General features: G+C 42.2%; 53 protein-coding genes, 8 tRNA genes and 1 pseudogene (1 of these 62 running past the window's edge). 43 read left to right on the top strand and 19 right to left on the bottom strand.

Features of this window, described 5'->3' with window-relative positions:
- From hflD to ACLS0A_RS04720, 8 genes are all read left to right on the top strand, one after another.
- A protein-coding gene (gene hflD / locus ACLS0A_RS04755) for a high frequency lysogenization protein HflD (protein WP_416082946.1) crosses the window boundary here: on the top strand, nt 1-441 show its 3' portion. Its footprint begins 171 nt before the window's first position; the window shows 441 of its 612 coding nt (coding positions 172-612); the start codon falls outside the window, past its left edge; the stop codon is at nt 439-441.
- 12 nt (nt 442-453) lie between these two features.
- Complete coding sequence (purB, locus tag ACLS0A_RS04750) at nt 454-1821, top strand: adenylosuccinate lyase (protein WP_416082947.1); 1368 nt, start codon at nt 454-456, stop codon at nt 1819-1821.
- A gap of 137 nt (nt 1822-1958) precedes the next feature.
- On the top strand, nt 1959-3077 hold the full coding sequence (mutY, locus tag ACLS0A_RS04745) for an A/G-specific adenine glycosylase (protein ID WP_416082948.1): 1119 nt from the start codon (nt 1959-1961) through the stop codon (nt 3075-3077).
- A complete protein-coding gene (locus ACLS0A_RS04740; protein ID WP_126370916.1) occupies nt 3077-3355 on the top strand; it encodes an oxidative damage protection protein in 279 nt (92 codons plus the stop codon). Before mutY ends, ACLS0A_RS04740 begins: the two co-directional genes overlap by 1 nt.
- Nucleotides 3355-4428: a membrane-bound lytic murein transglycosylase MltC gene (gene mltC / locus ACLS0A_RS04735; protein WP_103854408.1), complete on the top strand. Its 1074-nt coding sequence runs from the start codon at nt 3355-3357 to the stop codon at nt 4426-4428. Before ACLS0A_RS04740 ends, mltC begins: the two co-directional genes overlap by 1 nt.
- Nucleotides 4429-4584: 156 nt before the next feature.
- Nucleotides 4585-4660, top strand: a tRNA-Phe gene (locus ACLS0A_RS04730).
- Nucleotides 4661-4664: 4 nt separating this feature from the next.
- Nucleotides 4665-4740 (top strand) — tRNA-Asn (locus ACLS0A_RS04725).
- Nucleotides 4741-4894: 154 nt separating this feature from the next.
- A tRNA-Arg gene (locus ACLS0A_RS04720) sits at nt 4895-4971 on the top strand.
- A gap of 55 nt (nt 4972-5026) precedes the next feature.
- Here ACLS0A_RS04720 and ACLS0A_RS04715 read toward each other — a convergent pair.
- The gene (locus ACLS0A_RS04715) at nt 5027-5629 is read right to left on the bottom strand and encodes a YajG family lipoprotein (protein ID WP_416082949.1); all 603 of its coding nucleotides are present in this window, start codon (nt 5627-5629) and stop codon (nt 5027-5029) included.
- A gap of 111 nt (nt 5630-5740) precedes the next feature.
- On the opposite strand from ACLS0A_RS04715, the gene ACLS0A_RS04710 reads away from it, so the two are divergent.
- From ACLS0A_RS04710 to coaD, 12 genes are all read left to right on the top strand, one after another.
- A complete protein-coding gene (locus tag ACLS0A_RS04710; RefSeq protein ID WP_410682925.1) occupies nt 5741-6052 on the top strand; it encodes a BolA family protein in 312 nt (103 codons plus the stop codon).
- A 376-nt stretch (nt 6053-6428) separates the two neighbouring features.
- Nucleotides 6429-7769 carry a Na(+)-translocating NADH-quinone reductase subunit A gene (locus ACLS0A_RS04705; protein ID WP_416082950.1) on the top strand — a complete coding sequence of 447 codons (1341 nt, stop codon included), beginning with the start codon at nt 6429-6431 and terminating at the stop codon, nt 7767-7769.
- Between the two features lie 2 nt (nt 7770-7771).
- Nucleotides 7772-9010: an NADH:ubiquinone reductase (Na(+)-transporting) subunit B gene (locus tag ACLS0A_RS04700; protein WP_103854397.1), complete on the top strand. Its 1239-nt coding sequence runs from the start codon at nt 7772-7774 to the stop codon at nt 9008-9010.
- Nucleotides 9003-9779 (top strand): Na(+)-translocating NADH-quinone reductase subunit C, encoded by a 777-nt coding sequence (locus ACLS0A_RS04695; protein WP_103854398.1) that lies wholly within the window; start codon nt 9003-9005, stop codon nt 9777-9779. Before ACLS0A_RS04700 ends, ACLS0A_RS04695 begins: the two co-directional genes overlap by 8 nt.
- Nucleotides 9779-10402, top strand: a complete 624-nt coding sequence (locus ACLS0A_RS04690) for an NADH:ubiquinone reductase (Na(+)-transporting) subunit D (RefSeq protein ID WP_103854399.1) — start codon at nt 9779-9781, stop codon at nt 10400-10402. The genes ACLS0A_RS04695 and ACLS0A_RS04690 overlap by 1 nt, the downstream gene beginning before the upstream one ends.
- 1 nt (nt 10403) lies before the next feature.
- Nucleotides 10404-11000: an NADH:ubiquinone reductase (Na(+)-transporting) subunit E gene (gene nqrE, locus ACLS0A_RS04685; RefSeq protein ID WP_013745915.1), complete on the top strand. Its 597-nt coding sequence runs from the start codon at nt 10404-10406 to the stop codon at nt 10998-11000.
- Between the two features lie 14 nt (nt 11001-11014).
- Entirely contained in the window at nt 11015-12238 is a 1224-nt protein-coding gene (gene nqrF, locus ACLS0A_RS04680) for an NADH:ubiquinone reductase (Na(+)-transporting) subunit F (RefSeq protein WP_115248714.1), read from the top strand.
- 85 nt (nt 12239-12323) lie between these two features.
- A complete protein-coding gene (locus tag ACLS0A_RS04675) occupies nt 12324-13367 on the top strand; it encodes an FAD:protein FMN transferase (protein ID WP_416082951.1) in 1044 nt (347 codons plus the stop codon).
- 10 nt (nt 13368-13377) lie between these two features.
- Nucleotides 13378-13626, top strand: a complete 249-nt coding sequence (nqrM, locus tag ACLS0A_RS04670; protein WP_103854402.1) for a (Na+)-NQR maturation NqrM — start codon at nt 13378-13380, stop codon at nt 13624-13626.
- A 44-nt stretch (nt 13627-13670) separates the two neighbouring features.
- On the top strand, nt 13671-14822 hold the full coding sequence (gene mnmA, locus ACLS0A_RS04665) for a tRNA 2-thiouridine(34) synthase MnmA (RefSeq protein ID WP_115250133.1): 1152 nt from the start codon (nt 13671-13673) through the stop codon (nt 14820-14822).
- Nucleotides 14823-14919: 97 nt separating this feature from the next.
- Complete coding sequence (gene waaA, locus ACLS0A_RS04660) at nt 14920-16203, top strand: lipid IV(A) 3-deoxy-D-manno-octulosonic acid transferase (RefSeq protein ID WP_416082952.1); 1284 nt, start codon at nt 14920-14922, stop codon at nt 16201-16203.
- A gap of 47 nt (nt 16204-16250) precedes the next feature.
- Complete coding sequence (gene coaD / locus ACLS0A_RS04655; RefSeq protein WP_416082953.1) at nt 16251-16745, top strand: pantetheine-phosphate adenylyltransferase; 495 nt, start codon at nt 16251-16253, stop codon at nt 16743-16745.
- A 62-nt stretch (nt 16746-16807) separates the two neighbouring features.
- Here the strand turns inward: coaD and ACLS0A_RS04650 are convergent.
- Nucleotides 16808-19834, bottom strand: a pseudogene (locus tag ACLS0A_RS04650) (glycoside hydrolase family 2 TIM barrel-domain containing protein).
- 274 nt (nt 19835-20108) lie between these two features.
- On the opposite strand from ACLS0A_RS04650, the gene gltS reads away from it, so the two are divergent.
- Nucleotides 20109-21317: a sodium/glutamate symporter gene (gltS, locus tag ACLS0A_RS04645; protein WP_103854405.1), complete on the top strand. Its 1209-nt coding sequence runs from the start codon at nt 20109-20111 to the stop codon at nt 21315-21317.
- 65 nt (nt 21318-21382) lie between these two features.
- On the opposite strand, the gene coaA is transcribed toward gltS, so the two are convergent.
- Entirely contained in the window at nt 21383-22336 is a 954-nt protein-coding gene (gene coaA, locus ACLS0A_RS04640) for a type I pantothenate kinase (protein WP_416082954.1), read from the bottom strand.
- A 214-nt stretch (nt 22337-22550) separates the two neighbouring features.
- Between coaA and ACLS0A_RS04635 the strand changes: the two genes are divergently transcribed.
- The 5 genes from ACLS0A_RS04635 to tuf all read left to right on the top strand — a co-directional run bounded on the left by ACLS0A_RS04635 (nt 22551) and on the right by tuf (nt 24229).
- Nucleotides 22551-22626: transfer RNA gene (locus tag ACLS0A_RS04635), tRNA-Thr, on the top strand.
- A gap of 34 nt (nt 22627-22660) precedes the next feature.
- Nucleotides 22661-22745: transfer RNA gene (locus ACLS0A_RS04630), tRNA-Tyr, on the top strand.
- Nucleotides 22746-22786: 41 nt separating this feature from the next.
- Nucleotides 22787-22861: transfer RNA gene (locus tag ACLS0A_RS04625), tRNA-Gly, on the top strand.
- A 4-nt stretch (nt 22862-22865) separates the two neighbouring features.
- Nucleotides 22866-22941, top strand: a tRNA-Thr gene (locus ACLS0A_RS04620).
- A 103-nt stretch (nt 22942-23044) separates the two neighbouring features.
- Complete coding sequence (tuf, locus tag ACLS0A_RS04615; protein ID WP_046097610.1) at nt 23045-24229, top strand: elongation factor Tu; 1185 nt, start codon at nt 23045-23047, stop codon at nt 24227-24229.
- Nucleotides 24230-24574: 345 nt separating this feature from the next.
- Here tuf and dtd read toward each other — a convergent pair whose 3' ends face one another.
- From dtd to ACLS0A_RS04600, 3 genes are read right to left on the bottom strand one after another with little or no spacing between them, the layout of a single operon-like run.
- Nucleotides 24575-25009 (bottom strand): D-aminoacyl-tRNA deacylase, encoded by a 435-nt coding sequence (gene dtd, locus ACLS0A_RS04610; RefSeq protein ID WP_416083191.1) that lies wholly within the window; start codon nt 25007-25009, stop codon nt 24575-24577.
- Nucleotides 25009-25872 (bottom strand): virulence factor BrkB family protein, encoded by an 864-nt coding sequence (locus tag ACLS0A_RS04605; RefSeq protein ID WP_416083192.1) that lies wholly within the window; start codon nt 25870-25872, stop codon nt 25009-25011. Before ACLS0A_RS04605 ends, dtd begins: the two co-directional genes overlap by 1 nt.
- Nucleotides 25848-26345 (bottom strand): YchJ family protein, encoded by a 498-nt coding sequence (locus ACLS0A_RS04600; protein WP_126370866.1) that lies wholly within the window; start codon nt 26343-26345, stop codon nt 25848-25850. The genes ACLS0A_RS04605 and ACLS0A_RS04600 overlap by 25 nt, the downstream gene beginning before the upstream one ends.
- A gap of 174 nt (nt 26346-26519) precedes the next feature.
- On the opposite strand from ACLS0A_RS04600, the gene ACLS0A_RS04595 reads away from it, so the two are divergent.
- Complete coding sequence (locus ACLS0A_RS04595; protein ID WP_416083193.1) at nt 26520-28019, top strand: helicase HerA-like C-terminal domain-containing protein; 1500 nt, start codon at nt 26520-26522, stop codon at nt 28017-28019.
- Nucleotides 28020-28107: 88 nt separating this feature from the next.
- Here ACLS0A_RS04595 and ACLS0A_RS04590 read toward each other — a convergent pair whose 3' ends face one another.
- The 5 genes from ACLS0A_RS04590 to asnC form a co-directional block, all read right to left on the bottom strand.
- Nucleotides 28108-28380 (bottom strand): heavy-metal-associated domain-containing protein, encoded by a 273-nt coding sequence (locus tag ACLS0A_RS04590; protein WP_415777730.1) that lies wholly within the window; start codon nt 28378-28380, stop codon nt 28108-28110.
- Nucleotides 28377-28754 (bottom strand): mercuric transporter MerT family protein, encoded by a 378-nt coding sequence (locus ACLS0A_RS04585; RefSeq protein ID WP_416083194.1) that lies wholly within the window; start codon nt 28752-28754, stop codon nt 28377-28379. Before ACLS0A_RS04585 ends, ACLS0A_RS04590 begins: the two co-directional genes overlap by 4 nt.
- Nucleotides 28729-29847, bottom strand: coding sequence for a transglutaminase-like domain-containing protein (locus tag ACLS0A_RS04580; protein ID WP_416083195.1), 1119 nt, complete (start codon nt 29845-29847; stop codon nt 28729-28731). Before ACLS0A_RS04580 ends, ACLS0A_RS04585 begins: the two co-directional genes overlap by 26 nt.
- 415 nt (nt 29848-30262) lie before the next feature.
- On the bottom strand, nt 30263-31021 hold the full coding sequence (udp, locus tag ACLS0A_RS04575; RefSeq protein WP_103854849.1) for a uridine phosphorylase: 759 nt from the start codon (nt 31019-31021) through the stop codon (nt 30263-30265).
- 32 nt (nt 31022-31053) lie between these two features.
- Nucleotides 31054-31506: a transcriptional regulator AsnC gene (asnC, locus tag ACLS0A_RS04570; RefSeq protein ID WP_103853521.1), complete on the bottom strand. Its 453-nt coding sequence runs from the start codon at nt 31504-31506 to the stop codon at nt 31054-31056.
- A 160-nt stretch (nt 31507-31666) separates the two neighbouring features.
- Between asnC and asnA the strand changes: the two genes are divergently transcribed.
- The gene (asnA, locus tag ACLS0A_RS04565; RefSeq protein ID WP_416083196.1) at nt 31667-32659 is read left to right on the top strand and encodes an aspartate--ammonia ligase; all 993 of its coding nucleotides are present in this window, start codon (nt 31667-31669) and stop codon (nt 32657-32659) included.
- Between the two features lie 169 nt (nt 32660-32828).
- On the opposite strand, the gene rpoH is transcribed toward asnA, so the two are convergent.
- The 4 genes from rpoH to narQ form a co-directional block, all read right to left on the bottom strand.
- Nucleotides 32829-33674 (bottom strand): RNA polymerase sigma factor RpoH, encoded by an 846-nt coding sequence (gene rpoH / locus ACLS0A_RS04560; protein ID WP_103853568.1) that lies wholly within the window; start codon nt 33672-33674, stop codon nt 32829-32831.
- Nucleotides 33675-33884: 210 nt separating this feature from the next.
- Entirely contained in the window at nt 33885-34199 is a 315-nt protein-coding gene (locus ACLS0A_RS04555) for a DUF2322 family protein (RefSeq protein WP_194751823.1), read from the bottom strand.
- 31 nt (nt 34200-34230) lie between these two features.
- Complete coding sequence (gene murB, locus ACLS0A_RS04550; RefSeq protein WP_416083197.1) at nt 34231-35265, bottom strand: UDP-N-acetylmuramate dehydrogenase; 1035 nt, start codon at nt 35263-35265, stop codon at nt 34231-34233.
- A 15-nt stretch (nt 35266-35280) separates the two neighbouring features.
- Complete coding sequence (gene narQ, locus ACLS0A_RS04545; protein ID WP_416083198.1) at nt 35281-36984, bottom strand: nitrate/nitrite two-component system sensor histidine kinase NarQ; 1704 nt, start codon at nt 36982-36984, stop codon at nt 35281-35283.
- A gap of 271 nt (nt 36985-37255) precedes the next feature.
- Between narQ and napF the strand changes: the two genes are divergently transcribed.
- From napF to ACLS0A_RS04495, 10 genes are all read left to right on the top strand, one after another.
- Nucleotides 37256-37780 (top strand): ferredoxin-type protein NapF, encoded by a 525-nt coding sequence (napF, locus tag ACLS0A_RS04540; RefSeq protein WP_416083199.1) that lies wholly within the window; start codon nt 37256-37258, stop codon nt 37778-37780.
- Between the two features lie 2 nt (nt 37781-37782).
- Nucleotides 37783-38070: a chaperone NapD gene (locus tag ACLS0A_RS04535; protein WP_330934108.1), complete on the top strand. Its 288-nt coding sequence runs from the start codon at nt 37783-37785 to the stop codon at nt 38068-38070.
- A 26-nt stretch (nt 38071-38096) separates the two neighbouring features.
- Nucleotides 38097-40577 carry a nitrate reductase catalytic subunit NapA gene (gene napA, locus ACLS0A_RS04530; RefSeq protein WP_265754486.1) on the top strand — a complete coding sequence of 827 codons (2481 nt, stop codon included), beginning with the start codon at nt 38097-38099 and terminating at the stop codon, nt 40575-40577.
- Between the two features lie 62 nt (nt 40578-40639).
- Nucleotides 40640-41392, top strand: a complete 753-nt coding sequence (gene napG, locus ACLS0A_RS04525) for a ferredoxin-type protein NapG (protein WP_103854957.1) — start codon at nt 40640-40642, stop codon at nt 41390-41392.
- Nucleotides 41392-42255: a quinol dehydrogenase ferredoxin subunit NapH gene (gene napH / locus ACLS0A_RS04520; protein WP_416083200.1), complete on the top strand. Its 864-nt coding sequence runs from the start codon at nt 41392-41394 to the stop codon at nt 42253-42255. Before napG ends, napH begins: the two co-directional genes overlap by 1 nt.
- 1 nt (nt 42256) lies before the next feature.
- Nucleotides 42257-42688: a nitrate reductase cytochrome c-type subunit gene (locus ACLS0A_RS04515; RefSeq protein ID WP_103853574.1), complete on the top strand. Its 432-nt coding sequence runs from the start codon at nt 42257-42259 to the stop codon at nt 42686-42688.
- Nucleotides 42689-42690: 2 nt separating this feature from the next.
- Entirely contained in the window at nt 42691-43290 is a 600-nt protein-coding gene (locus tag ACLS0A_RS04510) for a cytochrome c3 family protein (RefSeq protein ID WP_415777550.1), read from the top strand.
- A 275-nt stretch (nt 43291-43565) separates the two neighbouring features.
- Nucleotides 43566-45701: a polyribonucleotide nucleotidyltransferase gene (gene pnp / locus ACLS0A_RS04505; RefSeq protein WP_416083201.1), complete on the top strand. Its 2136-nt coding sequence runs from the start codon at nt 43566-43568 to the stop codon at nt 45699-45701.
- Between the two features lie 101 nt (nt 45702-45802).
- Complete coding sequence (nlpI, locus tag ACLS0A_RS04500; RefSeq protein WP_416083206.1) at nt 45803-46699, top strand: lipoprotein NlpI; 897 nt, start codon at nt 45803-45805, stop codon at nt 46697-46699.
- A gap of 141 nt (nt 46700-46840) precedes the next feature.
- A complete protein-coding gene (locus tag ACLS0A_RS04495) occupies nt 46841-48661 on the top strand; it encodes a DEAD/DEAH box helicase (RefSeq protein WP_416083202.1) in 1821 nt (606 codons plus the stop codon).
- Nucleotides 48662-48756: 95 nt separating this feature from the next.
- Here the strand turns inward: ACLS0A_RS04495 and ACLS0A_RS04490 are convergent, their stop codons facing one another.
- The 4 genes from ACLS0A_RS04490 to tsaD form a co-directional block, all read right to left on the bottom strand.
- Nucleotides 48757-49512: a class I SAM-dependent methyltransferase gene (locus tag ACLS0A_RS04490; protein ID WP_126370840.1), complete on the bottom strand. Its 756-nt coding sequence runs from the start codon at nt 49510-49512 to the stop codon at nt 48757-48759.
- A 182-nt stretch (nt 49513-49694) separates the two neighbouring features.
- Nucleotides 49695-50276, bottom strand: a complete 582-nt coding sequence (locus ACLS0A_RS04485; protein ID WP_415777553.1) for a thymidine kinase — start codon at nt 50274-50276, stop codon at nt 49695-49697.
- Nucleotides 50277-50301: 25 nt separating this feature from the next.
- Entirely contained in the window at nt 50302-50535 is a 234-nt protein-coding gene (locus ACLS0A_RS04480) for a hypothetical protein (protein WP_103855308.1), read from the bottom strand.
- Nucleotides 50536-50587: 52 nt separating this feature from the next.
- Complete coding sequence (gene tsaD, locus ACLS0A_RS04475) at nt 50588-51619, bottom strand: tRNA (adenosine(37)-N6)-threonylcarbamoyltransferase complex transferase subunit TsaD (protein ID WP_416083203.1); 1032 nt, start codon at nt 51617-51619, stop codon at nt 50588-50590.
- A gap of 243 nt (nt 51620-51862) precedes the next feature.
- Between tsaD and rpsU the strand changes: the two genes are divergently transcribed.
- The 5 genes from rpsU (at nt 51863) to ACLS0A_RS04450 (ending at nt 57558) form a co-directional block, all read left to right on the top strand.
- Nucleotides 51863-52078 (top strand): 30S ribosomal protein S21, encoded by a 216-nt coding sequence (rpsU, locus tag ACLS0A_RS04470; RefSeq protein WP_103853581.1) that lies wholly within the window; start codon nt 51863-51865, stop codon nt 52076-52078.
- A 147-nt stretch (nt 52079-52225) separates the two neighbouring features.
- Nucleotides 52226-53989, top strand: coding sequence for a DNA primase (gene dnaG, locus ACLS0A_RS04465; protein WP_416083204.1), 1764 nt, complete (start codon nt 52226-52228; stop codon nt 53987-53989).
- An 80-nt stretch (nt 53990-54069) separates the two neighbouring features.
- Complete coding sequence (rpoD, locus tag ACLS0A_RS04460; protein ID WP_416083207.1) at nt 54070-55941, top strand: RNA polymerase sigma factor RpoD; 1872 nt, start codon at nt 54070-54072, stop codon at nt 55939-55941.
- Between the two features lie 124 nt (nt 55942-56065).
- Nucleotides 56066-56142, top strand: a tRNA-Ile gene (locus ACLS0A_RS04455).
- A gap of 198 nt (nt 56143-56340) precedes the next feature.
- Complete coding sequence (locus tag ACLS0A_RS04450; RefSeq protein WP_416083205.1) at nt 56341-57558, top strand: tyrosine-type recombinase/integrase; 1218 nt, start codon at nt 56341-56343, stop codon at nt 57556-57558.
- The last annotated feature ends 113 nt before the right edge of the window (nt 57559-57671 follow it).

Genomic DNA, 57671 nt, shown 5'->3' with positions numbered 1-57671 from the left:
GCGGCAAACTTAAAATTAGGCTTGCAAACCTTGATGGAACAGCTCAATGGCCGAGATGCAGAGCTAACGCGCTACTGGGTAAGCTTGCTGGCGTTGGAAGGCAAGCTGAGTAAATCGCCAAAAGCAAAGGCGGAATTGGCGCAACGCATCGCCTATTTGCCTTCACAGCTCAATTTTTATGATTTACTTGATGAGCAGATGATAAGCAATCTTGCCAGCATTTACGTGGACGTCATCAGCCCGCTCGGTAGCCGTATTCAGGTGCTTGGTGCGCCAGATTATTTGCAACAACAAGGCATTCAGCACCGTATTCGCGCAAGTCTATTAGCAGGCATTCGTTCGGCGGTGCTATGGCGTCAAGTGGGCGGCAAAAAATATCAGTTTCTTTTTTCCCGTGGCAAAATCGCCACAACGGCACAACAAATTTACTCAACCCTTTAGGAGTTCTTTCTTATGGAATTAAACGCACTTACCGCGATTTCCCCGATTGATGGTCGTTATCAAGACAAAACAACGGCTTTGCGTGCTATTTTTAGCGAATTTGGCTTGCTCAAATTCCGTGTTACAGTCGAAGTTCGTTGGCTACAAAAATTGGCGGCGACTGCACAAATTCAAGAAGTTCCTTCTTTGTCGCAAAAAGCAAACGATTACCTTGATGAAATTGTGGCAAATTTCAGTTTAGCGGACACGCAGCGTATCAAAGAAATTGAAAAAACCACCAACCACGATGTGAAAGCGGTGGAATATTTTTTGAAAGAAAAAACCACCGCACTTGAAGAATTAGCCGCGGTGAGCGAGTTTATCCATTTTGCTTGTACTTCTGAAGATATTAACAACCTTTCCCACGCCTTAATGTTGAAAACGGCACGCGAAGAAGTGATTTTGCCTGAATGGCAAAAATTAATTGCTGAAATTGAGCGTCTCGCCCACGAATACAAAGCGATCCCATTACTTTCGCGCACTCACGGACAGCCAGCTTCTCCGTCCACCGTAGGGAAAGAAATGGCGAATGTGGTATATCGCTTAAAACGTCAGTTTAAACAACTGCAAGAGATTGAAATTCTTGGCAAAATCAACGGCGCAGTGGGAAACTACAATGCCCATTTATCCGCCTATCCTGATGTAGATTGGCATAAATTCAGTGAAGAATTTGTTACTTCGCTCGGCATTAAATGGAATCCTTACACCACACAAATTGAGCCGCACGATTACATTGCCGAATTGTTTGATAACATTGCGCGTTTCAACACCATTATTATCGATTTTGATCGCGATTTATGGGGCTATATTGCCTTAAATCACTTCAAACAACGCACCATCGCCGGGGAAATTGGTTCATCAACAATGCCACACAAAGTGAACCCAATTGATTTTGAAAACTCAGAAGGGAATTTGGGCATTGCGAACGCAGTAATGGGGCATTTAGGCGCGAAATTGCCAATTTCTCGCTGGCAGCGTGATTTAACGGATTCCACCGTATTGCGTAATTTGGGCGTGGGCTTGGGCTATTGTTTAATAGCCTATGCTGCCACCAGAAAAGGCATTAGCAAACTTGAAGTGAACGAACAGCACTTGCGTGATGAACTCAACCAAAACTGGGAAGTGCTGGCTGAACCAATTCAAACCGTAATGCGCCGTTATGGCATTGAAAAACCTTACGAAAAATTGAAAGAACTGACACGCGGAAAACGCGTTGATGAGCAAGCAATGCGTGAGTTTATCGAGAAGTTAGACATTCCAGCGCACGAAAAACAGCGCTTACAACAACTCACCCCAGCCACTTATATTGGCGCAGCGGTGGAGTTAGTGGAAAAACTGTAATGCGCTAAAAATAAGTGCGGTGAAAAATCTCGACATTTTTCACCGCACTTTTGTTTTGCCCTTATGGCATTTCCTTTTGCAAGATAAATTTTGCCTATGATACACTTCATTTTTTCATTCTTTTATCTATTGTATTTATGCTATTAGCTCAATCTTCCGCCACTGCGCCTTTCGCAAAATCTGTTCTGGCTTGGTACGACCAATTTGGGCGCAAACATTTGCCTTGGCAGCAAAATAAAACCCTTTATGGCGTTTGGCTGTCCGAGGTAATGTTGCAACAAACTCAAGTTGCTACGGTGATTCCTTATTTTGAACGCTTTATGCAAAGGTTTTCTACCATCATTGATCTTGCCGATGCGCCCCTTGATGAAGTGCTGCATTTGTGGACGGGCTTGGGCTATTACGCGCGGGCAAGAAATTTGCACCAATCGGCACAAATTATTCGTGATCAGTATCAGGGCAATTTCCCTACTGAATTTGAACAAGTACAGGCGTTAAAAGGCATTGGTCGAAGCACGGCGGGGGCAATTCTGTCTTCTTGCTTAAATGCCCCTTATCCTATTTTAGATGGCAACGTGAAACGTGTGCTGTCCCGTTATTTTACGGTTGAAGGCTGGGCGGGCGAGAAAAAAGTGGAAAACCAACTTTGGCAGTTAAGTGCAGAAGTTACGCCAACACAGCGTGTGGCAGATTTTAATCAAGCGATGATGGATATTGGCGCGATGGTATGTACACGCACAAAACCGAAATGCACGCTTTGTCCCTTATCCGCAAAGTGCGGTGCAAATTCGCAACAAAATTGGCAAGATTATCCTGCGAAGAAACCAAAGAAAACCTTACCCGAGCGACAAAGTTATTTCTTGATTTGGCAGCGACAAGGCAAGGTGGCATTAGAACAGCGTGAAAATGCGGGCTTGTGGGGCGGTTTGTATTGTTTTCCACAATTTGACAGCAAGCAGGATTTACTGGCTTATTTGGCGCGTCAAAGCGTGGATTTTTATCAGGAATGGCCAGCTTTTCGCCATACGTTTAGCCATTTTCATTTAATGATTCACCCGATTTATGTGAAACAGGAATATCACAGCGAGGACGCTAATCGCTCAGATTGGAAAAAGGTGGGTGAAAATCACGGCAAGTATGAATCTTCTATACAAAGTGCGGTCAAATATTGGTATGATCCGCAAAATCCTGATCAAATTGGGCTGGCAACGCCAGTCAAAAATCTTTTATTACAGTTAGCAAAAGGAAAAAAATAATGGCAAGAACGGTATTTTGTGCCTATTTAAAACAAGAGGCGGACGGGCTAGATTTTCAACTTTACCCAGGCGAATTAGGCAAACGTATTTTTGATAATATCAGCAAACAGGCTTGGGGCGAGTGGATGAAAAAACAAACAATGCTCGTTAATGAGAAAAAATTAAATATGATGAATGCCGAACATCGCCAATTATTAGAGCAAGAAATGGTGAATTTCTTATTTGAAGGTAAAGATGTTCATATTGAAGGCTATGTTCCGCCAGCGGAAAAAGAATGATGAAGAAATATGTTGTTGCTTTGATTATTCCTTTTTTGTTTGCTTGTAGTGGCTCAAGCCATAAAGGAATAAATTATGATGAAGCCTTTGCGAAAGATACGCAGGGGTTAGATATTTTGACGGGGCAATTTTCCCATAATATCGATCAAATTTGGGGCGTGAATGAGCTGTTGGTGGCAAGCCGTAAAGACTATGTGAAATACACCGATAGTTATTACACTCGTAGCCACGTGAGCTTTGATGAAGGGGTTATCACGGTTGAAACACAGCAAGATTTGAACCGCCTGCACAATGCTATCGTGCATACGTTATTAATGGGCTCAGATGCGAAAGGCATTGATTTATTTGCCTCTGGCGATGTGCCGATAAGTTCTCGTCCTTTCTTAGTAGGGCAAGTGGTGGATAATGCGGGGCAGCAAATTACCAACGAGTTTATCGCGGGCAATTTTGCCGATTATCTGGTGCAAAATAAATTGCAAACACGCCGCTTGAGTAACGGCAGAATGGTGCAGTTTGTGGTGATCCCAATGATTGCTAATCACGTTGCCGTGCGTGCGCAAAAATACCTACCAATGGTGCGTCGTGCAGCTAGACGCTATAACCTTGATGAAAGTTTGATTTTAGGCATTATGCAAACGGAATCCAGCTTCAACCCTTATGCGATTAGCTATGCTAATGCCATTGGCTTAATGCAAGTGGTGCCGCATACGGCTGGGCGAGATGTGTTCCAAATGAAAGGACGTGGTGGTCAGCCGTCAAAAAGCTATTTGTTTGATCCTGAAAAAAATATTGATGCAGGTGCATCGTATTTATGGCTATTACAAAATAAATATTTAGATGGCATTACTAACCCAACGTCTAAGCGTTTTGCGATGATTTCTGCGTATAACAGTGGGGCAGGTGCGGTGTTGCGTGTGTTCCACGAAGATAAAGATATGGCGATTGAACAAATCAACCGCTTATATCCTGAGCAAGTGTACCGAATTTTGACTACGGCACACCCATCTTCACAAGCGAGAAATTATTTAATTAAGGTGGATAAGGCACAAAAAAGTTATCGGGTTAGACGATAAAAATTAAAAGTGGTTTTGATTTTTTATGCGATTTTTGCTGCATTCCTATGCGTTTCGCTTGTTAAATATTCAAACAAACAAAAAAACGTAAAAAAGTTAAAATTAATGATTGACTTAACGCGGTAAAAATCGTTTAATACGCACCACTGATGAGTTGCCTCGATAGCTCAGTTGGTAGAGCAGGGGATTGAAAATCCCCGTGTCGGTGGTTCGATTCCGCCTCGAGGCACCACTACTCCTCCTTAGTTCAGTCGGTAGAACGGTGGACTGTTAATCCATATGTCGCTGGTTCAAGTCCAGCAGGAGGAGCCAAATTCCTAAGAGCCGCTAATGAAAATTAGCGGCTTTTTTCATATCTCATCATTATTTCTTTTCTTACTAAAAAATTAACCAAATTCGCACCGCACTTTATTTTTTATCCCGTGCTTTTCATCATTACATATTTGTGTCAAACTGAAATGCAAAAGAACGTGTAGCTTAGCAGGATAGAGCAGTCCCCTCCTAAGGGACAGGTCGGCGGTTCGACTCCGTCCACGTTCGCCATTTTTCGGATAATAAAAAACCTTGCAAGCGCGCAAGGTTTTGTTTTATCTGAAAATTAGTTGGAATATTGATTAATCGCATTGGCGATTTCTTGATCTTTATAGATACTCTGAACCGTTTCGTTTAATGCCTGTCCTAACACTTTTTGAATATTGGCATTATTGGCACGCAGTGCGCCCTCTTGGCTGCGTGTTGAGCCGATATTTTTGTTGAATTGACCTTTCGCCCCCTGCACTTGAACGTTGATTTGTACATTCGCGGTGATTTTGTAGCGTAAATTGCCTTGTTCTACATCGGCATAGAATTTGTTGATATTCACAATCACATTGGTGTTAGATTGAGCAGGCGTTGCAGCAATGCGAAATCCTTTGCCATTTAGATCTTGTTTGATCACTTGATCGAAAATCTGAGCTGGTTTTGGTTCGGCAAAGAGCTTAAAGATTTTTTCGTCATACACATAGCTTGATACTTCAGGCTGTTGGCGCGCATCACGCGTGAGGATATTGAGTATCGCGTGTTGATTTGCCGCATTGAATTGCACGCTTGGACTAGGTGGCGTAAAAGAGATTGTGTTACTTGGCTGAGATTGGCACGCGGATAATAATACGGCACTTGAAAATAAGGTGATCAGAGAGAGTTTAGCAAAACGCATAGTCATTTCCTCGCGAATAAAAAAGATACGGCTATTCTTGCAAACTTCAGTATGAATGTATAGTCTTTGCAAAAGCAAATTTTTATTGTGTTAGTTTATAAAAAGAAGGAAAGGATAATGGGTGTTCAACAAGTTTTAGAACAAAAAATTTCGCAAAAATTTGCACCGCACTTTTTGCATATTGAAAATGAAAGCCATATGCACAGTTCTGGACGTGGGGCGGATTCACATTTTAAAGTGGTGTTAGTGAGTGATGCGTTTAATGGGGTGAGAAAGGTTGCGCGCCATCAAATGCTGTATCAATTATTGGCGGAAGAATTGAAAAATGGCATTCACGCATTGGCGTTACATACTTATACCTTAGATGAATGGCAAGCATTGGAACAGCAATTTCCCAAATCACCAAATTGTTTAGGGATTGGACAATAATTTATACCTAATAAAAGGTAGTGCAATTTCATAATCTTTAGTAAAAATTGATTTTCCACAAAAACAGCGGTCTTTTTTCTTAAAATTTTGGAAAAACCGCCCTTCAAAGTAGCACGAAAGTTATTAATTAGTTAAAATAACCAGCTGACTTGTATCAAAATTTTAACGTATATCGCTTATTGCGTTTAGTGAGCGGTATAAAATCTAAACAGAATTTGAGTTTTAAATTTATGTGGTTGGAGTGGACATTGTTGCGATGTGTTTGCATTCATCGTTGATAATTAAGCAAAAATCATTACTCAAGACGAGGTTATCGCATTGAGTTTTATCTTGCGATAGCTATATTTTTAATCTAACGAAAAGTAGTGCATACAATATGATTACGATTAAAAAAGGCTTGGATCTTCCTATCGCTGGGAAGCCAGAACAAGTAATCCATAACGGCAATGCCGTTACTGAAGTTGCCTTGCTTGGCGAAGAGTATGTGGGAATGCGTCCTTCAATGAAGGTGCGTGAAGGTGATGTAGTGAAAAAAGGTCAGGTGCTTTTTGAAGATAAAAAGAACCCGGGCGTATTATTCACTGCCCCTGCAAGTGGTACTGTAACTGCGATTAATCGCGGTGCTAAGCGTGTGTTGCAATCAGTAGTGATTCAAATCGAAGGTGATGATCAGGTTACCTTTAACAAATATTCCGCCGATGAGCTTAAAAGTTTAACTTCCGAGCAAGTTCGTCAAAACCTACAAGCGTCAGGGCTTTGGACAGCACTTCGTACTCGTCCATTCAGTAAAGTGCCTGCTGTTGATGCTGTGCCATCTTCTATTTTTGTTAATGCAATGGATACCAATCCATTAGCCGCTGATCCTGAAGTGGTATTAAAAGCACATTGGGACGATTTTACCAATGGTTTAACCGTGTTAAGCCGTTTACACGAAGGCAAATTGCATTTATGTAAAGCGGGCGATAGCAATATCCCAACGGTGGATTTACCAAATTTAGCCGTACACGATTTTGGTGGCCCACACCCTGCGGGCTTAAGTGGTACGCATATTCACTTTATCGATCCGGTTAGTGCAACGAAAACGGTTTGGTATTTGAATTATCAAGATGTGATCGCATTTGGTCGCTTATTTACCACGGGTGAACTTTATAATGACCGTGTGATCTCATTGGCTGGCCCACAGGTGAAAAATCCGCGTTTAATTCGCACCCAACTTGGTGCTAACTTAGCCCAATTAACTAAAGGCGAGTTAAAAGAAGGTGAAAACCGTATTATCTCAGGTTCCGTGTTAAGCGGTCATAAAGCGGAAGGTGCGGTAGATTATTTAGGACGTTATGCGTTACAGGTTTCTGTGATTGCAGAAGGTCGTGAGAAAGAGTTTCTAGGTTGGATTATGCCAGGGGCGAACAAATATTCTATCACCCGTACTGTGTTAGGTCATTTCGGACACAAATTATTCAATTTTACCACCGCACTTAATGGTGGACACCGTGCAATGGTGCCAATTGGCGCTTATGAGCGTGTGATGCCATTAGATATTATCCCGACATTATTATTGCGTGATTTAAGTGCAGGCGATACGGACAGCGCTCAAGCATTAGGTTGCTTAGAGTTAGACGAAGAAGATTTAGCACTTTGTACGTTCGTTTGCCCAGGTAAAAATGATTACGGTCCAATGCTGCGTGCAGCCTTAGATAAGATCGAGAAGGAAGGTTAAAAATGGGTTTAAAACATCTTTTAGAGAAAATGGAACCTGCTTTTTTACCGGGTGGTAAATATGAGAAGTGGTATGCCCTTTATGAAGCAACGGCAACTTTCTTATACACGCCAGGTACGGTAACGGCGAAAGCTTCTCACGTTCGTGATGCGTTAGATTCTAAACGTATGATGGTATTAGTGTGGTTGGCATTATTCCCAGCAATGTTCTACGGTATGTTTAATGTGGGTGAGCAATCTATTCTTGCATTAAAAGTGGGCGATTTTGCACAGAACTTGGCACAAAATGTGGCGAATGACTGGCATTTTGCTTTAGCCAATGCATTAGGGTTAGTTTCACAAGATGCTGGCGTGCTAGCAAAAATGGCATTAGGTGCGATTTTCTTCCTACCAATTTATTTAACCGTATTCCTTGTGGGCGGTTTCTGGGAAGTGTTATTTGCTACAGTGCGTAAACACGAAATCAACGAAGGTTTCTTCGTAACCTCTATTTTATTAGCTCTTATCGTTCCGCCAACATTGCCATTATGGCAAGCGGCGTTAGCGACAACATTTGGGGTTGTGGTGGCCAAAGAAGTGTTTGGTGGTGTAGGTAAAAACTTTATGAACCCAGCATTAGCAGGGCGTGCGTTTTTATTCTTTGCTTATCCAGCACAAATCTCAGGGGATTCGGTATGGATCGCCGCTGATGGTTTCTCTGGCGCAACAGCACTTTCACAATGGGCAACAGGCGGTCAAGGTGCATTAAAACAAGTTACCACAGGTCAGCCAATCCAATGGATGGACGCATTCTTAGGGAATATCCCAGGTTCAATCGGTGAAGTTTCTACTCTGGCATTATTAATTGGTGCAGCGGTGATTGTGTTCGCACGTATTGCTTCTTGGCGTATTATTGCTGGTGTGATGATCGGTATGATTGCCACTTCTACCCTATTTAATGTAATTGGTTCAGACACCAACCCATTATTCTCAATGCCTTGGCATTGGCACTTAGTATTGGGTGGCTTTGCTTTAGGTATGTTATTTATGGCAACTGACCCAGTATCAGCCTCATTCACAAACAAAGGTAAATGGTGGTACGGTGCATTAATTGGTGCAATGGCGGTGATTATTCGTGTGGTTAATCCCGCTTATCCAGAAGGAATGATGTTAGCCATCTTATTAGCTAACTTATTTGCCCCAATTTTTGACTATCTGGTTGTTCAAGCAAATATCAAACGTCGGAGAGCGCGCAATGGCTAAGTTTAATAAAGATAGTGTTGGCGGAACAATCCTTGTTGTTGTTTTAGTCAGCTTAGTTTGCTCAATTATCGTAGCAAGTGCGGCAGTAGGTTTGAAACCGACGCAAAATGAGCAAAAATTATTAGATAAACAGAAAAACATTCTCAGTGTGGCAGGATTATTACCCGCTAAAGCAAAAGGTGCGGAAATTAAAGCCCTTTATGCAGAAAACATTGAGCCGAAAATTGTGGATCTTGCAACGGGTGATTATGTAAGCGACATCAAAAACTTTGATGCGCGTGTTGCAGTAAAAGATCCTGCTGAAAGCGTAGCAATTAAACCTGAAGAAGATAAAGCTGGCATTAAAGTGCGGGCGAAATATGCTGAGGTTTATTTAGTGAAAGATGCGCAAGGCAAAACTTCACAAATCGTGTTGCCAATTTATGGTACAGGATTGTGGTCTGTGATGTATGGCTTTGTGTCTGTTGCGCCAGATGCAAATACCATTAAAGGGATTACTTACTATGAACAAGGTGAAACCGCAGGTTTAGGGGGCGAAATCGCTAATCCAAACTGGCAGAAATACTTTGTGGGTAAAAAACTCTTTAATGCTCAAGATCAAGTAGCGATTAAAATTGGCAAAGGTGCTTCAGCAGATAAAGAACACGGTATCGATGGTTTATCTGGTGCAACCTTAACCACAAAAGGGGTACAAGGTTCTTTTGATTATTGGTTTGGTCGCGATGGTTTTGGCCCGTATTTAGACAAACTTAGAGCGGAGGCTAACTAATGGCTAATGCAAATATGAAAAAATTATTGTTATCTCCAATCGTGAACAACAACCCAATTGCATTGCAAATTTTGGGGATCTGTTCAGCACTTGCGGTAACGACAAAATTAGAAACTGCGGTGGTAATGGCAATCGCAGTAAGTTTAGTAACGGCATTTTCAAGTTTCTTTATTTCTTGTATCCGTAACTATATTCCAAATAGTATCCGTATTATCGTGCAAATGGCGATCATTGCATCATTAGTAACCCTTGTGGACCAAGTGTTGCAAGCCTATGCTTATGAGTTATCTAAACAGCTTTCGGTATTCGTTGGCTTAATCATTACCAACTGTATCGTAATGGGGCGCGCAGAAGCTTTTGCAATGAAAGAGCCACCATTGGCAAGTTTTGTTGATGGTTTAGGTAACGGTATCGGTTATGGTGTGATCCTAATCATTGTCGCATTTTTACGCGAATTAATTGGTTCAGGTAAAGTATTTGGCATTACCGTGTTACAAACTATCCAAGACGGTGGTTGGTATCAAGCAAATGGTTTAGCCTTACTTGCGCCAAGTGCGTTCTTTATCATCGGCTTCTTAATTTGGGGCTTAAGAACTTGGAAACCAGAGCAAGTGGAGAAATAAGATGGAACACTATTTAAGTCTATTTGTTAAGTCCATTTTTATTGAAAATATGGCACTTTCTTTCTTCCTTGGTATGTGTACATTCCTTGCGGTTTCAAAGAAAGTTTCAACAGCCTTTGGTTTAGGGATCGCGGTAATCGTGGTATTAGGTATCGCCGTGCCAGCAAACCAAATTGTTTATACTCACATCTTAAAAGATGGTGCGTTAGTAGAAGGCGTAGATTTAAGTTTCTTACGCTTTATCACCTTCATCGGTGTGATTGCGGCATTAGTACAAATCCTAGAAATGGTTTTGGACAAATTTTTCCCCGCACTTTATAACGCATTAGGGATCTTCTTACCGTTAATCACCGTAAACTGTGCGATTTTCGGTGGGGTATCTTTTATGGTGCAACGTGAATACAACCTTGCTGAATCTGTGGTTTATGGTATCGGTGCAGGAACAGGTTGGATGCTTGCTATCGTGGCACTTGCCGGTTTAACTGAAAAAATGAAATATGCTGATATTCCAGCAGGCTTGCGTGGTTTAGGGATCACCTTTATCACTGTAGGTCTAATGGCGCTTGGCTTTATGTCATTTTCAGGTATTCAGTTATAAGAAGGGGATACTAAATGGAAATTATTTTAGGTATTGCAATGTTCACTGTGGTGGTTTTAGCGTTAGCAGCAATTATCTTGTTTGCTAAATCTAAACTCGTAAACTCAGGGGACATTACTATTGAAATCAATCACGATCCAAGCAAAGCCATTCACTTGCCAGCAGGTGGAAAATTATTAGGCGCATTAGCAAGCAAAGGGATTTTTGTTTCTTCAGCTTGTGGGGGCGGTGGCTCTTGTGGTCAATGTGTGGTGAAAGTAACTGAGGGCGGTGGTGATATTCTACCAACAGAACTTTCTCACATTTCAAAACGTGAAGCGAAAGAAGGTTATCGTCTAGCTTGTCAGGTAAATGTTAAAACCAATATGCAAATTGAATTACCTGAAGAAGTGTTCGGCGTGAAAAAATGGGAATGTACCGTTATTTCTAACGACAATAAAGCAACCTTCATCAAAGAGCTTAAATTACAAATTCCTGAAGGGGAAGAAGTGCCATTCCGTGCGGGTGGCTATATCCAAATTGAAGCAGATCCACATACGGTTTATTACAAAGACTTTGATATTCCACAAGAATACCACGAAGACTGGGATAAATATAACCTATGGCGTTATGTTTCAAAAGTGGACGAACCAATTGTGCGTGCTTACTCAATGGCTTCATACCCAGAAGAGAAAGGCATCATTATGCTTAACGTGCGTATCGCAACGCCACCACCAAGCAACCCAGATGCACCACCAGGACAAATGTCTTCTTATATTTGGTCATTAAAACCGGGTGATAAAGTAACTATTTCTGGCCCATTCGGTGAATTCTTCGCGAAAGATACTGATGCAGAAATGGTATTTATCGGTGGGGGTGCAGGTATGGCACCAATGCGTTCACATATCTTCGACCAATTAAAACGTTTGAAATCAAAACGTAAAATGTCATTCTGGTACGGGGCGCGTTCAAAACGTGAAATGTTCTATGTAGAAGATTTCGATACCCTACAAGCAGAGAACGATAACTTCAAATGGCACGTGGCACTTTCTGATCCATTGCCAGAAGATAATTGGGACGGCTACACAGGCTTTATCCATAACGTGCTTTATGAAAACTATCTGAAAAATCACGAAGCACCAGAAGACTGTGAATACTATATGTGTGGGCCTCCAGTGATGAACGCAGCAGTAATCAAAATGCTCAAAGACTTAGGTGTTGAAGACGAAAACATCTTATTAGATGACTTTGGCGGTTGATAACGCTGTTAAATAAAGAAAAAGAGCGGTCAGATTTCTGACCGCTTTAGCCATTTTTAGCCACAGAAAAATTAGCGATAGATTTATGTTAAGAAAAGTCAAAACGGTTTACGGCTGGGCCATCGCCTTACTCTTGGTGAGTAGCCTAACCGCCTGCCAAAAAGATCCCGAAATTGTTACCTTAAGCGGTAAAACAATGGGAACTACTTACCACATTAAATACATCACCGCAGAAGCAAGCCAATCGGTAGCGGATACCCACGAAGGGGTGGAAAAAATTTTAAAAGACGTGAATGACAAAATGTCCACCTATATTCCCACCTCTGAATTAAGTCGTTTTAACCAAAACCGCGCGGTGAATACTCCGATTGAAATTTCAGCGGATCTGGCCAAAGTGATAGGTGAAGCCATTCGTTTAAATAAGGTTACACAAGGTGCATTAGATGTTACCGTAGGGCCATTGGTGAACCTGTGGGGATTCGGGCCAGAAAAACGCGTGGAAAAAGCCCCAACTCAGCAACAACTTGATGAACGCCGTGCGTGGGTAGGCATTGAAAAATTAAAACTGAGCGAAAGTGCGGGTAAATTTTACCTAGAAAAAACTGTGCCAGAACTTTATGTGGATTTATCTTCCATCGCCAAGGGCTTTGGGGTTGATCAAGTGGCGGACTATCTTGAAAGTTTGCACATTGGCAACTATATGGTGGAAATTGGCGGCGAAATCCGAGCCAAGGGCAACAACAGCGAAAACAAGCCTTGGCAAATTGCCATTGAAAAACCCACTACGGACGGCTCAAGAAGCGTAGAACAAGTGGTCGGCTTACACAATCTAGCGATGGCCACTTCTGGCGATTATCGCATTTATTTTGAAGAAAACGGCGTGCGTTATTCCCACGAAATTAATCCGCAAACAGGTCGCCCAATTCAACATCATTTGGCGTCAATCACTGTGCTTGATCCCTCATCAATGACGGCAGACGGTTTATCCACAGGATTGTTTGTGCTTGGTGAAGATGAAGCGCTCAAAGTGGCGGAGCAGCAACAATTAGCGGTATATTTAATCATCAAAACAGAAAGTGGTTTTGAGGTAAAAATGTCTTCCGCGTTTAAACAATTAATCAATCCATAAAGGTGAAAAAATGGAACTGTTTTTTATTACTTTCGGCTTTTTCCTTGCGGTGATTTTGGCGATGTCCATCGGCTATATCATCAAACGCAAATCCATTGCTGGCAGCTGCGGGGGAATTTCTTCCCTTGGCTTGAAGAAAGTATGCGATTGCGATGAGCCTTGCGATAACCTAAAAGCCAAAGTAGAAAAAGGCGAAGTGGACGCATCAGAATTAGATCGCTTCAACAAAAGCGAAACGAATTTCTACGAAGTAAAATAATTTCCGAATAAACAAAGTGCGGTCAAAAATTTGAAAAAATTATGATGAAATCAAAAACTTATGAACAATATTTCCCTGCATTAAGCGAAAGCCAACGTGCAGAAAACAGCAAAATTAAAGTGATTTGTGGAATGTCTGGTGGGGTGGATTCTTCCGTTTCCGCCTTTATTCTTCAGCAACAAGGCTACCAAGTGGAAGGCTTGTTTATGAAGAATTGGGAAGAAGATGACGACACCGATTATTGCACAGCCGCGGCGGATCTCGCTGATGCCCAAGCAGTATGCGACAAGCTCGGCATTAAATTGCACAAAATCAACTTTGCGGCGGAATATTGGGACAACGTTTTTGAACATTTTTTAGCGGAATACAAAGCTGGCCGCACGCCAAACCCTGATATTCTGTGCAACAAAGAAATCAAGTTTAAAGCCTTTTTGGAATATGCCGCAGAAGATCTGGGGGCGGATTATATCGCCACAGGGCATTATGTGCGCCGCCGTGATCACAATGGCAAAGCGCAATTATTGCGTGGTTTAGATCCTAACAAAGACCAAAGCTATTTCCTTTACACCTTAAGCGAAAGCCAAGTGGCGCAAAGTCTGTTTCCAGTGGGGGATATTGAAAAGCCTGTGGTGCGTGCCATCGCAGAAGATTTAGGCTTGGTTACCGCGAAGAAAAAAGATTCCACCGGCATTTGTTTTATCGGCGAACGTAAATTCAAAGATTTCTTGGCGCGTTATTTGCCTGCGCAACCGGGGGACATCAAAACTACCGAGGGCGAAGTCATCGGCCGCCACCAAGGTTTGATGTATCACACTTTAGGGCAACGTAAAGGTCTAGGCATTGGTGGCGTGAAAGGCAAAGCAGAAAATGCGTGGTATGTAGTGGAAAAAGATCTCACTAACAATGTGTTAGTGGTCGCTCAGGGCTTGGATAATTCTGCCTTGCTTTCCAGTGGATTAATCGCGCAACAGCTGCACTGGGTGGATCGCCAACCGATTCGCGAACCCCTGCGTTGCACGGTGAAAACCCGTTATCGCCAAACAGATATTCCTTGCCAAATTATTCCCCTTAATGATGACAGCATTGAAGTGCGTTTTGATGAACCGCAAATTGCAGTAACCCCAGGGCAATCTGCCGTATTCTACCAAGGGGAAATTTGCCTTGGTGGCGGCATTATTGAACAATCAATAAAATAAAAACTTCGCGAAATTCCACCGCACTTTATCTTGCCAAGTTGTATGAATAAAGTGCGGGGCAAATTTCTCAATTTTCTGGCTTAATGAAGAAACGGCTATGTGGCACAGAATTTACACTTGCATAATGTATCTTGTTCAACCGCTGATTTGGCTATTTATTTTATTGCGTAGCCTAAAAGCGCCGGCTTATCGTCAGCGGATTTTGGAGCGTTATGGCATTTATCGCGCTACACAAACTCCGCCAAAACCGAATGGCGTGTTAATCCATGCGGCGTCCGTTGGAGAGGTGATTGCAGCCACCCCTTTGGTGAAAGCGATTCAACGCTGTTACCCTGAATTATCCATTACGCTTACCACTGTTACGCCAACAGGCTCTGAGCGTGTTAAAGCTGCTTTTGGTGATCAAGTCAGCCATTTTTATTTGCCTTACGACTTACCTGGGGCGATTAAACGCTTTGTGCGTTTTATTCAGCCTAAAGTCTGCATTGTGATCGAAACGGAAATTTGGCCAAATCTCATTTATCAACTGCACAAACAGCACATTCCGTTTATTATCGCTAACGCCCGTTTATCTGCCCGATCAGCAAAACGTTATGGCTGGCTGGAAAGCTATATCCAAGCCATTTTACGCAAAATCAGCCTGATTGCGCCGCAGGATAACATCAGCGGACAGCGTTATCTCAAACTGGGCTACGATCCAGAAAAGCTCAAACTCACAGGCAATATTAAATATGATTTAGTGCTAAGTGAGAGCTTACTCACCGAAGCAGAAAAGCTCAAAGCCCAATGGAAACAACAACGCCCTGTGTGGGTTGCCGCTAGCACCCACGAAGGCGAAGAAAGCCTGATTTTAGAAAGCCACCGCTTATTATTACAAGCCTTTCCCGATTTATTGCTGATTCTCGTGCCGCGCCACCCAGAACGTTTTAACGAGGTGGCGGAGCAAATTGAAAAACAGCATTTCACCTTTGTACGCCGCAGTGAAAATCGTGCGCCACAAGCTGATACCCAAGTGGTGCTAGGTGATACAATGGGCGAGCTAATGTTAATGTACGCTTTGGCAGATGTCGCCTTTGTGGGGGGCAGTTTAGTGAAACGAGGCGGACATAATCCCCTTGAACCGCTCGCTTTTCAAATTCCTGTGGTGAGTGGTAAATATACCTTCAATTTCCCCGAAGTTTACCGCAATTTAATGGAAGTTCAGGGCTTTGTTGAAGTGAATAATAATGCTGCCGCCATCGCAAGAGCAGTGGAGATTTTGCTGAATTCTTCTGCCTTGCGTGAACGCACAGGGAAAGCGGGCTATGGCGTATTATTAGAAAATCGCGGTGCTTTACAACGTTTGCTCGATTTACTTCAACCTTATTTGGACGCCCCGTAAACACAGAATTTTGTCTGAACGCCATAGCAGAACTTAAAGGAGAAAAAATGACAACCGTAATTTACCCCGGCACCTTTGATCCCATCACCAATGGGCATTTAGATATTATCGAACGAAGTGCGGTGCTTTTTTCCAAAGTTTTTGTCGCCATTGCCGCCAGCCCGAGCAAAAAGCCCTTATTCGATTTAGATTCCAGAGTGAAAATTGCACAACAAGCGGTCGCTCACTTACCCAATGTGGAAGTGTTTGGCTTTGCCGATTTACTAGCTAAGGTAGTGCAAGAAAAACACATTCACGCCATTATCCGCGGTGTGCGAACCACCACCGATTTTGAATACGAACTGCAACTCGCCAGCCTAAACCGCTTATTAACCAAAAATGAAAATGGACAAGGCGTGGAAAGTTTATTTTTCCCACCTAGCGAAAAATGGGCCTTTGTTTCTTCCACCATCGTGCGAGAAATTCATCTACACGGCGGTGATGTGAGTGAACTTGTGCCGCAAAGCGTGTTGCAAGCAATGAAAGCTCCTATTGAAAAATAACAGGATATAAAAATGGGGCGAACTTTCGCCCCAAGTTTTACCTATTATTTTCCCCATACCCTTTACAGCAAACTCACCTTAAAGGTGCAATCCCATTGGGTTTCATTCAAACGATAAGCCTCTTTGAGCGCTGGCCCACAAGAGTTTGAACCAATGCCACTCATTTTATAATCCACACACAGCACGCAGTAAGGGCTTTCTTGTAAATCATAATGATGTTTTTTGTTTGCCAATTCTTCTTGACTATAAGGGGAAAGGTTAAAGCTGAAGGGGTGCTGGGCAGTGATGTACAAACCACCTTCGGCACCGGTTAATTTAATAAAAGAGCAATGGTAATGGCTGCCATTTTCCTGCGGTTTTAAATAATCAACGTGATTTTGCTGTGGAGTTGTTTGATAAAGCCCAAGCTGAGTGGCGTGATGTTTATCAACATAGCTTTCGCCGTTGCCATAGGCAAAATAACGGGCTTGCCATTGTTGTTTGGCTAAGTAGAAACGTAGCCCAAAGCGTGGCAAAAAAGCAAGTGCGGTGCTTTTTTTGCGTGAATTTTGATCTCAAAATAGGCGTGATCAAACAAATGATATTCCACATTAAGATCTAGAATTTTGCTTTGCGAAACCGCTAGCAAAGCGCAGTGAGTTTGTACGACAACACGATCTTTCCGTTGTCCCACTTGCATTGTGTAGGCACGGCTATAAGCCTGATGATAGCCTGCTGCAAACCAATGTGCTTTGATTAAGCTATCGTTATCCAATGGCGCGCGCCAAATATTAAAATCCAGCGGACGCTGAATAATCGGACGTTGTGCAGAAAGCAGTTGTGAGAGAATGCCTTTTTGTTTATCGAAAACATATTTCGTGTTGCCAAAGGTAATGTGGATTTCCCGTGAGCTGTGCTGGATATGGGCTTGCTCTGGCAGTCGTGGGGGATAAAAGCTAGGCAGCTGTTTGTCGCCAAATAGACAAAGCTGATCCACGCCGAGCAAATGATTTTTTTCCACTAAAGGTGTGGCGTGTTTGGTGCGATATTCTAAATTCAACAGCCATAAACTGCCATTATTTGGTGGCAAGGTGAAAGGTAAAAGTGCGGTGTGTTTTGGCGGAATTTTTGGCGTGGCAATTTGTCCTAGTTGTACGAGAACCGCATTTTCTAATAGCTGATAGTGAATGCTCACGGCATTTTCTGCGTGGGTAAAATCAAGATAATTGGTTAGTTCAATCTGCCCATTGTGATATTTGGCGCGTAATGGTCGTTGCACATTTTTGAGTTCAAGCAAATTGCTTTGAATACGACGATCCGCTCGCACTAAACCGTCTACACAGAAATTGCTATCGTTAGGGAAATCGCCAAAATCGCCACCGTAGCCCATTTTTTTAGATTGTGGCAAATGAGGGCTGTGATCGCACCATTCCCACACAAAACCACCGCAAGCACCTGCGTGCTGTTCCATCGCTTGGAAATAATCTTCCGCATCACCGCAAGAGTTGCCCATTGCGTGCAGATACTCACAGAGTAAATAAGGTTTCGTGTTACGCGCAGTGGCGAAATAGGCTTCTATATCTTCTATGCTGCGATACATTTCGCTGTGTAAATCTAAGTGCGTGGTATCATTTTGGTGATCGGAATGTTGGAAAATTGCATTTTCATAATGCACTAAACGAGCGGGATCAAAAGCCTTTACCCAGCGAGCGGCAAGCTCGAAATTTTCGCCGTAGCCACTTTCATTGCCAAGCGACCAAATCAGCACACTAGGGCGATTTTTATCTCGCTGCACATTGGCTTGCGCACGATCTAAAATAGCTTGTGTGAAATCTGGGCTGCGCGCCATATAACAATAATTATCAATAACTTGCTGGCGAATGGCAGCCTGATCAGACACCGTTTCTACGCCAAGTAAAATGCTTTTTTCGGGGCTTGGCACATAGACGGCATTGGTGCCGTGGCTTTCAATATCTGCCTCGGCGATCAAATAAAAACCGTAGCGATCGCACAATTCAGCAAACCACGGGGCGTTAGGATAATGAGCGGTGCGAATGGCGTTGAAATTGTGTTGCTTCATTAGGCGTAAATCTGCCATTGCCTGCTTTTCACTGATCGTGTAGCCGCTTTGTGGATCGCTGTCGTGGCGGTTTACCCCTTTAAATTTTATGGGCCGTTGGTTGAGCAATAAAACGCCATTTTTTACTTCAATCTGGCCGAAAGCCAATTTTTTGGCAAATCACTTCTTCGCCATAGCAAATCAATAAATCGTAACACTGCGGCGTTTCGGCATTCCATAATTGAATGTTTTCTACGCAGAATTGGTTCTGTTTGGTATGGAAAAGTTTTTTTCCTTGTGGATCAAAAAGATGATAAGTAATTGTTGGGGCATTTTCAGGCTGGCGGAAAAAAATATTCAAATTTACCACCGCACTTTTTAAATCCTCAGAAAGGGTGGTTTTGATGAAAAAATCTTGCAGATAATTTTGCTCACGTTCCAATATATACACATCTCGGAAAATGCCAGACATTCGGAATTTATCTTGATCTTCTAAATAACTGCCATCACACCACTTTAATACTAAGGCGGTAAGATGATTTTCCCCTTGCTGTAAATAATCGGTGAGATCAAATTCTGCGGTGCAGTGGCTGACTTGGCTATAGCCTATAAATTGTTGATTCACATAAAGAAAAAGGCAGCTGTCCACCCCTTCAAAATTAATCAAGTAGCGTTTGTTGGCGTTGGGTTGAAAATCAAAAGTGCGGTGATAAAGTCCGCAAGGATTTTCCTGTGGAACATAAGGCGGATCAAAAGGAAAAGGATAATTCACATTGGTGTATTGATGTTGATCATAGCCTTGAGTTTGCCAAGTAGAGGGCACGGGAATGTGCTGTTGAAAGTTGAAATGGAGGAAGTTTTCCGGCAAATCCCAATAACTCTTAAAATAATGAAAATCCCAATTTCCATTGAGATCAGTGAAATAGGGAGAAAATTCTCGCGAATTTTGCACCGCACTTTGCATATTAGGGTGTGGAATAAAATAGGCGTGATGGGGCGTGGTGTTTAGGTGTAGTACCTTTGGATCTTGAAAGTAATTAGGTAAAAACATAAGGCAGCCTAAATAAGTTGTGATGCAAAAAATATACGCCAATTCTTAGCGAAAGTGTGGACGAAAGAGAAAATTTGTGAGAACGATCACGGAATAAAATTAATGCTTTAAAATCAATCTATTACAAGTGGATAAAATCAGAAAAGCAGGGAAAGATCGGCGTAAGCCTACAATAAAAAGGGTTTTTTTGCTATATTAAACCACTTTGATTTTCCATATCGTATTCGTTTACTCCTAAAGGAGTAGGATACAAAAGAAATAAAAAGAGGAGTATATGGTTTTTGATACTTATGAAACATTGGCGTTAGCCTGTTTAGTTTTATTATTGGGGTATTTTTTAGTAAAGCGCGTTCGTTTATTAAATCACTATAATATTCCTGAGCCTGTGGTGGGCGGTTTTGTTGTCGCAATCATCTTGACGGTGGTTCACCAGTTTTGGGGATTAAGTTTCAGCTTTGATACGGATTTACAGCGTACGATGATGCTGACATTCTTTACCTCTATCGGCTTGAGTGCGAATTTTTCTCGTTTAATTAAAGGCGGAATGCCATTGGTGATTTTCCTTTTTGTTGCAGCTGGATTGATTGCGTTACAAAACACCGTGGGCATTTTCAGTGCTATGGCATTAGGGTTAGATCCCGCTTATGGATTGTTGGCAAGTTCTGTTACCCTAACAGGGGGGCACGGCACAGGCGCGGCTTGGGCTGATGCACTGGCAGCACGTTTTGGTATTCAAAGTGCTACAGAATTAGCGATGGCTTGTGCTACCTTTGGCTTGATTTTTGGTGGTGTCATCGGTGGGCCTGTGGCGAGCTTTTTACTTAAACGCTTACATCGTAAAGAAATTCCAGAAGATGAAAATTTAGATGATGTGGAAGAGGCTTTTGAAAAACCGGTGTATCGCCGTAAAGTAAACACTCGCTCAATTATTGAAACAATCACGATGTTGTCTATTTGTTTATTCATTGGGCAGCAGTTAGATTTATTGGCAAAAGGCACGGCATTCCAGCTCCCTACTTTCGTGTGGTGCTTGTTTACAGGGGTGATTGTGCGTAATTCTCTATCCCATATCTTTAAGTTTAAAGTGGCGGAAGAAGCCATTGATATTTTGGGTAGTGTCGGGCTTTCCATTTTCTTGGCGATCGCGTTAATGTCGCTAAAATTGTGGGAATTAGTCGGCTTAGCCTTGCCAATTTTGGTGATTTTGCTCATTCAAGTGGCAGTAATGGCGTTATATGCAATTTTTGTTACTTTCCGTGTGATGGGGAAAGACTATGATGCCGTGGTGTTAAGTGCGGGTCATTGCGGCTTTGGTTTAGGGGCAACGCCAACAGCGGTTGCGAATATGCAAGCCGTAACTTCGCACTATGGGCCTTCTCATAAAGCCTTCTTGATTGTGCCAATGGTTGGTGCATTCTTCATTGATATTCTTAATGCGAGTTTGTTGAAACTCTTCGTGGAAGTAGTGGCGATATTCCATTAAGAAAGGAAAATTAGGTATAAATAAAAAATCGTTGTTAATGAAACTTAACAACGATTTTTTTATCACTATCTTTTCAATTTAACCTTTTCCACTGCGTGATTTGCTCCCTTAGTTAAAATTAAATTGGCGCGCTCACGGGTCGGCAGAATATTTTCTCGCAGGTTTTTGCCGTTGATGTCTTCCCAAATTTTGCTCGCTGTGGCAACGGCTTCTTGCTCGGAAAGGCTAGCATAGTGCTTAAAGTAAGAATCAGGATTATTAAAGGCGCTTTGGCGAAATTTAAGAAAACGGCGAATGTACCATTCTTTTAATAGACTTTCTTCCGCATCAACATAAATAGAAAAATCGACAAAATCAGAAACAAAGACTTGATTTGTATTGCTATTTCCGCGTTGTAGCACATTCAATCCTTCTAAAATAAGAATGTCGGGCTGATCAACATAATCAAACTGATCAGGCACAATGTCGTAAGTTAAATGAGAATAAATGGGCGCACTCACATTGCGTTTGCCTGATTTTATATCAGCCAAAAAATGGATCAGGCGTTGCGTATCATAAGAAACAGGAAAGCCTTTCTTTTGTAACAGATTGTCTTTTTTGAGTTTTTCTAAAGGATATAAAAAGCCATCGGTGGTGATGAGATCCACTTTGCGCACTTGTGGCCAGTTTGATAAGAGTGATTGCAAAATCCGCGCGGAAGTGCTTTTCCCCACCGCAACACTGCCTGCAATGCTGATAATATAAGGAGTTTTTTGTTTATCCCCCCCAAGAAAACGGGTTAAAACGGTCTGACGGCGCAGATTTTCCTCAATATAGTAGTTAATTAAACGCGCCAACGGCAGATAAATGGTACTAACTTCATCTAATGACAGATCTTCGTTAATCCCTAGCAAAGGCTTGAGATCTTGCTCGGTGAGTTTTAATGGAACGGATTTGCGTAATTCTGCCCATTGCTGGCGATCAAAAGAAAGAAAGGGCGTTAATCGCTCATTTAATAAAGTTGAATCAGAAAATGCCACAATGTTGTCTTCATATTTATAGAATGTTGAATAGAAATATACCCTATAAATTTGCTTATGATTAGTGAAATTTAGAATAAATTGGCACTTTTTTTATAAATTTTGTGCATTTTGACTGATAAATAGCCGAACAATAAAAAAAATCTATTTTTTTTCAAAAAAACGCTTGTCAGTGATAAAAATTTCCCTATAATACGCCTCACTTGCTTACGACGCCGACTTAGCTCAGTAGGTAGAGCAACTGACTTGTAATCAGTAGGTCACCAGTTCGATTCCGGTAGTCGGCACCATAACCAATCGTAGTCAAGTTCATTCATTTAGTGCGGAGGGATTCCCGAGCGGCCAAAGGGAGCAGACTGTAAATCTGCCGGCTCAGCCTTCGAAGGTTCGAATCCTTCTCCCTCCACCATTTTTTAGATGAATTCTGATGGGACAGATGAATTTAGGACTGCGGGCATCGTATAATGGCTATTACCTCAGCCTTCCAAGCTGATGATGCGGGTTCGATTCCCGCTGCCCGCTCCAAAGCGCTGATATAGCTCAGTTGGTAGAGCGCACCCTTGGTAAGGGTGAGGTCGGCGGTTCAAATCCGCCTATCAGCACCAGCCTTAACTTCACCTTTCTCTTATTAATAGTTTAAACTTAATTCAATTGGTTAATGTGGTATTTTGAACCATCGATAACCGTGTTTATCTAGAGGGACTCTTAATGTCTAAAGAAAAATTTGAACGTACAAAACCGCACGTAAACGTGGGTACAATCGGCCACGTTGACCATGGTAAAACAACTTTAACAGCAGCAATCACCACAGTATTAGCGAAACACTACGGTGGTGCGGCACGCGCATTTGACCAAATCGATAACGCGCCAGAAGAAAAAGCGCGTGGTATCACCATCAACACCTCACACGTTGAATACGATACTCCAACACGTCACTATGCACACGTTGACTGCCCAGGACACGCAGACTATGTTAAAAACATGATTACTGGTGCGGCGCAAATGGACGGTGCAATCTTAGTAGTAGCAGCGACAGACGGCCCAATGCCACAAACTCGTGAGCACATCTTATTAGGACGCCAAGTAGGTGTACCATACATCATCGTATTCTTAAACAAATGCGATATGGTAGATGACGAAGAGTTATTAGAATTAGTAGAAATGGAAGTGCGTGAACTTCTTTCTCAATATGATTTCCCAGGTGATGATACTCCAATCGTACGTGGTTCAGCGTTAAAAGCGTTAGAAGGCGATGCGCAATGGGAAGAAAAAATCCTTGAGTTAGCAAACCACTTAGATACATACATTCCAGAGCCAGAGCGTGCGATTGACCAACCATTCTTATTACCAATCGAAGACGTATTCTCAATCTCAGGTCGTGGTACCGTAGTAACAGGCCGTGTAGAGCGTGGTATTATCCGCACTGGTGATGAAGTAGAAATCGTAGGTATCAAAGAAACTGCGAAAACTACTGTAACAGGTGTAGAAATGTTCCGTAAATTACTTGACGAAGGTCGTGCAGGTGAAAACATCGGTGCATTATTACGTGGTACAAAACGTGAAGAAATCGAACGTGGTCAAGTATTAGCGAAACCAGGTTCAATCACACCACACACAGACTTCGAATCAGAAGTTTACGTATTATCAAAAGAAGAAGGTGGTCGTCACACTCCATTCTTCAAAGGTTACCGTCCACAATTCTATTTCCGTACAACTGACGTAACAGGTACAATCGAGTTACCAGAAGGCGTGGAAATGGTAATGCCAGGCGATAACATCAAAATGACGGTAAGCTTAATTCACCCAATCGCGATGGACCAAGGTTTACGCTTTGCGATTCGTGAAGGTGGACGTACAGTAGGTGCGGGTGTTGTAGCGAAAATCATCAAATAATGATGATTGCTAGGTAACACTAGAAAAGCTAAAAGCTAAGAGAGGGCATCGAAAGATGCCCTTTTATTTTGCTTGGATTTTGCGATGAAAAATCTGGAAAAAATGCCCGCACTTTTGTTGTAAAAGAATAAATAAAGTGCGGTGTAAATTTTAGGGATTTTTTCTTTTCTATATTTTATTCTCTCACGTCAAATCTATTTTCATTTGACAATGAATTACCTTCTATTAGTTTAGTGTTTCAATAAAGAGAATTGGGTTAGATACACAAAATACATTAAACAGATAATAAAAAACTTAGCGAAAAAGCACCGCACTTTAGTTTTATCTATTTTCTGTTTGTAATCCTTACACCTCCAACCAAAACGTAACTGGCCCGTCATTGGTTAAACTCACTTGCATATCAGAGGCGAATTTGCCGGTGGCGGTGGTAACGCATTGTTGGCTTTTTTGTACGAAGTAATCGTAAAGCTGTTCGGCTTTTTGTGGCGCTGCACCGTTGGAAAAGCTAGGGCGTAGGCCTTTTTGAGTGTCGGCGGCGAGGGTGAATTGGGAAACTACCAGCAATTCACCCTTTACTTGTTGGACATTTAAATTCATTTTGCCTTGTTCATCGCTGAAAACGCGGTAGTGCAGCACTTTTTCCAGTAAACGATCCGCTTTGCTTTCATCATCTTCTTTTTGCACGCCAAGCAACACTAATAAACCTTGCTGAATTTGCCCTGTGATGTTGCCATCGACTTCCACTTTAGCTTGGCTAACTCGTTGAATTAATGCGATCATTATTGTTCCTCAATTTGTTGTAATTCAATTTCACCATTTTTTAATAAACGCATATCGCCTAGCACTGCAGCCAGTTGCGCGCCGAGTAAAATGGCAATCCAGCTGAGCTGAATCCATAGCAACATAATTGGCAAGGTTGCCATTGCGCCATAAATCAGTTGATAAGAGGGGAAATTGGTGATGTACCACGCAAAGGCCTGTTTGCCTAAGGTGAAGAACACCGCAGCGACCAACGCTCCAGCAGCAGAATGTTTAATGCTGACAGATTTATTCGGTACAATTTTATAAATTAAAGTGAAAATAAACCAAGTGAGCATAAAGGGGATAAAACTGAGTAATTTTAAGCCGAAAGGCAAGCTCAGATCCGATTGCAACAAATCACCAGCAAGGCTAGTAACATAGGTGCTAACCCCAATGCTGGTGGCGATAATAATCGGCCCAAGGGTTAAAATCAGCCAGTAAATGGCAAAAGAAAAAAGGGTTGGGCGAATGCTACTGTCCTGCCAAATGGAGTTGAGCGTACGGTCAATGGTATTGATGAGCATTAAAGCAACCACAATTAAACTGATGATCCCAACCGCACTCATCTGTTTGGAATTATTCACAAACTGATCAATATATTCTCCCACCATATTGCTGGCGTTTGGGGCGAAATTGTCAAAGATGAATTGTTTGAGCTCGCCTGTTACTTCATTAAAAACAGGAAAGGCGGAGAAAATGGAAAAAATCACCATAATCAGCGGCACAAGCGCCAGCATTGTGCTGTAAGTGAGATAGCCCGCTGCTTGGGTGAGTTTATTTTGATTGAAACGCAACCAAAATACGTTGAGAAAGAGGCTTAGTTTTCGCCATAAAACTGACATAGCATTACTCCACAACAATGTTTAAATTTCTTCCCTGAGCCGCAAATACAAGGCTGCTTCATTGCAGGCAGGGTAACAGTGGGATCGGCAAAATACCAGCGTTCCCCCACGTTTACAAATAAAGATTTTTCGTGATGAATCTGCTCGCCCTCAGCGCTTAAAAATTTCGCCTTAAATTCCACCGCACTATGGGTTTTATCTAATTTAGCATCGTGTTTTAGCACCTCTAAGCCCAGCCACTGGGTTTGCGCCGCCCATTGTTTTAAGGCGTCATAATCCAACAGTGTTTGCTGGCTTGGTACGGTGGTTTCTACAATATAATCAATATCTTGCAATACAAACGCAGCGTAGCGCGAACGCATTAATTGTTCGGCGTTTTGGGCAATTTTTTGCTTTTGATGTAAGGGCTGGCAACAATCTTGATATGCGTTACCCGATTGGCAAGGACAAAGTGCGGTGGTTTTTTCGTCCATTTTTCAACAATGATCCTTCAAGTAGTTGGTAAATTCGCCTAAGCATATCACATCAAGTTGATGATTTCATTTGCCAAAAAGAAAATAGGGCGTGCAGAATTTGTGATAATTTTTGACCGCACTTTATTTTTTTCTTATTATGCACCCACATTTTGATCGATTTCAGAGGCTTATATGCAATATTCATTAGCACAAACAGAACAGGGCGAAGTTTTAGGATTAACCGCCAAAATGGCAAATCGCCACGGTTTAATCGCAGGAGCAACAGGGACAGGAAAAACCGTTACTTTACGCAAAATGGCGGAAGCGTTCAGCGATGATGGGGTGCCAGTGTTTTTGGTGGACGTGAAAGGGGATTTGTCGGGCTTGGTAAAAGCTGGGGAATTCCAAGGTAAAGTGGCAGAGCGCATTGAACAATTTCACCTAGGCGGCGAAAGCTATTTACAAGGTTATCCCGTTTCTTTCTGGGACGTGTTTGGCGAAACAGGGATTCCATTGCGTACCACCATTTCTGAAATGGGGCCATTGTTGCTTTCTCGTTTATTGAATCTCAACGCCACGCAAGAGGGCTTGCTCAATTTGGTATTCCGCGTGGCGGACGATAAAGGCTTATTGCTCATCGATCTGAAAGATCTGCGTGCAATGCTGAAATATGTGGCAGAAAATGCCAAAACCTTCCAATTGGAATATGGCAATGTGTCCGCCGCTAGTGTGGGCGCAATTCAGCGTGCCTTACTTGCCTTAGAAAATGAAGGGGCAAGCAAATTGTTTGGCGAGCCTGCTTTAAATCTTGATGATTGGCTACAAACCCGTGATGGACGTGGCGTGATCAACGTATTAAATTCAGAAAAATTAATTAATTCACCAAAAATGTATAGTGCGTTTTTGCTTTGGTTAATGGCGGAATTATTTGAGCAACTGCCTGAAGTGGGTGATCCCGATAAACCGAAATTTGTGATGTTCTTTGATGAAGCGCACTTATTATTTGATGGCGCGCCAGCCGCGTTGGTGGATAAAGTGGAGCAAGTGGTGCGCTTGATTCGTTCTAAAGGGGTAGGGATTTATTTCGTTACACAAAATCCACTAGATTTGCCTGATACGGTGTTAGGGCAGCTAGGAAACCGTGTGCAACACGCCTTGCGCGCCTTTACGCCACGCGATCAAAAAGCCGTGAAATCGGCGGCTGAAACGTTCCGTACCAATCCAAAAGTGAATGTGGTGGAAACCATTTCGACCTTGGGTGTGGGACAGGCTTTGGTGTCTTTCCTTGACGAAAAAGGTATGCCGGCGCCAGTGGAAATTGCTTATATTTATCCACCAAAAAGTCAGCTTAAACCGATTTCTGTTGAACAGCGCAACCAATGGGTGAAAGACGATGATCTTTACCCTTATTACAATAATTATGTGGATAATGTTTCCGCCTTTGAAATGTTACAAGAGCAGGCAGATCTGGCTGCTGTCGCACAAAAACAAGCGGAACAAGCCCAAGAGGAAGAAGAAAACGGCTTTATGGGAAGCTTAAGCCGAATGTTGTTTGGCAAGAAAAAACGCGGCGAACAACTGAGTGTTACCGAACAAGTGGTGAGAAGCGTGGCGAAATCGGTTGGACGCAACATTCGCAACCAAATCACCAAGCAAATTATGCGCGGGATTTTAGGGGCGTTGAAGAAATAAGATTTTAACTTACATAGTAAAAGGCTTAAAACCCGTGATAAGGTTTTAAGCCTTTTTTCCTATATTGTTAGGATTGCGGGAGTTACATTTATTTTTGTACCACTGCGTGATAATGCAACTTATCAATAGCTTGAATGAGCATTTCATCACTCACTTTCTCATCTGCCACCACATTTACCAAACGTGAATTAAAATTCGCTTTAGTCGATTGCACGCCGTCAATGTTGCGCAATTCTTTATTGACTAAATAAACGCAAAGCTGGCAATTCATTTCTTCAATATGCAACGTAACCTTGCGTTCTGCGGCAAGGCTTGGCAATGAAAAGCTAAGTGCGGTCAAAAAAAGTAAGATTTTTTTCATTCTAAATAATCCAAAACATAAGGTAAAACATAGGGATAAGTTAAGAAAAAAAGAATAATCAGCGCCATTAGCCAATATAAAATTTGCAATGTACGGCGTGAGAGATATTGGCTACAAATCACTTTTCCTGAGAAATTCAGCAGCCAAAAGCCATAACCAAATGCAATGAGAGAAATCACGAGCATTGGAATTTGCAAAAATGCCAGCTGATTTAAGCTCACTAGCCAAGTGCTAGAAATGCCAAATAACAGATACAACAATGGCGCAATACAGCAAAGTGTCGATGCCACCGCAGCACTCACTGCGGTGGTACATATCGCCCAAAATTTGGCATTTGCGCCTTTTGGATTAGCGTTGCTGCGAGATAAATTCATAACCAAATTCTTTTGCATCAAAGGAATTTAATGGATCGCCGCCCACTTCAGCATAAGGATAACCAAAATTATTGATTGGCGCGAGTTCAGGCGTTGGGTAAAGGGTGAAATCGCGTGCGTGATTAAAGCCAATCCAGTTACCCTCCCAATTTCCGAATAAATAATCTGAAACCGCTTGGGTATCGCTATCTGCCACTGCTTTATTCTCTGTTAGGCGATATTTTGCTACGTCCGCGGAATCCACAGGAACCCAGCCAAAACCTGCCAGATAAAATTCCGCACGACAATGTTGTCCGCCATTTTCATTGGCGATTTTGTTTTTGGCACTACCAAACGCGGATTTAGAATATTTGCCCATTTTCACCGCCTCTCCTAAACGAATACCGAACACTTCGCGAGCGGGAATACCAGAAGCACGCGCTAAAGCAACAAACACAGAATTAATATCCGTGCATTTTCCTTTTAACACGCCTGTTGTTAGGATTTTTTCCACATCACCATCGCCACAGCCTAATACGGAATTATCACGCTCCATATTTGCCACAATCCACTGATGAATACGTTCTGCTTTTTTGAGCGGATTTGTTTCATTCCCTACAATTTTATCGGCGTATTCTTTCACGATTCCGTCAATTTTAATATGTTTTGTTGGCTGTAAATAAGGTTGCACATCAACGCCATATTCTATTTTTTCTGGCGCTTGATAATCTTTCAATAAGCCTTGTTTCTTCGGTTCGCGATCTTGGGTTTCCACAACCAGCGTAACGGTTAAATTGCGTTTTTGTGATTCTGGTGTCCAAGTGGCAAATAATGTACTAGCACTATATTGATTATTTTCTGTGATGTAAGCCTGTTGATAATTGCCATCAAATGTGATGGATTTCACCGTTTGATAGTCGTTACTAAAAGGCAATGGTACCCACAAATTTGTCGTTCCTGATGAGCCTTTTGGCACTTGTAAATCATAGGTTTGCGTAAATTCGTAAGTGTGCGTAGTGGTGTTAGGATTTGCCATCGTTTGTGCATTGGCTAACGTTGCCGCAGCGAACAGTGAGCTGGTAAAAAGTGCGGTGGTAAAAATCGTTTTTTTCATAGAAAACTCCTGTTTACAAAAGGGATTGCAAGGTTATGCCATTCAGTTAAAAATGGGCTACCTTATAGGAATCAGGCGAGAGAAAACGCGTTGCGTCAAATAATTGCCAAATTTCTAACCTTCCTTAAATCCTTAAGAGAAATTGAAAACGGCAAGAATGGTATAACGATGAAAACCAGAATTGAAAACAGTTTGATCATTTCCTACACACAATACTTGCGATATAGCTGTTCAACGAACAAAGGGATTTTACGATTTATGGGTAAAATTGCAATCTTTTGTTGATTGGCGGGGTGAAATAATCGGATAAAAAGGCATAAAATCCATAATGATTGTTATGCTTGATTTTAGAGCGTTAAGTAAAAAGTACGGTAAAAAATTCGTAAAAATTCCACCGCACTTTCTTTTTCTAACATTAAACCAATAATGCCGCCGCTTTCACCACAATATCAATGGCGTTTTGCTCGGTTTGATGAATAGTCTCCTCATTTGGGATTTCTTGCTGTGTACGGTTTACGATTGCACCAGCCACCATACCAGCACGCAAGCCTAAAGCAGAACACATTGTAAATAAGGTGGCACTTTCCATTTCGTAGTTCATTACATTTAGCTCTTGCCATTGTTTTAATGAACCTTGATAGTGGCGGTAAATTTTGCCAGTGTAAGTGTCGTAGCGCTCTTGCCCTGGGTAGAACGTATCTGATGATGCGGTGATACCAATATGCACTTTCGCTTTATCATTTTCTAATGCCGCTTTGTGAAGCATTGAAGTGCAAGTAAAGTCCGCTACCGCTGGATATTCTAATGGCGCGAAATGACGGCTTGCCCCATCTAAACGCACCGCACCTGTAGTGATCAAAATATCACCCACATTAATATGCGGCTGAATTGCCCCTGTTGTGCCAATGCGTAGGAAAGTGCGCACGCCTAATTGCGCCAATTCTTCCACAGCAATAGAAACCGAAGGCCCACCAATCCCTGTGGAACAAACCACCACGGCCTTGCCATTAAGATAGCCAAGCCAAGAAGTAAATTCTCTGGTCGCGGCTAAAAATTTTGGATTGTCCAATAAACGAGCAATACGTTCAACACGTTCTGGCGCACCGGGAACAATGGCAAGTTGCGCGCCATCTAACATTGCTTTCGTTAAGCCTAAGTGAAATACATCAGACATAATGACTCCTATTTTAGTTATAAATGAATGAGTTATGGAGTAATATCACGCAAAATTGGATTTTGCATTGAAATCAAGGTTTCGGTAGATTGAATTTCATCAATCAACTGAATTTTGGTTGCGAGTACGGAATGAAGCTCCGCAATGGTGTGGGTCATCACCTTAATAAAAATGGAATAATTCCCCGTGGTGTAATAAGCTTCCACCACTTCTTCAAATTTTTCTAATTTCGCGATCACCTTATCGTAATCTTTCGCGCTTTTGAGAATAATGCCAATGAAACAACAGACATCATAGCCTAGTTTACGCTGATCGATGCGGATCTTTGTGCCTTGAATAATACCCGCTTGACGCATTTTTTCTACACGAACGTGAATTGTCCCAGGGCTTACGCCAAAATTTTTCGCCATTTCTGCGTAAGGGGTGCGTGCATCTTTAATCAACACACGCAGGATTTGTTTATCTAAGTTATCAATATTGTGCATTTTCTCTTTCCAAAATTAGATTTATTTTAAAATTGTAGCCAATTTTTTAATGAAAAACCATTTACAGTGCTATTTTTGTTTATAGGTATTGAATTTTGCTCCCATATCATTAAATAATATGCAACGAAAATCAAAACCAGTAATAAACAAGGTTCATACAATGGAAAAATCATTTATTTTACAACAACAAGAAATTAGCTTTGCTAAAAACACCTTTACCCAAAAACTTTTGGAACATTTAGGTCTTGTAGAAGTTCAGGGCCCTATCCTAAGCCAAGTTGGCAATGGTATTCAAGATAATCTTTCAGGAACAGAGAAGGCAGTGCAAGTAAATGTGAAACAGATCACAGATGCCACCTTTGAAGTGGTTCATTCTTTAGCCAAATGGAAACGCCACACCCTTGCGCGTTTTGGTTTTGCGGAAGGTGAAGGCTTATTTGTGCATATGAAAGCCTTGCGTCCAGATGAAGACAGCCTAGATCAAACGCACTCTGTGTATGTGGATCAATGGGATTGGGAAAAAGTGATCCCAGCAGGTCGCCGCAACCTAGATTATTTAAAAGAAACCGTGCGTGAAATTTATCAAGCGATTTTGGAAACGGAAGCTGCAGTAAGTGAAAAATTCGGTTTAACTCGTTTCTTACCGCAAGAAATCACTTTCATTCACAGTGAAGATTTAGTGAAACGCTACCCAGGAATGAACGACAAAGAACGTGAAAACGCCATTTGTAAAGAATACGGTGCAGTGTTCTTAATTGGTATCGGCGGCGAATTATCAGACGGTAAACCACACGACAAACGTGCGCCAGACTATGATGACTGGACAACCGTTTCTGAGTGCGAATACAAAGGCTTAAACGGCGATATTTTAGTTTGGAACCCAACCTTAGAGCGTGCTTTTGAGCTTTCTTCAATGGGTATCCGTGTAGATGAAACTGCTTTACGCAAACAGCTTGCCATTACAGGTGATGAAGATCGCCTACAATTTGACTGGCACCAAGATTTAGTAAATGGTCGCTTACCCCTTTCTATCGGCGGTGGTATCGGTCAATCACGTTTAGCGATGTTATTGTTGCACAAAAAACACATTGGTGAAGTGCAATCTAGCGTATGGCCTAAATCTGTAATGGAAGAGTTTGCTAACATTCTTTAATTTCCTTAGAAGCATAAAAGCCTAGGAAAATACCTAGGCTTTTTTATTGCAATAAAATTTAGAAAATTTGCACCGCACTTTATTTTTACAACGTTATCGTGTGGGTAAGTCTAAATTTGGCTAATAAAAAAGCACTGAATTAATCAGTGCTTCTTTGTGTTATTTTCTTTTAGAACGTTACCGCACTTTTAAGTTTTTTCAATGCGTTAGTTTCAAGTTGGCGAACACGCTCAGCGGAAATATTGTATTTTGCCGCTAAATCTTGCAAGGTGGCTTTGTTTTCATCTAACCAACGTGCTTTGATAATGTCTTGGCTACGTTCGTCCAAACCTTCAAGCGCGGTAGCAACTTGATCTGCCGCTTGGGTTTCATAATTTTCATTTTCAAGTTCTGCGGCAAAGTTTGAGCTTTTATCTTCAAGATAAAGCGCTGGTGCAAAGCTTTCATCATCATCTTCATTAGAAAGATCAAAGCCAACATCTGCTCCAGTCATACGGCTTTCCATTTCAATCACATCTTGTTTAGATACGCCAAGCTCTTCTGCGACCATATCCACTTCATTATCATTGAACCAACCTAAGCGCTGTTTAGTTTTGCGTAGGTTAAAGAACAATTTACGTTGTGCTTTGGTGGTTGCCACTTTCACGATACGCCAGTTGCGTAACACATACTCGTGGATTTCCGCTTTGATCCAATGCACAGCAAAAGAAACAAGGCGCACGCCCACTTCAGGGTTAAAACGTTTTACGGCTTTCATTAAGCCGATATTACCTTCTTGAATTAAATCTGCTTGTGGCAATCCATAACCAGAATAGCCACGCGCAACGTGGATCACAAAGCGAAGATGAGACAAAATCAATTTTTTTGCTGCCTCAAGATCTTCTTTATAATACAAACGTTCCGCTAATTCCTTTTCTTCCTCTGCGCTTAGCATAGGATATTCGTTCGCAGCACGGATATAGCCTTCTAAGCTGCCTTGAGGAACTAACATTAGGGTTTGTGTATCTTTGTTCATCATATTCCTTCTTATTTTACGCCCAACTTTAGGGCTATTTATAACATAATCTATAATAAGGTCAATCGATTATAACGATTAATCTATCCTTTTCTTGTAGGTTTAGACTATGGACTTTTAAGAAAGTTCGTTACTTTTGATAAATTTTTTATTAAATAAAATAAATCTTCAAAAAATCTCGCTCAGCCCTTGTTTTACAAGGATTGACGCTTATTTTTCTTCTGGCACTAAGCGATAGTCCTTGCCCTGTTCAATCACCGTAAATAACAGATCAATATTCGGGTGCTTGCCGGGGAATTGTTTGGCATCTTGCGTGTGTTCAGCAAAAAGTTGCAAGCCTTTTTCTGCGCAAGTGCGGTCTAATTTTCCGTTAAATTCTTGTGCAAGAGCGTTGTACACGCGTAATGAGCCAAGTTTGCCTGCAATAGCAGGAATGTGGTGAATTTGCGTTTCACCGTCAAATACGCTTAAGCCTGCAAGGTGATCGATAGTTGGTAAGGTTTCTAAAATTGTTTTGAAATCCATTTTGCTTCCTTTGTTTAAGTAAGAATAATGATTAATGTTGTGATGAAATAAATTGTTCGCTGTCAATTTCGCCTTTCGCTCCGATAAAACGCACTTCTGGCTGTAAATACACAGCAAATTTTTCTGCCACCTTTTGGCGAATATGATGGGCAAGATTCGCCACCTCTTTACCGCTCGCGTTTGCTTTATTCACTAGCACTAAGGCTTGGTTTTGATGCACCGCTGCGCCGCCAAGTTGATGGCCTTTTAGACCACATTGATCAATCAACCACCCTGCGGCTAGCTTCACGGTGCCATCTGGCTGCAGATAGCTTGGCATTTCTGGATATTGGCTTTTTAATTGTTCAAAAAGTGCGGTGGAAATCACAGGATTTTTAAAAAAGCTCCCAGCGTTGCCCAATTCTTGTGGATTTGGCAATTTTGCGCTGCGTACTGCACAAACTTCAGCGAAAATTTCCTCCGCTGTTACCGTGGCAGGATCAAAACGTGAAAGCGTGCCATAACTTAGCACAGGCTGCCAATCTTTGGCGAGCTTTAATCCCACGGCGACAATCATATAACCGTCTTTATATTGATGTTTAAACAGGCTTTCACGGTAGCCAAATTGACATTCCGCTTTGCTTAAACGAAAAATCTCTCCAGCATTCAGATTCAGCACGTCCACATAATCGCATACATCTTTAAATTCTACGCCATAAGCCCCGATATTTTGGATTGGCGCCGATCCCACACAGCCGGGGATTAAGGCTAGGTTTTCTAAGCCATAGATGCCTTGTTTTAAGCTCCATTGCACTAGCTCGTGCCAATTTTCGCCGCCTTGAACGTGAAGATAATGAAAGTGGTCATCTTGACGATGTTCGATACCTTTGAGCGCATTTACCAGCACGATCCCGTCAAAATCTTCCACAAACAATACATTACTGCCTTGTCCGAGAAAAAGCACAGGGAGCTGCTGTTGCTGAGCTTGCTGCCAAAGGGGCAGAATTTGTTCAAGTGCGGTGATTTTTTTCACCATTTTTGCTTGTGCATTGGTTCCAAATGTATGAAATGGTTGAAGATTTTCCATTATGTTCCTTAATCTCTATAATTTATTCGGCAGCGTGATTTTCACTTCTGTGCCGCCTTCAGGGCGATTATTGATGCATAGTATAGCATTGAGTTGGGCGCTACGTTCATTCATTATATTCAAACCGTAATGCCCCGCAGGCTCATCAAGGCTTGGAATGCCCACGCCGTTATCGCGCACTAACAGCTCATATTCACCGTCATCATTGGTATGTGCAATCACTTCAATTTCCGTGCCTTGGGAATGTTTAATCGCGTTTAACGCCGCTTCACGCACAATTTGTAAGGCGTGTACTAGCTGTTGCGCATTGAAAGTGTGGGACGGCAAACTGCATTCCACGCGCATTTTCATTTCTGTTTGATTGCGTAAAGAATCGATCACTTGTTCAAGAGCGAGTTGTAAATTGGCTTCTTGCACCGTTAAACGGAAAGTGGCGAGCAATTCGCGCAGTTGAACATAACCGTCATTCAAGGCTTGTTCAAAATCTTTAATAATCGTTAAACTTTTTTCCTTATTTTGCTCGCCTTCTTTATTCAAATTGTGCTTCAACAAAGTGAGCTGAATTTGCAGATAGGCCAACACTTGTGCTAAAGAATCGTGCAATTCTCGTGCAATAATTGACCGCTCTTCCATTAATAATAGCTGTTGTTGCTGGCGTTGTGTATGGTGGAAATAGAGCGAACGGCTCAACATTTGCGACACGTTGTGCATTGTGCGTAAATCAGGGCAAGGCAAGCCAGCTTGCCAATATAGCGTGCCAAGTTTATCCCCCTCCACGCAAAGATCGGTTTTTTGTAAAGAGAAGTTGGCATCATTTTCGCCTAAATAAATATGCCAATGCTCCGCGCCGTAAACGCTCAATTCAATATAGCGTAAATGCTCATTCACTTTAATTTGGTTTAGCACCTGCTTTAGCACCGTAGGATCAATATTATTGGTGGTAACTAACTGAGAACACTGATAAAGCACTGAAAGAGATCGGTTGGCTTGGCTGAGTTTTTGCGTTTTTTCATTGACTTTTTCTTCCAGCCCAGCATAGAGCTTTTGTAAATCACTGGCCATTTGGGTAAACACGGAAGAAAGCCGCCCGATTTCGTCATCGTTATTCACATCAAGGGGAATATGATTAAACTGTCCAATTTGTACCTGTGTACTTGCTAAGGCTAATTTTTCCAGTGGGCGAACCATTTGCTTTTTGGTAAACCACACCACATAAGACACCATGGCGACAATCGACAACATTGTGAAAAGAATGAATAATACCGCAAAATCGTGCTTTTTCTCTGCAAATTCTTGCAAGTTATAGACAAACTGATCGACTTGCTCAACATAATTTTTCACTTCTTTTTGATAGGCTTGGTAGTCTAATTGCTTGGCATAAACTTCCATCGTTTCCCAACGTGCAACCAAGTTTTTATAAGCCTGTTTTACATCAGAAGGCACGAAAAATTGCTGGTTAATATCCGCTAAGGTGCTGGAATATAAGGTCGCGCGGTATTGTTGTAAATTTTCTGCCACCAACTGCGGTTCGTGTTCAATTTCATATAAAATGCGATAACTTTGCATTCGCAATGAACCCGATACATTGATTAATTCCGCATCAGACTTGTTACTTTGCATCACAATCAAACTGAGCAAGCTGATGAATGCGGCAAAGATGATAATGAGCAATAAATAATTGGCGATTTTTGTCGCCACCGAATGTTTTTTATTTTTCACAATGTTCACGCTTGGCAAAGGCAATCAGAATTAAGGGCTATTCTAGCAAAAAATCCCATTGCTGTTTTAGCTCTCAAACAGGAAATTTTCACAAAAATTCCACCGCACTTTATTTTGTATCTAATGAATAAAATTAATGCGCGGTGATAATTTTGATCTAACGCAACAAAAGCGTGATTTTCTGCCTAAATACTCAATTCAGGTTATTAAAAACCTTGCTTTACCTTTAGACAATAGCGAACCTAGTAAAAAACCATTTTGGATCGTGAAAATGTCAGAAACCGCATTACCTAGACGCCGTTTTTTGCGTGGAGAGTTTCTGCATTCATTACAAAGCGAAACGGTAAAAGTACAAGGTTTTCAGGGCGTGCGTCCACCTTGGGCGGTGAGTGAAGCACTGTTTATTCAACACTGCACCACTTGTGGCGATTGTGTCAAAGCCTGCGAAACGCAGATTTTAGTGCAAGGGCAAGGCGGATTTCCTGAAGTGCAGTTTGATAAAGGTGAGTGTACCTTTTGCCAAAAATGCGTGGACGTGTGCCAGCAGCCTGTTTTTCGCCCAGTCAGTGAAGTGGCTTGGCGGCATAAAATTGACATTACCAATGAATGCTTAACGCAAAAACAGGTGGAATGTCGCGCCTGCCAAGACAGTTGTGAAATGCGTGCGATTCGTTTTGTGCCGCAGCTTGGTAAGGTGGCGCAACCAAGCCTGAATTTGGCGGACTGTAATGGTTGCGGTGCGTGCATTAGTGCCTGCCCTGTTTCTGCGATTAAACTTGATTATCCACAGGAATAACTATGTCAGAACAAGAAATTATCCCAATGGATAAAGCGGAAGAATGGCACGTTTGTGGCGTGATTGTTCAATGTAATCCGCAAAAAATTGAAAAAATTAAGGCCGCACTTTTAGCGCTGCCTTATGCTGAAGTGCCTGCCGAAGATGTAGAAAAAGGCAAGTTGGTGGTGGTGATGCAATCTCACGATCAACATATTTTGCTCGAACAAATGGAGCAAGCGCGCAATATTGATGGCGTGATTACCGTATCTTTGGTCTATCATCAACAAGATGATGGCAATGATGAATAATTAATCATACTCGTGGGGGAAATGAGATGAATTTAAGTCGCCGAGACTTTATGAAAGCCAATGCAGCCGCCGCTGCAGCAGCTGTCGCTGGATTAAGCATTCCAGTGAAAAACGTGGAAGCCGCACAGGATAACAGTATCAAATGGGACAAAGGTGTTTGCCGTTTCTGTGGTACAGGTTGTGGCGTATTAGTAGGAACACAAAACGGACGCGTTGTGGCATCACAAGGTGATCCAGATGCTGAAGTAAACCGTGGTTTGAACTGTATTAAAGGTTACTTCTTGCCAAAAATTATGTACGGAAAAGACCGTTTAACTCAACCAATGTTGCGAATGAAAGACGGCAAGTACGACAAAAATGGTGAATTTACCCCTGTTACTTGGGATACTGCGTTCAAAACAATGAAAGAGAAATTCTTAAACGCGATGAAAGAACGTGGCCCGAATGGCGTGGGAATGTTCACTTCTGGACAAAGCACCATTTTTGAAGGTTATGCCAAGGCGAAACTTTGGAAAGCAGGTTTCCGTTCTAACAATATCGATCCAAATGCGCGCCATTGTATGGCCTCTGCCGCGGTGGCATTCTTGCGTACCTTTGGTATTGATGAGCCGATGGGCTGTTATGATGACATTGAACACGCCGAAGCCTTTGTTTTATGGGGTTCAAATATGGCGGAAATGCACCCGATTTTATGGTCACGTATTTCTGATCGCCGTTTATCTAACCCTGATGTAAAAGTGGCCGTGCTTTCTACCTTTGAACACCGCAGCTTTGAACTAGCAGATAACGGTATGGTGTTCACACCGCAAGCTGACTTGGTGATTCTCAACTACATCATCAACTATCTCATTCAAAACGATGCCATTAACTGGGATTTCGTGAATAAACATACCAAATTCAAACGTGGTGAAACCGACATTGGTTATGGCTTGCGTGATAGCGATCCGCGTCAAAAAGCAGCGAAAAATGCCAATAGCGGTAAAATGTACGACAGTAACTTTGAAGAACTCAAAGCGCTCGTGTCTGAATATACCCTTGAGAAAGCCCACGAAATGTCTGGTGTGCCAAAAGATCAATTAGAAAGTTTGGCGCAGCTTTATGCCGATCCAAAACGCAAAGTGGTGTCTTTCTGGACAATGGGCTTTAACCAGCATACCCGTGGTGTGTGGGCAAACCACTTGATTTACAACATTCACTTATTAACCGGTAAAATTTCTATCCCAGGTTGTGGCCCGTTCTCCTTAACCGGTCAGCCATCTGCTTGTGGTACGGCGCGTGAAGTAGGAACATTTATCCACCGCTTACCTGCTGATATGGTGGTTACCAAGCCAGAACATCGTGCGATTGCAGAAAAAACGTGGAAAATCCCAGCTGGCACGATCACTGATAAATTAGGCTATCACGCCGTGGCACAAAGCCGTGCGTTAAAAGACGGCAAAATGCGTGTGTTATGGCAAATGTGTACTAACAATATGCAAGGTGGCCCAAACATCAACGAAGAAACTTTCCCAGGCTGGCGTAACCCTGAAAACTTCATCGTGGTTTCCGATCCATACCCAACAGTATCAGCCTTAGCGGCAGACTTAATGTTGCCAACCGCAATGTGGGTGGAAAAAGAAGGGGCTTATGGTAACGCAGAGCGCCGCACACAAGTATGGCGTCAGCAAGTAAAAGCACCGGGCGAAGCGAAATCTGACTTATGGCAATTAGTGGAATTTTCTAAATATTTCACCACTGATGAAGTATGGCCAGCAGAGCTTTTAGATGCCAACCCAGAATTTAAAGGCAAAACCTTATATGAAGTGTTATACCGCAACGGTAATGTAGATAAATATTCTAACGCTGAACTCAATGATCGTCTTAACGATGAAGCTTACGATTTCGGTTTCTACATTCAAAAAGGCTTGTTTGAAGAATATGCGTCATTTGGTCGCGGCCACGGCCACGATTTAGCCGAATACGATCTTTACCACAAAGCGCGCGGTTTACGTTGGCCAGTGGTAGAGGGCAAAGAAACCCTATGGCGTTATCGTGAAGGTTACGATCCTTATGTGAAATCAGGCGAAGAAGTGTCTTTCTATGGTCAGCCAGATAAACGTGCGGTGATTTTAGCCGTGCCTTATGAGCCACCTGCAGAAGTGCCTGATGAAGAATACGATTTATGGTTATCCACTGGCCGTGTGTTAGAACACTGGCATACAGGAACAATGACTCGCCGCGTGCCTGAATTACACCGTTCATTCCCGAACAATGTGGTTTGGATGCACCCGAACGATGCGAAAAAACGTGGTTTACGCCACGGTGATAAGATCAAAGTCTCATCACGCCGTGGGGAAATTATTTCCTATGTGGATACTCGTGGACGTAATAAATGTCCTGAAGGTTTAGTTTTCACCACCTTCTTTGATGCTGGCCAGTTGGTAAATAAATTAACTTTAGATGCCACTGACCCAATTTCAAAAGAAACGGACTTCAAAAAATGTGCCGTTAAAGTGGAAAAAGCCTAAAAACTTAGCAAAAAAGCACCGCACTTTCTTTCTAAACTAAGCAAAGTGCGGTGAAAAATAAAATGAAAAAATTAACCCAAACACCGGAACGCCGTAAATTTTTTAAGGACGCCGCTCGCACCGCGGGCGGATTAGCAGGCCTTGGCATTTTACTCGGTCTTCAACAAGAGCAAAGCCTTGCGCGTCAAGGCGTGGCATTACGCCCACCCTTTGCTATTGAAGATGAGAAAAAATTCGCCGCCGCCTGTATTCGTTGCGGACAATGTGTGCAAGCCTGCCCTTATGAAATGTTGCACCTTGCTTCCCTACTTTCGCCAATGGAAGCTGGCACACCTTATTTCATCGCACGGGATAAACCTTGCGAAATGTGTGAAGATATTCCTTGTGCAAAAGCCTGTCCGAGCGGAGCGTTAGATTCCACACAGGATAATATTAACGATTCCCGAATGGGCTTATCGGTGCTGTTAGATCACGAGACTTGCCTAAACTGGCAAGGTTTACGTTGTGATGTGTGTTATCGCGTTTGTCCACTTATCGACAAAGCCATCACCTTAGAAATGCAGCGTAATGATCGTACGGGCAAGCACGCGGTGTTTATTCCAACGGTGCATTCGGACGCTTGCACGGGCTGCGGTAAATGCGAGGAAGCCTGCGTATTGGATGAAGCGGCAATCAAAGTGTTGCCTCTTTCCCTTGCGAAAGGAATGTTGGGTAAACATTATCGCCTTGGTTGGGAAGAAAAAGAAAAGGCAGGGCATTCCCTTGCGCCTGACGACATTATTTCTTTACCCGTACGCAAACCGGAGGGCTTTTAATGGCAAATTCACCGAAATATGCAGGTAGAGAAGCAAGAGAAAAGCTGGGCTTGTGGCGCGCTAATCGCTTTTTATTTTGGCGTCGTTTAACTCAGTTAAGCATTCTCGCAATGTTTCTGAGCGGCCCTTGGCTTGGTGTATGGATTCTGCGTGGTAATTATAGCGGGAGCTTATTTTTAGATTTAATTCCAATGAGCGATCCACTCATCACCGCAGAAAGCCTTGCCACAGGTCATTTGCCTAACTTCACCACCTTACTGGGTGCTGGCATTGTGATCACCCTTTATGCTTTATTGGGAAGCAAAGTGTTTTGCGGTTGGGTGTGTCCGTTAAATCTGGTTACCGACTGTGCGGCTTGGTTAAGACGTAAATTAGGTATTCGTCAAAATGCCAAAATTCCACGCGGCTTACGCTACGGCATTTTATTGATGATTCTCATCGGCAGTGCGTTAAGTGGCATTATGTTGTGGGAATGGATCAATCCTGTGAGTGCATTTGGACGCGCCTTAATTTATGGTTTCGGTGCAACCACTTGGTTAATTTTAGCTATATTTTTATTTGATTTATTGATTGCAGAGCACGGCTGGTGCGGGCATTTATGCCCTATCGGCGCGACCTATGGCTTAATTGGCGCAAAAAGCATTGCGCGCATTAAAGTGATTGATCGCGCACGCTGTGATAATTGTATGGATTGCTACAACATTTGCCCTGAACCGCAAGTGTTACGCACCCCACTGCACGGCAAAAAAGACGAAAGTCTGCTCGTGCTTTCTAAAGATTGTATCAGTTGCGGACGTTGCATTGATGTTTGTGCTGAAAATGTATTTACTTTTACCACTAGATTTAATCATTCGGGGGAATAAAATGATTAAAAAAACCTTATTAATTTTAACCGCACTTTTTGCCACCAGCGTAATGGCTGCGGAAGACAAAATCGACAACTATCTGCAAGGGGCAGCTGAAGATGTGAAACCGGCTTTTCACAATGTACCAAAACAAAGCGAGCTACCACCACTTAACTATGTGAATCAGCCACCAACGATTCCACATAGCGTGAAAAATTATCAAGTCACAAAAAATGTGAATCAGTGCTTAAACTGCCACAGTGTGGAAGCTTCTCGCATTACTGGCGCAACACGCATTAGCCCAACGCATTTTATGGATCGTGATGGTAATATCGTAGGCGGTGAAACCTCACCACGCCGTTATTTCTGTTTACAGTGCCACGTTTCACAATCTGACGTTGAGCCAATCGTGCCAAATGAATTCAAACCGATGAAAGGTTACGGAGAATAAAAATGTTGAAATTAATCAAAAAGTTTTGGCATTGGTTTCGCTCACCAAGTCGTATTGCCGTCGGCGTGCTAATCACCCTTTCTTTCATTGCTGGAATTATTTTCTGGGGCGGCTTTAATACTGCGCTGGAACACACCAATACGGAAGAATTTTGTTCTAGTTGCCATATGAACGACGTTGTGCCTGAATATCGTCAATCTGTGCATTATGTCAATCGTACTGGGGTAAAAGCCATTTGTGCGGATTGCCATTTGCCACACGAATTTATTCCTAAGTGGGTGCGTAAAATTAAAGCAGCAACAGAAGTTTATGCGCATATTACAGGTAAAGTGGATACCAAAGAAAAATTTGAAGCAGCACGTTTAGAAATGGCAGAGCGTGAATGGGCAAGAATGAAAGCCAATAATTCACAAGAATGCCGTAACTGTCATAATTTTGATGCAATGGATTTCACCTTGCAAAAAGGCGTAGCAGAAAAAATGCACACAATGGCGATTAAAGACGGCAAAACCTGTATTGATTGCCATAAAGGGATTGCTCACCACTTGCCAAATATGAAAGACGTGAAATCTGGCTTTTTACCACCAGAAAAAGCAGAATAATTAGGTAAGGTGAATAAACCTAAAATCAACGCATTTAGCGGTATCAATAAACACAAAAGCCCTGTATAATAGCGGGGCTTTTCTTTTCCCGTTGGCGTGCGGCTATCAAAAATACTCTTACGCAACCCGACAAAGTGCGGTGCTTTTTGAGAGAATTTTTGCTAGTCGCAATTGGGAAAACAAGGTGAAATCAAACAGTTAGCCTGTTGTTTCGCCTAAAGCATTGAGTGCGGAATGTTCCGCAAATTATTCCATTTTATTTGAAGGAAAATATTGTGAATCCAATTGTTAAACAATTTAAATATGGTCAGCACACAGTAACCTTAGAAACCGGTGCAATCGCCCGTCAAGCCACAGCGGCAGTGATGGCGAGTATGGACGACACTAGCGTGTTCGTAACAGTGGTAGCGAAAAAAGACGTTAAAGAAGGGCAAGATTTCTTCCCATTAACCGTAAACTACCAAGAGCGTACTTACGCAGCAGGACGTATCCCTGGTGGGTTCTTTAAACGTGAAGGCCGCCCTTCTGAGGGGGAAACTTTAGTGGCGCGTTTAATCGATCGTCCAATCCGTCCATTATTCCCTGAAGGCTTTTTCAACGAAATTCAAATTGTGGCAACCGTGGTTTCGGTAAACCCACAAATTAGCCCTGATTTAGTGGCGATGATCGGTGCTTCAGCCGCACTTACCCTTTCTGGCGTGCCATTTAACGGCCCGATCGGCGCAGCACGCGTTGGCTTTATTGATGGTCAATTCGTCTTAAACCCAACCACTAACGAACAAAAACAAAGTCGTTTAGACTTAGTGGTAGCAGGGACAGATAAAGCCGTATTAATGGTGGAATCTGAAGCGGACATTTTAACCGAAGAACAAATGTTGGCTGCTGTGGTATTTGGTCATCAGCAACAACAAGTGGTGATTGAAGCCATTAAAGAATTTGCCCAAGAAGCAGGAAAACCACGTTGGGATTGGCAGCCACCAGCACCAGATACAGCACTAATTGATAAGGTTAAAGCCCTTGCGGAAAGCCGTTTAGGCGATGCTTATCGTATCACCGAAAAACAAGCGCGTTATGAACAAATTGATGCGATTAAAGCAGACGTGGTAAGCCAATTAACCGCTGAAGATGAAACCCTTAGCGAAGGAAAAATTGTCGATATTCTTACCGCACTTGAAAGTGAAATCGTGCGTTCACGCATTCTAAACGGTGAGCCACGTATTGATGGCCGTACCGTAGATACCGTGCGCGCATTAGACATTTGCACAGGCGTGTTACCGCGTACGCACGGCTCTGCGATTTTCACCCGTGGTGAAACACAGGCCTTAGCGGTGGCAACCTTAGGGACAGAACGTGATGCACAAATCATTGACGAATTAACCGGTGAAAAAACTGATCACTTCTTATTCCACTACAACTTCCCGCCATATTCAGTGGGCGAAACGGGTATGATCGGCTCGCCAAAACGCCGCGAAATTGGTCACGGTCGTTTAGCAAAACGTGGTGTGGCTGCGGTAATGCCAAGCTTGAGCGAATTCCCTTATGTGGTGCGTGTGGTGTCTGAAATCACTGAATCTAACGGTTCATCATCAATGGCATCGGTATGTGGCGCATCATTGGCCTTAATGGACGCAGGTGTACCAATTAAAGCTGCTGTTGCGGGTATCGCAATGGGCTTAGTAAAAGAAGATGAAAAATTTGTTGTGCTTTCTGATATTTTAGGTGATGAAGATCACTTAGGTGATATGGACTTCAAAGTAGCGGGTACACGCGAAGGGGTTACCGCATTACAAATGGACATCAAAATTGAAGGGATTACCCCTGAAATTATGCAAATTGCCCTTAACCAAGCAAAAGGCGCGAGAATGCACATTCTTGGTGTGATGGAACAAGCAATTCCTGCACCGCGTGCGGAAATTTCTGACTTCGCACCGCGTATTCACACAATGAAAATTGATCCGAAGAAAATCAAAGATGTGATCGGTAAAGGTGGTGCAGTAATTCGTGCCTTAACGGAAGAAACTGGTACGTCCATTGATATTGATGATGACGGTACAGTGAAAATCGCCGCGGTAGATAACAATGCGGTGAAAGAAGTGATGGCGCGCATTGAAGACATTACTGCGGAAGTGGAAGCTGGCGCAATCTATCAAGGTAAAGTAACTCGCCTTGCTGATTTCGGAGCGTTCGTTTCCTTAGTCGGCAATAAAGAAGGCTTAGTTCACATTTCACAAATCGCTGATGAACGTGTAGAAAAAGTCAGTGATTACTTAAGCGTGGGTCAAGAAGTTAGCGTGAAAGTGGTTGAAATTGATCGCCAAGGTCGTATCCGCTTAACAATGAAAGATATTGCTCCAAAACAAGAGGCTGCCTCAACAGAAGAAGTTGTGGTTGCAGTGAGTGAGCAAGAATAAAAATACCGCTCCCTACTAGTTAGGGAGCAATTTCCTTAACGGGAAATGGACTGGCATTGCCAGTCAGGCATACTTGAGCTAACACCTAAGGCTAAACAATGATGCAATGTAATTGGCGTATAAACTCTCTCAGATTGTTTTCAATCTGGTGCGTTGCCTTATTACTTGTAGGCTGTGTCAATTCTCAACCCTTTATGGCAAACAATAAATTGATTATTGCGGAGCAGACACCGAATAGCCACATTGAGCAAGAAATAATGGTTGCTCGTATTAGCCAAGTATTGCAAATTGGCGGAATTGATAAAAAAGAACGTGCTGCCTTGCATTTTGAACGAGGCGTGTTGTATGACGCCCTTGGGCTTTGGGGGCTAGCGCGTTATGACTTTTTGCAGTCTTTAATTTTTCAGCCAAAAAACGCCGCACTTTATAATTATTTGGGCGTCTATCAGCTTATCAATGAAGATTATGATGAGGCGTTAGAAGCATTTAATGCGGCATTGGAATTAAATCCAAATGATGAATATAGCCTATTTAATCGTGGATTAGGTTTTTATTATATAGCGCGTTACCCACTTGCACAGAAAGATTTAGTACAGTTTTATCAACAAGATAAAAGTGATGCTTACCGTGCATTGTGGTTATATCTCAATGAACTAGAAACCAATCCTAAAAAGGCTAAACAGCAGTTAGCACAACAAGCACCAGCGCTCTCGCAAAAGCAATGGGGCAGTTATATTGTGCAATATTATTTAGGTCAGTTGTCTGTCGATGAACTGCAACAGCAAGGAATGGAATTTGCTGAAACACAAAAAATGTCGTACGCAGAGATTTTGACCGAAACCTACTTTTATCTAGCAAAACAACAACTCAATTTGGGTCAAAGGGAAAAAGCAGAAACCCTGTTTAAATTGGCCATAGCGAATCAGGTGTATAACTTTGTTGAGTATCGTTTTGCAGTGCTTGAACTGGCGAAATTAAAACGCACACAAGCACAATAAGCTAGGCATTTGCCTAGATTTGGTGTTGTAAAACGTAAAACTTTTCAACAATGTTATCCGCAAAGCTGCGATTTTTCGCCACACCTAGGCTTTGTGCAACTGAAAGTAATTGAGCTTTCCTTTTTATATTCGAGTATTTTAATGACTGAAACAAAAATCACCTTTAATGATTTAGGTTTACCTGAATTTATCCTTAATGCTGTAACAGATATGGGATTTGAATCCCCTTCGCCAATCCAACAGGCTTGTATTCCCCACCTTCTCGCAGGTGATGATGTACTTGGAATGGCGCAAACCGGAAGTGGAAAAACTGCCGCCTTTTCTCTCCCTTTATTAGCCCAAATTGAGCCAAATAAAAAAATGCCACAAATGCTAGTTATGGCGCCCACTCGTGAGCTTGCTATTCAAGTGGCTGATGCGTGCGAACAATTTATGAAATATGCCAAAGGGATCAACATCGTTACCCTTTACGGCGGACAACGTTATGACATTCAACTGCGTGCCTTAAAACAAGGAGCGCAAGTGGTCGTAGGAACACCGGGACGTATTTTAGATCACCTTAGACGCAACACCCTTGATCTTTCTGAATTAAAAGCCATCGTGTTAGACGAAGCTGATGAAATGTTGCGTATGGGCTTTATTGATGATGTTGAAACCGTAATGGCAGCACTGCCAGAACAGCATCAAACCGCACTTTTCTCTGCCACAATGCCAGAGCCGATCCGCCGTATTACTAAACGCTTTATGAATAATCCTCAAGAAGTGAAAATTCAATCAAGCCAAAAAAATGCCCCAGATATTACCCAAAGTTGCTGGTATGTGCGTGGTTTCCGCAAAAATGAAGCTCTCTTGCGTTTCCTTGAAGTGGAAGAATTTGATGCGGCAATCATCTTTGCTCGCACCAAAACTGCTACCCTTGATATTACCGAATTATTGGAAAAACACGGCTTCCGTGCCGCCGCACTCAATGGGGATATGACCCAACAACTGCGTGAACAAACTCTCGATCGCCTACGCAACGGTAGCCTAGATATTTTAGTCGCCACTGATGTTGCCGCTCGTGGACTTGATGTGGAACGCATTAGTCTTGTGGTAAATTATGATATACCGCTAGATGCCGAAAGTTATGTGCACCGTATTGGGCGTACAGGGCGTGCGGGGCGTGCAGGACGTGCATTATTATTTGTTGAGCCAAGAGAAAATCGCTTGCTCAAAAATATCGAACGCCTCACCAAAAAGCCGATTGATGAAGTGGAAGTGCCAAATCACGAAGCATTACAAGCTTGTCGTCGCAAAAATTTTGTGACCAAAATTACAAAACAGCTTGAACACCACGATCTAGAGTTATACCGCAGCCTGCTTGAAGACTTGTTCACCGCCGACCAAGATCAAGAAGACATTGCCGCCGCAATGCTAATGCTCTTACAAGGTAAACAAAAATTAATTTTACCGCCAGATCCAGCCATCGACAAACGCGCCCGCCGTGATCGTGATGGACGCAGAGAAAATCCACGTTCCGCTGAACGTCGTGGTTATGGCAATCCACAACCAATGGATTTATATCGCATTGAAGTAGGTCGTTTAGATGGCGTGGAAGTGCGTCATATCGTTGGCGCCATTGCTAACGAAGGGGATATAAACAGCCGTTACATTGGTCATATCAAACTTTACGATAACCATTCCACCATTGAATTACCACAAGGAATGCCAAAAGAATTGCTCAACCATTTCGCCAAAACGCGTGTAATGAACAAGCAAATGCAAATGTCTTTCCTTGGTGAAACCAAAAGTGGTGAAGGCAAAGGAAAAGGAAAAGAAAAAAACTTTGGCGGAAAAGGGCGTGGACGCTCTGATGATCGCTTTGCCCGTGGCAAAGGGGATCGCAAATTTAAAGAAAAAAACCACCGCTCTTTTGATGAGGGTGGCTTTAAATCGCGTTCAAGAAAAAGATCGTTCTCTTAGTTGAAAATAGCCCAATGGGGCTATTTTTTATTCTTAGATAGCCAAATAAAAAATCCCCGCACTTTGTTGTGTTAAAAGTGCGGGGATTTTTTTCGTTATTTTTGGCTACATAAGGCAATAAAGCCGAGTTTTTTATCTGGATCATTGAAAACCTTGAACATTTTTTTGAATGTCGGACGGTTTTCTGCTTTTAACGCATTGCGGATAATTTTAGCCGTGCCTAATACGCCTTCGTCATAAATCATTCCCGCTGGGGAAAGTAACGTCATCTCGCCTGAATAGGTTTCCACGTTGCGGAATCCCGCTTCTAAAAAGAGCGATTTCCAGTTTTGTTTTGTTAATGGCGTTACGGTAACGTTAATGGCTTCACGCAACTGTTGGATTACTTCTTCTGCATTGTCCGTGGTGAGCATTACATCGTGAGTGAGCAAGAAACCGTTGGGCTTGAGAACGCGGTAATATTCGCGCACCGCTTTGATTTTCGCTTCCACCGGCAACATTGTGAGCATTGCTTCATTAATCACAATATCAAAGCTGTTATCGGCAAAAGGTAATTTCATTGCATTGGCACGTTGAACGTGAATTTTATCTTGTAGCCCTTTTTCGGCGATATTTTTTCTGGCTTTCTCTAAGGCATTTTCATCAAGATCCACGCCCTCGATATGACAGCCGAATTTGCTTGCTAGCTCAATGGCGGTGGTTCCCATATTGCACGCCACTTCTAATACTTTTTTATTGGCGTTAAAATCGCCGTTAGCAATCAGCCATTCTGTGGCTTTGCGACCACCGGGGCGTAAGCGCGTTTTGCCTAATCGAGCAAGAAAATTATGTCCCATTTCTTCTTTTTTCATGTTGACTCCTTATTTCAATACTTGACTCAATATATCAGCTTTTATGATGAAATAAAATTGCCTTTTATGGCTAGACGGACTGATGTGTCCGCCCGTGTCGATAGCCCAATCGGACGCACACATAGGTGCGTCCTTACATTTGGAAACGTTGAATGAAAAGTGCGGTGCAAAAATGGCGAATTTTATGCCTGTTCAATTTTTTCTTTGTAATGGCGGCGACATACGGAAACGTAGTGATTATTGCCGCCGATTTGAATTTGTGCGCCGTCTTTGACTACTTCGCCTTGATCGTTTAAACGTAGCACGAAATTAGCTTTGCGCCCACAATGGCAGATGGTTTTTAATTCTTCCAGCTGATCGGCCCACGCCAGTAAGTATTGGCTGCCTTCAAACAATTCTGCTTGGAAATCCGTGCGCAGGCCGTAGCACAGCACGGGAATGTGTAATTTATCCACCACATCACTGAGCTGATAAACTTGCTCTTTGGTGAGAAATTGTGCTTCGTCCACCAAAATACAATGCAGGCTTTCTTGTTCAAGATGCAGGGCGATTTCGGCAAACAGATCCGTTTCCTTATGAAATAATTTCGCCTGCTGGCTAATGCCAATGCGTGAAGTCACTTTGCCCACGCCAAAGCGATCATCAATCGCCGCGGTGTAAACTAGCGTATTCATTTGCCGTTCGCGGTAGTTGTAATCTGATTGCAGCAGGGTGGTGGATTTCCCCGCGTTCATCGTAGAATAGTAAAAATAAAGTTTAGCCATAGTAATTAGCCATAATAAAGTGCGGTTATTTTGTTAGCCATTTCCAAATCAAGTAAAACACCAGCCCCGTTAGTGGTGGCAGGGTAGCGAGCATTAAAATGCCAATGGTTGTGCCTTGTCCCACCCATTGGCCTGCAAGGGTAAGGTAATCCATCACCTGTGCGGTAGGGAGTTTAATCAAAGCAAAGGCGATAAGAAGAAGCATAAGAACGCAGCCGATCCCAGCTGCGCGCATTGCGTTAGATTGTTGATTTTGCATAAATTATCCTTGTTTAATTTCACTCAGCTTGTTTAATTTCGCTTAGCTTATTTTATTTTATTTCGCTCAGCTCAGTCATTGCCCAGCGTGGTTTTACTTCAATTTCTAAAGAGGAATGTTCACCGTGTTTAAGACGTAAAAAGCCAGTGTAGGCAATCATTGCACCGTTATCGGTACAAAATTGTGGTTGCGGATAAAACACTTCGCCGCCTAGTTGTGCCATTAATTCGCTCAAGGCTTGGCGCAACTGTTGATTCGCACTCACACCACCTGCGATCACTAAGCGTTTAAAACCCGTTTCTTGCAAGGCGCGGCGACATTTGATCACTAAGGTTTCCACCACCGCTTGTTGGAAAGCATAAGCAATATCCGCTTTGGTTTGTTCAGTGAGCGTGCCTTCTTCTTTAATCGCTTGATTGATGGTGTTTGCTGCAAAGGTTTTTAAGCCTGAAAAACTGAAATCTAGCCCAGGGCGATCGGTCATTGGACGCGGAAAGGTAAAGCGATTTGGCGTACCTTTTTCCGCTAAGTGTGCTAAAGCTGCGCCGCCAGGGTAGTCTAAACCGAGCAATTTTGCGGTTTTATCAAAGGCTTCGCCTGCTGCATCATCAATGCTTTCGCCTAGCACCTCATATTGCCCTACGCTATCTACGCGCACAAGCTGAGTATGTCCACCTGAAACAAGCAAGGCGACAAAAGGAAAGTGCGGTGCATTTTCTTCTAACATTGGCGCGAGCAAATGCCCTTCCATATGATGAACGCCAATGGCTGGCACATTCCACGCATAGGCAAGAGAACGAGCAATGGTTGAACCCACTAATAATGCCCCCACTAAGCCCGGCCCGCAAGTGTAGGCAATGCCGTCAATGTCTTGCGCTGATAAATTGGCTTCTTGCAATGCCGCTTGGATAAGGGGGGCAGTTTTCCTAATGTGATCGCGCGAAGCTAATTCTGGCACAACGCCACCATAATCGGCATGCAACGCAATTTGGGTGTAAAGTTGGTTGGCGATAAGCCCATCATTTTCATCATAAATCGCCACACCTGTTTCATCACAAGATGTTTCAATGCCTAAAATTCGCATTTTTTCTCTCTTTTTATATGGGAAAAACTTGGCTGATTTTACCCTGTTTATTGTATTTTCACCAGTTGGCGATCATTTTTCCGTTTAGGGAAAGGCAGAATTTCAACAAAAATTGGATCTTTTCTTTGCTTTTGCGGTTAATTTGAATTAAAATTGCCACCCTTATTAATTTGAATAAGCCGTTTATCGAAACGAAACGGTCTAAATTTTGCAAAATATTAATCCATATTGAGGTGATGGCTTATGCCGGTAATTAAAGTTCGTGAAAATGAATCATTTGACGTAGCATTACGTCGTTTCAAACGCGCTTGTGAAAAAGCGGGAATCTTAGCGGAAGTTCGTAGCCGTGAATTTTACGAAAAACCAACAACAATTCGTAAACGTGAAAACGCAACTCGTGCTAAACGCCACGCAAAACGCGTTGCTCGTGAAAATGCACGTAACGTACGTTTATACTAATTAAAAATTTTTTTAATTAAACTCGAGTTAAGCAGGCCGTGAAACCTTTTGGAATCACGGTTTTGTTGTTTTTAGCTGCACCATTTCTTATTATCTTAGCTCTATCTTGCTAAATTCTGTGTTGATTGAAAACGAGAGGAAATTATTGTGGCAGGCCATATTCCACGTTCATTTATTGATGATGTTCTTGCCAGAACTGACATTGTCGAATTGATTAATTCACGGGTTAAGCTGAAAAAAGCAGGGCGTGAATATCAGGCTTGTTGTCCTTTTCATCACGAGAAAACGCCTTCCTTTACTGTGAGTCCGAAAAAACAGTTTTACCATTGCTTTGGTTGCCACGCGCACGGTAATGCCATTAGTTTTTTAATGGAATATGAAAAACTGGAATTTATTGAAGCGGTGGAAGAGCTGGCGAATCATTTAGGCTTAGAAATTCCTTACGAAAAATCACCGCACTTTGATGGCAAGAATAAACCACAAGCCAATTATCGTACCAAGAAAGATCTTTACCAGCTAATGCAAGAGATCGCGGTGTTTTATCATCAGCAACTTCCGCACAATATTCCTGCGCAATCCTATGTGCAAAAACGCGGTTTATCCGCCGAAGTGATTGAACGCTTTCAAATTGGTTTTTCGCCGAACCAATTTAATGCTGTGTTAAATCAGTTTGGACGTAATCAAGAAGATCGGCAAAAATTGTTTGATGTAGGAATGTTATCGCGCAATGAAAAACAAGATGTTTACGATCGTTTTCGTAATCGTCTTATGTTTCCTATTCGTGATCGCCGTGGGCGAACCATTGCCTTTGGCGGACGGGTGTTGGGTGATGAAAAGCCGAAATATTTGAACTCGCCAGAAAGTATGACTTACCACAAAGGTAGTGAGCTTTACGGCTTGTTTGAAGCATTACAAGTAAATGACAGCCCTGAAATGTTGCTGGTGGTGGAAGGCTATATGGATGTGGTGGCACTGGCGCAATTTGGCGTGGATTATGCCGTGGCATCATTAGGCACGGCCACCACACCGGAGCAAATTCAGCTTGCATTTCGTTCCACCGAACAGCTTATTTGTTGTTACGATGCAGACCGAGCAGGGCGTGATGCCGCGTGGCGTGCGCTGGAAAATGCGCTGCCTTTTTTAGAAGACGGGCGGCAAATTAAGTTTATTTTTCTGCCCGATGGGGAAGATCCCGATACCTTTATTCGCCAATATGGCAAAGACGGCTTTGAGGACTATATTCGTCAGGCACAACCGTTGAGCGATTTTCTGTTTTCTACCCTAAGTTCACAGGTGGATTTTTCCAGTAAAGAGGGCAAGGGAAAACTTGCAGCCCTTGCTGTGCCATTGATTAACCGAATTCCGGGCGAATTACTGCGTTTATCATTGCGTCAGCTTTTGGCGCAAAAATTGGGGATTTTTAATGAAACGCAGATAGAGCATTTAATCCCAGCACAAAAAGAAAATCATTCCTCATCGCCGAAACAAAATGCGGTGAAACGCACGCCAATGCGCGTGTTGATTGCATTACTGTTGCAAAATCCTGAATTGATCCAAATTGTGCCAGAAAATTTAAGTGTTCTATCGGTACTCAATGAAGCAGGGCTAGATTTGTTTGAAAAAATCACCGCACTTTGCCGTGAGCGTGTGGGGATTACCACCGCACAAATTTTAGAACATTACCGTGATACGGAACATTTTCGCCCCCTTGAAATTCTTGCCGTGTGGGATCATTTAGTCGATGAGGATAAAATCGAAGAAACATTTCGTGAAACCCTACGTTATTTTTATTTGCAGTTGATGGATAAAAATATCGAAATGCTTATCGCAAAAGAGCGCACAGAGGGCTTAAATGAGCAAGAACGGCAGGCGCTCGCACAATTATTATTGAAAAAACAGCAAAATAAATAGTTAATCCAACATAAGGGTGATAAAATTAAAGCCATTTTATCTCCCACAATTACACATCGAGGCGGATATATAATATGGATATGGAGCAAAATCCACAATCTCAATTAAAACTGTTAATCGCACAAGGGAAAGAGCAAGGTTATCTTACTTATGCTGAAGTGAATGACCATTTGCCAGAAGAACTTGTCGATGCAGATCAAATTGAAGACATCATTCAAATGATCAATGATATGGGCATTCAAGTGTTAGAAACTGCACCTGATGCCGATGATTTGATGTTAAATGAAAATATCACTGATGAAGATGCGGTAGAAGAAGCCACTCAAGTGTTATCTAGCGTGGAAGCAGAGTTAGGGCGAACCACCGATCCCGTGCGTATGTATATGCGTGAAATGGGGAGCGTGGAGCTTTTGACCCGCGAAGGGGAAATTGACATTGCCAAACGCATTGAAGAAGGGATTAATGAAGTACAAACTGCCGTGGCTGCTTATCCAGAAGCCTTGAATGATCTCTTGCGTCAATATGCGTTAGTGGAAGAAGGCGGAATGCGTTTGGCGGATCTCATCACAGGTTTTGTTGATCCCAATGCAGCCGTTGAAGAAGCTGCATCAGATGAACACGAAATGCTTTCTGATGAAGATGATGAAGAAAGCGTTTCAACAGGTTCAATGGAAGATGATGAAAACGAAGATGAAGAAAGCGATGAGAGCAACTCTTCCGATGACAGTGATTCTGATAACAGCATTGATCCTGAAGTGGCGCGTGAAAAATTTGCAGCCCTAAAAGCGCAACACAAGAAAACCCTAGATACTATCGAAAAACACGGTCGTCATAAAAAACAAGCAAGAGATCAAATTCAAATTTTAGCAGAGATCTTCACACAATTCCGTCTAGTGCCAAAACAATTTGATATGTTGGTGTTATCTATGCGCGATATGATGAAACGCGTACGCCAGCAGGAACGTCATATCCAAAAAATGGCAGTAGATAACGCTAAAATGCCAAAAGGCACGTTCCAAAAAGAATTTATTGGACACGAAACCAAAGATGCGTGGCTAGAAAAAGCCTTAAATGCAGGAAAAAATTGGTCTGAAAAATTAGCTCAGTATGAAGAACCTATTCGTCAGGCTATTACTCAGTTAGGGCAGATCGAACAAGATACCGGTTTAACCATTAGCCAAATTCGTGATATTTGCGATGCGGTTTCACAAGGTGAATTAAAAGCACGCCGTGCGAAAAAAGAAATGGTTGAAGCAAACTTGCGTTTAGTGATTTCTATTGCGAAAAAATATACCAACCGTGGTTTACAATTCTTGGATCTTATTCAAGAAGGTAACATTGGCTTGATGAAAGCGGTGGATAAATTTGAATATCGCCGTGGTTATAAATTCTCAACTTATGCGACTTGGTGGATTCGTCAAGCAATTACGCGTTCGATCGCGGATCAAGCGAGAACCATTCGTATCCCAGTTCATATGATTGAAACCATCAACAAATTGAACCGCATTTCGCGTCAAATGTTGCAAGAAATGGGGCGTGAGGCTTCACCGGAAGAATTAGCAGAAAGAATGGGAATGCCGGAAGATAAAATCCGCAAAGTGCTAAAAATTGCCAAAGAGCCAATTTCAATGGAAACCCCTATCGGTGATGATGACGATTCCCACTTAGGTGATTTCATTGAAGATAGCACGTTAGAATTACCATTGGATTCTGCAACGGCACAGAGCTTGAAAGCTGCAACACACGAAGTGCTAGAGGGCTTGACGCCAAGAGAAGCTAAAGTGTTAAGAATGCGTTTTGGTATTGATATGAACACGGATCACACGCTTGAAGAAGTGGGTAAACAATTTGATGTAACCCGTGAACGTATCCGTCAAATTGAAGCCAAAGCCTTACGCAAACTACGCCACCCAAGCCGTTCAGAAACCCTGCGTAGTTTCTTAGATGAGTAAGGACAATTTATCTTAAATAAAAGCCTGATTTATTAATCAGGCTTTTTTGTTCAAATTTAAGTCGCATAATTGGTGAATGATAGACTTTGCTGGGATATTTCACTATAATCAGCACACTCTTACCGCCCCCATAGCTCAGTCGGTTAGAGCAGTCGACTCATAATCGATTGGTCACAGGTTCAAGTCCTGTTGGGGGCACCAGCCAACTTGTAAAATAACGTTCGTCCTGTAAAAAATATCAGTAAAAACATAGATTTGATGTTTTTTGATATGTTCGCCTAGTAAATAAAAGTTTGTCATTGTAAACGTATTTAGATCCCCAATAGTTCCCCTGAATAATGGATCTGTTTCTGGGGGATCTAAATTTTAACTTTTGACTTTAAATGGAAGTTTAAAACAATGGCTAGAAATTTACTTACTGATAGCAAAATTAAAAGTCTGACGGTTCCAGCTGGAAAAGCTGAAGTGCAGGTTTCTGATGGTGAAAATTTATACCTTAGATTAAAGGGAGGTAAGAGCGGAAATTTTGGCAAAAATTGGGTTTTTATCTATTATCACCCAGTAACCAAAAAGCGAGTTAAAAAATCTTTTGGTTCCTATCCTTTAGTTAGCCTTACAAAAGCAAGGCAAATGGCAGATGAATATAGACTATTATTAGTTGATAAGATTGATCCTGCCGAATATTTTGATAAAAAAAAGAGCAAGGATAATGAGAAATCAGAAAGCATTTTTGAGAGTGTATTTATAAAATGGAAAGAGCGAAAAAAAGAAGAAGTAACAGAAAAAACATTGTTAAAATATTCAAGCATTATTTCTCTCTATTTATTACCTGATTTGGGTAAATTGCCCATTAATAAAATAAAACCTCAATCAGTTATGCCTGTGCTTGAAAAAATTTATATTGCTGGCAAGCACGAAACCTTAAGAAAATCCATTAAGCTTTTAAATGCTTTGCTTACTTATGCGCAGCATTCATTATTTTTGATTGAGAATAATCCCTGCTCAAATTTGATGAAAGCCTTTTACAAATTAGGAAAAGGTGAGAATCCTTATATTTTACCTGAAGAACTGCCAGAATTATTTGATAAACTCAATGATTCAGATATTAAGCTTAAAACTAAATATTTGATTGAATGGCAATTACTTACAATGACTAGACCGAAAGAAGCTGCAGAAGCAAAATGGAAAGAAGTTGATTTTGATAAGGGATTGTGGTTTATACCAGCAGATAGAATGAAAAAGAGAAAAGAGCATTTAATTCCTTTATCTCATCAATGCTTGCAGCTCTTGGATAAACTGAAATCTTTGAGTGAAAATAGCCCGTATATTTTCCCTAGTTATGTGAAATATAAAAAGGGATCTATGAGTTCGCAGACCGCAAATTCTGCTCTTATTAGGTTGGGGTATAAAGGTAAACTTACAGCGCACGGAATGCGGAAAATCGCAAGTACTTATTTGCACGGTAGAAAAATTTATCCTGATGTTGTTGAACTTTGTCTATCACATCAAATTAATGGGATTAGGGGCATTTATAACAAGGCTGAATATCTTGATGATCGTAGAATAGCACTTAGCGTATGGGGCGATTATGTAGAGCAATGCAAGAAAAATCGTTAGGTAAGAAATAAGCGGCGCAATGCCGCTTTTTTATTCTTCATCACATTCCTCTTCATCTTCACATTCCTCTTCATCATAGGAAGGATAAGGCTCTTCAGCGTAATATGATTTTG

The sequence above is a fragment of the Avibacterium volantium genome, from assembly GCF_049366555.1.
Lineage (GTDB): Bacteria > Pseudomonadota > Gammaproteobacteria > Enterobacterales > Pasteurellaceae > Avibacterium > Avibacterium volantium_A.
This window is presented reverse-complemented; position numbering and strand designations above follow the sequence as displayed.

Bases quoted from the DNA above. Each gene is read 5' to 3' on its own strand.
- purB (WP_416082947.1), top strand. From the start codon at position 454: ATGGAATTAAACGCACTTACCGCGATTTCCCCGATTGATGGTCGTTAT.
- mutY (WP_416082948.1), top strand. From the start codon at position 1,959: ATGCTATTAGCTCAATCTTCCGCCACTGCGCCTTTCGCAAAATCTGTT.
- ACLS0A_RS04740 (WP_126370916.1), top strand. From the start codon at position 3,077: ATGGCAAGAACGGTATTTTGTGCCTATTTAAAACAAGAGGCGGACGGG.
- mltC (WP_103854408.1), top strand. From the start codon at position 3,355: ATGAAGAAATATGTTGTTGCTTTGATTATTCCTTTTTTGTTTGCTTGT.
- ACLS0A_RS04715 (WP_416082949.1), bottom strand. From the start codon at position 5,629: ATGACTATGCGTTTTGCTAAACTCTCTCTGATCACCTTATTTTCAAGT.
- ACLS0A_RS04710 (WP_410682925.1), top strand. From the start codon at position 5,741: ATGGGTGTTCAACAAGTTTTAGAACAAAAAATTTCGCAAAAATTTGCA.
- ACLS0A_RS04705 (WP_416082950.1), top strand. From the start codon at position 6,429: ATGATTACGATTAAAAAAGGCTTGGATCTTCCTATCGCTGGGAAGCCA.
- ACLS0A_RS04700 (WP_103854397.1), top strand. From the start codon at position 7,772: ATGGGTTTAAAACATCTTTTAGAGAAAATGGAACCTGCTTTTTTACCG.
- ACLS0A_RS04695 (WP_103854398.1), top strand. From the start codon at position 9,003: ATGGCTAAGTTTAATAAAGATAGTGTTGGCGGAACAATCCTTGTTGTT.
- ACLS0A_RS04690 (WP_103854399.1), top strand. From the start codon at position 9,779: ATGGCTAATGCAAATATGAAAAAATTATTGTTATCTCCAATCGTGAAC.
- nqrE (WP_013745915.1), top strand. From the start codon at position 10,404: ATGGAACACTATTTAAGTCTATTTGTTAAGTCCATTTTTATTGAAAAT.
- nqrF (WP_115248714.1), top strand. From the start codon at position 11,015: ATGGAAATTATTTTAGGTATTGCAATGTTCACTGTGGTGGTTTTAGCG.
- ACLS0A_RS04675 (WP_416082951.1), top strand. From the start codon at position 12,324: ATGTTAAGAAAAGTCAAAACGGTTTACGGCTGGGCCATCGCCTTACTC.
- nqrM (WP_103854402.1), top strand. From the start codon at position 13,378: ATGGAACTGTTTTTTATTACTTTCGGCTTTTTCCTTGCGGTGATTTTG.
- mnmA (WP_115250133.1), top strand. From the start codon at position 13,671: ATGAAATCAAAAACTTATGAACAATATTTCCCTGCATTAAGCGAAAGC.
- waaA (WP_416082952.1), top strand. From the start codon at position 14,920: ATGTGGCACAGAATTTACACTTGCATAATGTATCTTGTTCAACCGCTG.
- coaD (WP_416082953.1), top strand. From the start codon at position 16,251: ATGACAACCGTAATTTACCCCGGCACCTTTGATCCCATCACCAATGGG.
- gltS (WP_103854405.1), top strand. From the start codon at position 20,109: ATGGTTTTTGATACTTATGAAACATTGGCGTTAGCCTGTTTAGTTTTA.
- tuf (WP_046097610.1), top strand. From the start codon at position 23,045: ATGTCTAAAGAAAAATTTGAACGTACAAAACCGCACGTAAACGTGGGT.
- dtd (WP_416083191.1), bottom strand. From the start codon at position 25,009: ATGATCGCATTAATTCAACGAGTTAGCCAAGCTAAAGTGGAAGTCGAT.
- ACLS0A_RS04605 (WP_416083192.1), bottom strand. From the start codon at position 25,872: ATGTCAGTTTTATGGCGAAAACTAAGCCTCTTTCTCAACGTATTTTGG.
- ACLS0A_RS04600 (WP_126370866.1), bottom strand. From the start codon at position 26,345: ATGGACGAAAAAACCACCGCACTTTGTCCTTGCCAATCGGGTAACGCA.
- ACLS0A_RS04595 (WP_416083193.1), top strand. From the start codon at position 26,520: ATGCAATATTCATTAGCACAAACAGAACAGGGCGAAGTTTTAGGATTA.
- ACLS0A_RS04590 (WP_415777730.1), bottom strand. From the start codon at position 28,380: ATGAAAAAAATCTTACTTTTTTTGACCGCACTTAGCTTTTCATTGCCA.
- ACLS0A_RS04585 (WP_416083194.1), bottom strand. From the start codon at position 28,754: ATGAATTTATCTCGCAGCAACGCTAATCCAAAAGGCGCAAATGCCAAA.
- ACLS0A_RS04580 (WP_416083195.1), bottom strand. From the start codon at position 29,847: ATGAAAAAAACGATTTTTACCACCGCACTTTTTACCAGCTCACTGTTC.
- udp (WP_103854849.1), bottom strand. From the start codon at position 31,021: ATGTCTGATGTATTTCACTTAGGCTTAACGAAAGCAATGTTAGATGGC.
- asnC (WP_103853521.1), bottom strand. From the start codon at position 31,506: ATGCACAATATTGATAACTTAGATAAACAAATCCTGCGTGTGTTGATT.
- asnA (WP_416083196.1), top strand. From the start codon at position 31,667: ATGGAAAAATCATTTATTTTACAACAACAAGAAATTAGCTTTGCTAAA.
- rpoH (WP_103853568.1), bottom strand. From the start codon at position 33,674: ATGAACAAAGATACACAAACCCTAATGTTAGTTCCTCAAGGCAGCTTA.
- ACLS0A_RS04555 (WP_194751823.1), bottom strand. From the start codon at position 34,199: ATGGATTTCAAAACAATTTTAGAAACCTTACCAACTATCGATCACCTT.
- murB (WP_416083197.1), bottom strand. From the start codon at position 35,265: ATGGAAAATCTTCAACCATTTCATACATTTGGAACCAATGCACAAGCA.
- napF (WP_416083199.1), top strand. From the start codon at position 37,256: ATGTCAGAAACCGCATTACCTAGACGCCGTTTTTTGCGTGGAGAGTTT.
- ACLS0A_RS04535 (WP_330934108.1), top strand. From the start codon at position 37,783: ATGTCAGAACAAGAAATTATCCCAATGGATAAAGCGGAAGAATGGCAC.
- napA (WP_265754486.1), top strand. From the start codon at position 38,097: ATGAATTTAAGTCGCCGAGACTTTATGAAAGCCAATGCAGCCGCCGCT.
- napG (WP_103854957.1), top strand. From the start codon at position 40,640: ATGAAAAAATTAACCCAAACACCGGAACGCCGTAAATTTTTTAAGGAC.
- napH (WP_416083200.1), top strand. From the start codon at position 41,392: ATGGCAAATTCACCGAAATATGCAGGTAGAGAAGCAAGAGAAAAGCTG.
- ACLS0A_RS04515 (WP_103853574.1), top strand. From the start codon at position 42,257: ATGATTAAAAAAACCTTATTAATTTTAACCGCACTTTTTGCCACCAGC.
- ACLS0A_RS04510 (WP_415777550.1), top strand. From the start codon at position 42,691: ATGTTGAAATTAATCAAAAAGTTTTGGCATTGGTTTCGCTCACCAAGT.
- nlpI (WP_416083206.1), top strand. From the start codon at position 45,803: ATGCAATGTAATTGGCGTATAAACTCTCTCAGATTGTTTTCAATCTGG.
- ACLS0A_RS04495 (WP_416083202.1), top strand. From the start codon at position 46,841: ATGACTGAAACAAAAATCACCTTTAATGATTTAGGTTTACCTGAATTT.
- ACLS0A_RS04490 (WP_126370840.1), bottom strand. From the start codon at position 49,512: ATGAAAAAAGAAGAAATGGGACATAATTTTCTTGCTCGATTAGGCAAA.
- ACLS0A_RS04485 (WP_415777553.1), bottom strand. From the start codon at position 50,276: ATGGCTAAACTTTATTTTTACTATTCTACGATGAACGCGGGGAAATCC.
- ACLS0A_RS04480 (WP_103855308.1), bottom strand. From the start codon at position 50,535: ATGCAAAATCAACAATCTAACGCAATGCGCGCAGCTGGGATCGGCTGC.
- tsaD (WP_416083203.1), bottom strand. From the start codon at position 51,619: ATGCGAATTTTAGGCATTGAAACATCTTGTGATGAAACAGGTGTGGCG.
- rpsU (WP_103853581.1), top strand. From the start codon at position 51,863: ATGCCGGTAATTAAAGTTCGTGAAAATGAATCATTTGACGTAGCATTA.
- rpoD (WP_416083207.1), top strand. From the start codon at position 54,070: ATGGAGCAAAATCCACAATCTCAATTAAAACTGTTAATCGCACAAGGG.
- ACLS0A_RS04450 (WP_416083205.1), top strand. From the start codon at position 56,341: ATGGCTAGAAATTTACTTACTGATAGCAAAATTAAAAGTCTGACGGTT.